At 72.6% G+C, this 54,694-nt stretch carries 53 protein-coding genes, 3 tRNA genes, 1 other RNA gene and 1 pseudogene (2 of these 58 only partly in view); 18 read left to right on the top strand and 40 right to left on the bottom strand.

All coding sequences use genetic code 11. The features are described 5' to 3' along the window. Positions 1-670, top strand: the 3' portion of a protein-coding gene (locus ACZ7LE_RS07240) for an alpha/beta fold hydrolase (protein WP_470402617.1). It extends 332 nt beyond the left edge of the window; 670 of the gene's 1,002 nt are visible here — the last part of the coding sequence; its start codon lies beyond the left edge, outside the window; it ends in the stop codon at positions 668-670. 121 nt (positions 671-791) lie between these two features. Here ACZ7LE_RS07240 and ACZ7LE_RS07235 read toward each other — a convergent pair whose 3' ends face one another. Then, complete coding sequence (locus ACZ7LE_RS07235) at positions 792-2,042, bottom strand: HupE/UreJ family protein (RefSeq protein WP_470402616.1); 1,251 nt, start codon at positions 2,040-2,042, stop codon at positions 792-794. Further along, positions 2,039-5,548, bottom strand: coding sequence for a metallophosphoesterase (locus ACZ7LE_RS07230; RefSeq protein ID WP_470402615.1), 3,510 nt, complete (start codon positions 5,546-5,548; stop codon positions 2,039-2,041). Before ACZ7LE_RS07230 ends, ACZ7LE_RS07235 begins: the two co-directional genes overlap by 4 nt. A 143-nt stretch (positions 5,549-5,691) precedes the next feature. Between ACZ7LE_RS07230 and ACZ7LE_RS07225 the strand changes: the two genes are divergently transcribed. Further along, positions 5,692-5,994 carry a hypothetical protein gene (locus ACZ7LE_RS07225; RefSeq protein WP_470402614.1) on the top strand — a complete coding sequence of 101 codons (303 nt, stop codon included), beginning with the start codon at positions 5,692-5,694 and terminating at the stop codon, positions 5,992-5,994. Between the two features lie 59 nt (positions 5,995-6,053). On the opposite strand, the gene ACZ7LE_RS07220 is transcribed toward ACZ7LE_RS07225, so the two are convergent. From ACZ7LE_RS07220 to ACZ7LE_RS07210, 3 genes are all read right to left on the bottom strand, one after another. After that, positions 6,054-6,126 (bottom strand) — tRNA-Lys (locus ACZ7LE_RS07220). A 117-nt stretch (positions 6,127-6,243) separates the two neighbouring features. Then, a tRNA-Lys gene (locus ACZ7LE_RS07215) sits at positions 6,244-6,319 on the bottom strand. A gap of 100 nt (positions 6,320-6,419) precedes the next feature. Further along, positions 6,420-6,716 (bottom strand): GroES family chaperonin, encoded by a 297-nt coding sequence (locus tag ACZ7LE_RS07210; RefSeq protein WP_020013266.1) that lies wholly within the window; start codon positions 6,714-6,716, stop codon positions 6,420-6,422. Positions 6,717-6,865: 149 nt separating this feature from the next. Here ACZ7LE_RS07210 and bcp point away from each other — a divergent pair, with 149 nt between their 5' ends. The 5 genes from bcp (at position 6,866) to ACZ7LE_RS07185 (ending at position 9,977) form a co-directional block, all read left to right on the top strand. Further along, positions 6,866-7,348, top strand: coding sequence for a thioredoxin-dependent thiol peroxidase (gene bcp / locus ACZ7LE_RS07205; protein ID WP_470402613.1), 483 nt, complete (start codon positions 6,866-6,868; stop codon positions 7,346-7,348). Next, positions 7,348-8,559: an acyl-CoA dehydrogenase family protein gene (locus ACZ7LE_RS07200; protein WP_470402612.1), complete on the top strand. Its 1,212-nt coding sequence runs from the start codon at positions 7,348-7,350 to the stop codon at positions 8,557-8,559. Before bcp ends, ACZ7LE_RS07200 begins: the two co-directional genes overlap by 1 nt. 35 nt (positions 8,560-8,594) lie before the next feature. Then, positions 8,595-8,676 (top strand) — tRNA-Leu (locus ACZ7LE_RS07195). A 54-nt stretch (positions 8,677-8,730) separates the two neighbouring features. Beyond that, on the top strand, positions 8,731-9,177 hold the full coding sequence (locus tag ACZ7LE_RS07190) for a hypothetical protein (RefSeq protein WP_470402611.1): 447 nt from the start codon (positions 8,731-8,733) through the stop codon (positions 9,175-9,177). Positions 9,178-9,350: 173 nt separating this feature from the next. Then, positions 9,351-9,977, top strand: a complete 627-nt coding sequence (locus ACZ7LE_RS07185; protein ID WP_470403288.1) for a DsbA family protein — start codon at positions 9,351-9,353, stop codon at positions 9,975-9,977. Between the two features lie 37 nt (positions 9,978-10,014). On the opposite strand, the gene trxA is transcribed toward ACZ7LE_RS07185, so the two are convergent. Then, positions 10,015-10,380, bottom strand: a complete 366-nt coding sequence (gene trxA / locus ACZ7LE_RS07180) for a thioredoxin (RefSeq protein WP_182614171.1) — start codon at positions 10,378-10,380, stop codon at positions 10,015-10,017. Positions 10,381-10,536: 156 nt separating this feature from the next. Between trxA and ACZ7LE_RS07175 the strand changes: the two genes are divergently transcribed. Beyond that, positions 10,537-11,106 carry an NUDIX hydrolase family protein gene (locus ACZ7LE_RS07175; protein WP_182614170.1) on the top strand — a complete coding sequence of 190 codons (570 nt, stop codon included), beginning with the start codon at positions 10,537-10,539 and terminating at the stop codon, positions 11,104-11,106. Positions 11,107-11,124: 18 nt separating this feature from the next. Here the strand turns inward: ACZ7LE_RS07175 and ACZ7LE_RS07170 are convergent, their stop codons facing one another. Then, complete coding sequence (locus ACZ7LE_RS07170; RefSeq protein ID WP_470402610.1) at positions 11,125-11,784, bottom strand: TetR/AcrR family transcriptional regulator; 660 nt, start codon at positions 11,782-11,784, stop codon at positions 11,125-11,127. Positions 11,785-11,889: 105 nt separating this feature from the next. On the opposite strand from ACZ7LE_RS07170, the gene ACZ7LE_RS07165 reads away from it, so the two are divergent. Further along, entirely contained in the window at positions 11,890-12,357 is a 468-nt protein-coding gene (locus ACZ7LE_RS07165; RefSeq protein ID WP_470402609.1) for a hypothetical protein, read from the top strand. Here ACZ7LE_RS07165 and ACZ7LE_RS07160 read toward each other — a convergent pair. After that, positions 12,354-13,985, bottom strand: coding sequence for an ATP-binding cassette domain-containing protein (locus ACZ7LE_RS07160; protein ID WP_470402608.1), 1,632 nt, complete (start codon positions 13,983-13,985; stop codon positions 12,354-12,356). The two genes, ACZ7LE_RS07165 and ACZ7LE_RS07160, sit on opposite strands and share 4 nt — an antisense overlap. Positions 13,986-14,106: 121 nt before the next feature. On the opposite strand from ACZ7LE_RS07160, the gene ACZ7LE_RS07155 reads away from it, so the two are divergent. Further along, positions 14,107-15,321 (top strand): sulfotransferase family protein, encoded by a 1,215-nt coding sequence (locus tag ACZ7LE_RS07155; protein ID WP_470402607.1) that lies wholly within the window; start codon positions 14,107-14,109, stop codon positions 15,319-15,321. A gap of 24 nt (positions 15,322-15,345) precedes the next feature. Beyond that, the gene (locus ACZ7LE_RS07150) at positions 15,346-15,729 is read left to right on the top strand and encodes a DUF3054 domain-containing protein (RefSeq protein WP_470402606.1); all 384 of its coding nucleotides are present in this window, start codon (positions 15,346-15,348) and stop codon (positions 15,727-15,729) included. On the opposite strand, the gene rdgB is transcribed toward ACZ7LE_RS07150, so the two are convergent. Together rdgB and rph are read right to left on the bottom strand one after the other, a co-directional pair. After that, positions 15,726-16,337: an RdgB/HAM1 family non-canonical purine NTP pyrophosphatase gene (gene rdgB / locus ACZ7LE_RS07145; protein WP_470402605.1), complete on the bottom strand. Its 612-nt coding sequence runs from the start codon at positions 16,335-16,337 to the stop codon at positions 15,726-15,728. The genes ACZ7LE_RS07150 and rdgB overlap by 4 nt on opposite strands. After that, positions 16,334-17,089: a ribonuclease PH gene (rph, locus tag ACZ7LE_RS07140; protein ID WP_470402604.1), complete on the bottom strand. Its 756-nt coding sequence runs from the start codon at positions 17,087-17,089 to the stop codon at positions 16,334-16,336. The genes rdgB and rph overlap by 4 nt, the downstream gene beginning before the upstream one ends. A 143-nt stretch (positions 17,090-17,232) precedes the next feature. Here rph and murI point away from each other — a divergent pair, with 143 nt between their 5' ends. Both murI and ACZ7LE_RS07130 read left to right on the top strand, forming a co-directional pair. Then, positions 17,233-18,036, top strand: coding sequence for a glutamate racemase (murI, locus tag ACZ7LE_RS07135; protein WP_285102916.1), 804 nt, complete (start codon positions 17,233-17,235; stop codon positions 18,034-18,036). Continuing rightward, positions 18,036-18,863: an MBL fold metallo-hydrolase gene (locus tag ACZ7LE_RS07130; protein WP_470402603.1), complete on the top strand. Its 828-nt coding sequence runs from the start codon at positions 18,036-18,038 to the stop codon at positions 18,861-18,863. Before murI ends, ACZ7LE_RS07130 begins: the two co-directional genes overlap by 1 nt. Before the next feature lie 56 nt (positions 18,864-18,919). Here the strand turns inward: ACZ7LE_RS07130 and ACZ7LE_RS07125 are convergent, their stop codons facing one another. The 5 genes from ACZ7LE_RS07125 to ACZ7LE_RS07105 all read right to left on the bottom strand — a co-directional run bounded on the left by ACZ7LE_RS07125 (position 18,920) and on the right by ACZ7LE_RS07105 (position 23,734). Further along, the gene (locus tag ACZ7LE_RS07125) at positions 18,920-19,669 is read right to left on the bottom strand and encodes a DUF2017 family protein (protein ID WP_470402602.1); all 750 of its coding nucleotides are present in this window, start codon (positions 19,667-19,669) and stop codon (positions 18,920-18,922) included. Further along, positions 19,666-19,974, bottom strand: coding sequence for an ATP-dependent Clp protease adapter ClpS (clpS, locus tag ACZ7LE_RS07120; protein ID WP_397393825.1), 309 nt, complete (start codon positions 19,972-19,974; stop codon positions 19,666-19,668). Before clpS ends, ACZ7LE_RS07125 begins: the two co-directional genes overlap by 4 nt. A 114-nt stretch (positions 19,975-20,088) precedes the next feature. Next, positions 20,089-21,537: a nicotinate phosphoribosyltransferase gene (locus ACZ7LE_RS07115; protein WP_470402601.1), complete on the bottom strand. Its 1,449-nt coding sequence runs from the start codon at positions 21,535-21,537 to the stop codon at positions 20,089-20,091. A 92-nt stretch (positions 21,538-21,629) separates the two neighbouring features. Further along, positions 21,630-23,435 carry a DEAD/DEAH box helicase gene (locus ACZ7LE_RS07110; RefSeq protein ID WP_470402600.1) on the bottom strand — a complete coding sequence of 602 codons (1,806 nt, stop codon included), beginning with the start codon at positions 23,433-23,435 and terminating at the stop codon, positions 21,630-21,632. Then, complete coding sequence (locus ACZ7LE_RS07105; RefSeq protein ID WP_470402599.1) at positions 23,432-23,734, bottom strand: DUF3039 domain-containing protein; 303 nt, start codon at positions 23,732-23,734, stop codon at positions 23,432-23,434. The genes ACZ7LE_RS07110 and ACZ7LE_RS07105 overlap by 4 nt, the downstream gene beginning before the upstream one ends. A 126-nt stretch (positions 23,735-23,860) precedes the next feature. On the opposite strand from ACZ7LE_RS07105, the gene ACZ7LE_RS07100 reads away from it, so the two are divergent. Further along, on the top strand, positions 23,861-25,234 hold the full coding sequence (locus ACZ7LE_RS07100; protein WP_470402598.1) for an AAA family ATPase: 1,374 nt from the start codon (positions 23,861-23,863) through the stop codon (positions 25,232-25,234). Between the two features lie 50 nt (positions 25,235-25,284). Here ACZ7LE_RS07100 and nagB read toward each other — a convergent pair whose 3' ends face one another. From nagB to ACZ7LE_RS07070, 6 genes are all read right to left on the bottom strand, one after another. Then, a complete protein-coding gene (gene nagB, locus ACZ7LE_RS07095; RefSeq protein WP_470402597.1) occupies positions 25,285-26,064 on the bottom strand; it encodes a glucosamine-6-phosphate deaminase in 780 nt (259 codons plus the stop codon). Then, entirely contained in the window at positions 26,064-27,065 is a 1,002-nt protein-coding gene (locus ACZ7LE_RS07090; RefSeq protein ID WP_470402596.1) for an ROK family protein, read from the bottom strand. The genes nagB and ACZ7LE_RS07090 overlap by 1 nt, the downstream gene beginning before the upstream one ends. A 65-nt stretch (positions 27,066-27,130) precedes the next feature. After that, a complete protein-coding gene (locus tag ACZ7LE_RS07085) occupies positions 27,131-27,982 on the bottom strand; it encodes a carbohydrate ABC transporter permease (protein WP_470402595.1) in 852 nt (283 codons plus the stop codon). Continuing rightward, positions 27,979-28,926: a carbohydrate ABC transporter permease gene (locus ACZ7LE_RS07080; protein WP_470402594.1), complete on the bottom strand. Its 948-nt coding sequence runs from the start codon at positions 28,924-28,926 to the stop codon at positions 27,979-27,981. The genes ACZ7LE_RS07085 and ACZ7LE_RS07080 overlap by 4 nt, the downstream gene beginning before the upstream one ends. A gap of 137 nt (positions 28,927-29,063) precedes the next feature. Next, positions 29,064-30,356 carry an extracellular solute-binding protein gene (locus ACZ7LE_RS07075; RefSeq protein ID WP_470402593.1) on the bottom strand — a complete coding sequence of 431 codons (1,293 nt, stop codon included), beginning with the start codon at positions 30,354-30,356 and terminating at the stop codon, positions 29,064-29,066. A 90-nt stretch (positions 30,357-30,446) separates the two neighbouring features. Then, positions 30,447-31,601 (bottom strand): ROK family transcriptional regulator, encoded by a 1,155-nt coding sequence (locus ACZ7LE_RS07070; protein ID WP_470402592.1) that lies wholly within the window; start codon positions 31,599-31,601, stop codon positions 30,447-30,449. Between the two features lie 374 nt (positions 31,602-31,975). Here ACZ7LE_RS07070 and ACZ7LE_RS07065 point away from each other — a divergent pair, with 374 nt between their 5' ends. Continuing rightward, complete coding sequence (locus ACZ7LE_RS07065; protein ID WP_470402591.1) at positions 31,976-32,884, top strand: DUF4349 domain-containing protein; 909 nt, start codon at positions 31,976-31,978, stop codon at positions 32,882-32,884. A gap of 6 nt (positions 32,885-32,890) precedes the next feature. On the opposite strand, the gene ACZ7LE_RS07060 is transcribed toward ACZ7LE_RS07065, so the two are convergent. The 5 genes from ACZ7LE_RS07060 to ACZ7LE_RS07040 all read right to left on the bottom strand — a co-directional run bounded on the left by ACZ7LE_RS07060 (position 32,891) and on the right by ACZ7LE_RS07040 (position 40,255). Continuing rightward, on the bottom strand, positions 32,891-33,295 hold the full coding sequence (locus ACZ7LE_RS07060) for a RidA family protein (RefSeq protein ID WP_470402590.1): 405 nt from the start codon (positions 33,293-33,295) through the stop codon (positions 32,891-32,893). Positions 33,296-33,324: 29 nt separating this feature from the next. Beyond that, complete coding sequence (locus ACZ7LE_RS07055) at positions 33,325-34,542, bottom strand: type III PLP-dependent enzyme domain-containing protein (RefSeq protein ID WP_470402589.1); 1,218 nt, start codon at positions 34,540-34,542, stop codon at positions 33,325-33,327. Positions 34,543-34,679: 137 nt separating this feature from the next. Continuing rightward, positions 34,680-36,302, bottom strand: a complete 1,623-nt coding sequence (locus tag ACZ7LE_RS07050; RefSeq protein WP_470402588.1) for an N-acyl-D-amino-acid deacylase family protein — start codon at positions 36,300-36,302, stop codon at positions 34,680-34,682. Further along, on the bottom strand, positions 36,299-38,254 hold the full coding sequence (locus tag ACZ7LE_RS07045; RefSeq protein WP_470402587.1) for a beta-N-acetylhexosaminidase: 1,956 nt from the start codon (positions 38,252-38,254) through the stop codon (positions 36,299-36,301). The genes ACZ7LE_RS07050 and ACZ7LE_RS07045 overlap by 4 nt, the downstream gene beginning before the upstream one ends. A gap of 120 nt (positions 38,255-38,374) precedes the next feature. Next, positions 38,375-40,255 (bottom strand): propionyl-CoA synthetase, encoded by a 1,881-nt coding sequence (locus tag ACZ7LE_RS07040; protein WP_470402586.1) that lies wholly within the window; start codon positions 40,253-40,255, stop codon positions 38,375-38,377. A gap of 142 nt (positions 40,256-40,397) precedes the next feature. On the opposite strand from ACZ7LE_RS07040, the gene ACZ7LE_RS07035 reads away from it, so the two are divergent. Further along, entirely contained in the window at positions 40,398-41,039 is a 642-nt protein-coding gene (locus ACZ7LE_RS07035) for a hypothetical protein (RefSeq protein WP_470402585.1), read from the top strand. Positions 41,040-41,153: 114 nt separating this feature from the next. On the opposite strand, the gene ssrA is transcribed toward ACZ7LE_RS07035, so the two are convergent. The 5 genes from ssrA to ftsE all read right to left on the bottom strand — a co-directional run bounded on the left by ssrA (position 41,154) and on the right by ftsE (position 45,321). Next, positions 41,154-41,522: a transfer-messenger RNA gene (gene ssrA / locus ACZ7LE_RS07030) on the bottom strand. A gap of 168 nt (positions 41,523-41,690) precedes the next feature. Further along, positions 41,691-42,173, bottom strand: a complete 483-nt coding sequence (gene smpB / locus ACZ7LE_RS07025; RefSeq protein ID WP_285102881.1) for an SsrA-binding protein SmpB — start codon at positions 42,171-42,173, stop codon at positions 41,691-41,693. 90 nt (positions 42,174-42,263) lie between these two features. Continuing rightward, complete coding sequence (locus ACZ7LE_RS07020) at positions 42,264-43,631, bottom strand: peptidoglycan DD-metalloendopeptidase family protein (RefSeq protein WP_470402584.1); 1,368 nt, start codon at positions 43,629-43,631, stop codon at positions 42,264-42,266. Continuing rightward, positions 43,631-44,542, bottom strand: coding sequence for a permease-like cell division protein FtsX (gene ftsX, locus ACZ7LE_RS07015; RefSeq protein WP_470402583.1), 912 nt, complete (start codon positions 44,540-44,542; stop codon positions 43,631-43,633). Before ftsX ends, ACZ7LE_RS07020 begins: the two co-directional genes overlap by 1 nt. A 2-nt stretch (positions 44,543-44,544) precedes the next feature. Next, the gene (ftsE, locus tag ACZ7LE_RS07010; RefSeq protein ID WP_470402582.1) at positions 44,545-45,321 is read right to left on the bottom strand and encodes a cell division ATP-binding protein FtsE; all 777 of its coding nucleotides are present in this window, start codon (positions 45,319-45,321) and stop codon (positions 44,545-44,547) included. 198 nt (positions 45,322-45,519) lie between these two features. On the opposite strand from ftsE, the pseudogene ACZ7LE_RS07005 reads away from it, so the two are divergent. Continuing rightward, a pseudogene (locus ACZ7LE_RS07005) lies at positions 45,520-46,562 on the top strand (NAD(P)-dependent alcohol dehydrogenase). A gap of 52 nt (positions 46,563-46,614) precedes the next feature. Here the strand turns inward: ACZ7LE_RS07005 and prfB are convergent. The 3 genes from prfB to ACZ7LE_RS06990 form a co-directional block, all read right to left on the bottom strand. After that, entirely contained in the window at positions 46,615-47,724 is a 1,110-nt protein-coding gene (gene prfB, locus ACZ7LE_RS07000; protein WP_470402581.1) for a peptide chain release factor 2, read from the bottom strand. 68 nt (positions 47,725-47,792) lie between these two features. Continuing rightward, positions 47,793-48,200: an ankyrin repeat domain-containing protein gene (locus ACZ7LE_RS06995; RefSeq protein WP_470402580.1), complete on the bottom strand. Its 408-nt coding sequence runs from the start codon at positions 48,198-48,200 to the stop codon at positions 47,793-47,795. A 45-nt stretch (positions 48,201-48,245) separates the two neighbouring features. Continuing rightward, positions 48,246-48,713 carry a hypothetical protein gene (locus tag ACZ7LE_RS06990; RefSeq protein ID WP_470402579.1) on the bottom strand — a complete coding sequence of 156 codons (468 nt, stop codon included), beginning with the start codon at positions 48,711-48,713 and terminating at the stop codon, positions 48,246-48,248. Positions 48,714-48,909: 196 nt separating this feature from the next. Between ACZ7LE_RS06990 and ACZ7LE_RS06985 the strand changes: the two genes are divergently transcribed. Next, positions 48,910-50,229, top strand: a complete 1,320-nt coding sequence (locus tag ACZ7LE_RS06985; protein WP_470402578.1) for a glycoside hydrolase family 10 protein — start codon at positions 48,910-48,912, stop codon at positions 50,227-50,229. 142 nt (positions 50,230-50,371) lie between these two features. On the opposite strand, the gene ACZ7LE_RS06980 is transcribed toward ACZ7LE_RS06985, so the two are convergent. The 6 genes from ACZ7LE_RS06980 to ACZ7LE_RS06955 all read right to left on the bottom strand — a co-directional run. Then, positions 50,372-50,779: a pilus assembly protein gene (locus ACZ7LE_RS06980; RefSeq protein ID WP_470402577.1), complete on the bottom strand. Its 408-nt coding sequence runs from the start codon at positions 50,777-50,779 to the stop codon at positions 50,372-50,374. Positions 50,780-50,958: 179 nt separating this feature from the next. Further along, on the bottom strand, positions 50,959-51,339 hold the full coding sequence (locus tag ACZ7LE_RS06975; protein WP_470402576.1) for a TadE/TadG family type IV pilus assembly protein: 381 nt from the start codon (positions 51,337-51,339) through the stop codon (positions 50,959-50,961). Further along, positions 51,336-51,539, bottom strand: coding sequence for a hypothetical protein (locus ACZ7LE_RS06970; protein ID WP_470403303.1), 204 nt, complete (start codon positions 51,537-51,539; stop codon positions 51,336-51,338). The genes ACZ7LE_RS06975 and ACZ7LE_RS06970 overlap by 4 nt, the downstream gene beginning before the upstream one ends. A 40-nt stretch (positions 51,540-51,579) precedes the next feature. Next, the gene (locus tag ACZ7LE_RS06965; RefSeq protein ID WP_470402575.1) at positions 51,580-52,497 is read right to left on the bottom strand and encodes a type II secretion system F family protein; all 918 of its coding nucleotides are present in this window, start codon (positions 52,495-52,497) and stop codon (positions 51,580-51,582) included. Beyond that, entirely contained in the window at positions 52,494-53,351 is an 858-nt protein-coding gene (locus tag ACZ7LE_RS06960) for a type II secretion system F family protein (RefSeq protein WP_470402574.1), read from the bottom strand. Before ACZ7LE_RS06960 ends, ACZ7LE_RS06965 begins: the two co-directional genes overlap by 4 nt. Then, a protein-coding gene (locus tag ACZ7LE_RS06955) for a CpaF family protein (protein WP_470402573.1) crosses the window boundary here: on the bottom strand, positions 53,351-54,694 show its 3' portion. The gene runs 36 nt beyond the window's last position; the window shows 1,344 of its 1,380 coding nt (coding positions 37-1,380); the start codon falls outside the window, past its right edge — the gene reads right to left on this strand; its stop codon occupies positions 53,351-53,353. The genes ACZ7LE_RS06960 and ACZ7LE_RS06955 overlap by 1 nt, the downstream gene beginning before the upstream one ends.

Below are 54,694 nucleotides of genomic sequence, written 5' to 3'. Positions count from 1 at the left end.
CCTGCCCGACCTCGTCGAGCACCGCACCGTCTACGCCTTCGACACGCTCGGCGACACGGGCCTGTCGGAGCAGACGGTCGCGATGCGCGACGTCGGCGACGCCGCGCGCTGGGTGGACGAGGCGCTGGCCGGTCTCGACCTCGACCGGGTTCACCTCGTGGGGCACTCCCAGGGCGGCGGGCTGGCGGCGGCCGTGGCGGTGCGGCACCCGGACCGCCTGGCGAGCCTCACCCTGCTGGAGCCCGTCATGACGCTCGGCATGATGCCGCTCTCGGTCATCCTCACGACCATCCCGGTCTCGCTGCCGTTCTTCCCGGACTCGTGGCGCGAGTCCGCGCTGAACCGGATCGGCGGCGTGTCCGACGACGAGGTGGATCCCGACGACCCGCTGGCCCGGATGATCGCCGTCGGCTCCGCGAGCTACAGCTCGTCAGGGCTGCCGAACCCCAGCGTGCTGAGCGACGCGGAGCTGGAGGCGCTGCCGATGCCGGTGTACGTGGCGATCGCGAGCGACTCGTCGCTGGCCGGGGGCGAGGCGGCGGCCGAGAAGGCGAAGCTGATCCCGGACGCACAGGTCAAGATCTGGCCGGACACCACGCACTCGCTGCCGATGCAGGTGGCCCCGGCGCTGGACGCGGAGCTGGAGACGTTCTGGTCCGCGCACGAGTAGCTGGACGTCGGCGCCGGATGACCGAACGTAGGTGTAGTCGCACTCTGAGCGCTCAGAGTGCGACTACACCTACGTTCAGTGCCCACGGCGTCAGTCGGCCAGCCAGGGGGTCGGAGCGGCGTCAGCCCGCCAGCCGCTCCACGACCCACCACAGGGCCACCGCCGCGATCGCCGCGCAGCCCGCCAGCAGCGCCCAGCGGGCCGTGCGCGGGGCGCGGACCCGCAGTAGCACCAGCAGCGGGAACACCACCGCGATGATGCCGAGCTGCACCGCCTCGATGCCCACGTTGAACGACAGCAGCGACCACAACAGCGTCCACGACCACGCGGCGTCGATGCCGAGCGCCCCGGCGAACCCGACGCCGTGCACCAGCCCGAAGACGAACACCACGGGGAGCCGCCAGCGGTCCCAGGTGCCGTGCTCGTCGCGGGTCCCGGCCGGGGCGCGCCAGCGCAGGGCGTCCCGCACCGTGCCCGGCGCGGGGGCACCGCCCCACGCCTCACCCCGCAGCGCCGCCCCGCCCCGCCAGATCAGCACCAGGTCCACCACCGCCACCACCGCGATCGACGCAGCGATCACCGGTTCCACCACGATCGCCGGCACGGACACCACGCCGAGGGCCGCGAGCAGGAACGTCACCGAGTGCGCCACGGTGAACGCCGTGGCCGTCAGGACGACGTCGCGCAAGCGGCGCGCCCCGATCAGCAGCGCCAGCAGGAACAGCACGTGGTCGACGCCGAACAGCAGGTGCTCGCCGCCCAGCACGAAGAACTCCCCGACCTGCCGGAGCAGGCGGTGCTCCCCCGTCGTCAGGGTGGGCGACGCCGCGGTGAGCACCGCCGAGCCGTCCTCCTCGTCGAGCGAGTACCGGATGATCGTCTCGGTCGAGTGCACGAACGACTCGGCGTCCGGGAACAGCGCGCTGGAGACCTCGTGCACGCCCTCGGGCTCGCCGTCGCACGCGAACGTGTAGGTCAGGGAGGCGTAGGGCCGCTCCCCCCGCTCGACGACGTCGGCAGCGGAGAGCGCCGACGCACACGGCTCGCCGTCGTACGTGACCGCGAAGCGGTCGGTGACGTACCCGTCCACCTCGGCCTCGTGCTCGTCGAGCTGGGCGAGCTGGTCGTCGCGGCCGGTCGCCTCGTACGCCTCGGCCCGCAGCCAGGCGGACTTCATCAGCAGGTCGTACTCCAGGTCGAGCACCGCCACGACGTCCTGCCCGTCGCCCTCCGGACCGGAGGACGACGGCGCCGTGGTCACCTCGGCGTAGACGTCGCTGGTCGCGTCGTGCGCCGAGGCGACCTGCCCCACGGCGGGGCTGCTCAGTACTGCGAGCAGCCCCGCCAGGGCCAGCGGGCGGCGCAGTCTCAACGCCGCGCCGTGGTGAAGTACGCCGGCGACGCCGTCGTCGTGCCGCCCCCGGAGGTGCGGGCCGTGACGAACCAGGCGTACGTGCGGTCGGGCTTGAGGCCCGACCAGCGGACCGAGGCGACCTCACCGGAGGCCACGGTGTCGCGGCCGATCTCGTCCACCGGGTCGTACAGCACCACCGAGTCGGTGCTGAACGATGTGGTGCGGGAGGTCAGGTCGACCGGCAGCACCATGTTGTCCTCGAGCCCGTTGTAGCGGTGCTCGGTGTCGTACTCCGTGGCGCCGAACTCGCCCAGGAGCGGCGAGTAGGTGTCGATGGAGACCTCACCGCGGTCGACGTCGAACTGCAGCATGCGGAAGAACGAGGCGCCGAACTGGAGCTGGTCGGCCGGGTCGTACCCGCCGATCTCGGTCAGCCCGAGCTGGCCGGCGGACACCGTGTAGAACTGGTAGTCCGCGAGCAGCTCGACCACGCCGCCGCCGATGTCCCCGACCACGGGCGGGCGCACGTTGGTGCCCACGCCGTGCCGGTGCCCGGCGAGCACCATGAACACGTTCGGGTTGTCCTTGACGAGCAGGTTGTACAGCAGCGGCCCGTCCGACCCGCCGAAGTTGGCGCCGCGCCCGTCGGGCGACGCGGACGGCTCCAGGTAGTCGTGCGTGAGCAGGATGCCGTTGCGGCCGGAGTACCGGTCGAAGACCGACGCCGCCCACTCGGCCTCGTCGCGCGTCACGCCGTAGGACAGGCCCACGACCACGAAGTCCAGGCCGCCGGCCGAGAACAGGTCGTAGTGGTTCTCGTTCGAGCCGGGCTCCATGACGCCGCCGTAGGACGCGTCGGTCCAGTCCTCGGACAGCGCCTCGTACCGGTCCGGCCCGAAGTACTGGTCGTACAGCGTCGGGTCGGTGCCGGACTGGTTGTCGTGGTTGCCGGCGACCACGCCGTTCGGGATGCCCGCGGCGTCGATCCGGGCCTGCGCCTGCGACGCGAACTCGAACTCGCCGATGACCTGGTCCTCCATCTCGGGCGGGAACGCCCGGATGTTGTTCTCGACGATGTCGCCGGTGTGCGCCACGTAGGCGATCTTGCGCTCGTCGGCGTTGTCGACGATCCAGTCCATGACGCCGTTGTAGCCCTGCGCCCAGACGGCCCGCTCCTCGGCCGTCTCCTGCTCCACGGCGCCCTCGGTCAGGTACTGGGTGTCCGTGTAGTGCACCATCGAGAAGTCGTAGGCGTCCGGGTCGTCGAAGCGGTCCTTGTCACCGGCGTCGATGTCGTCGGCGAAGGGGTCCTCGCCCGTGACCATGGCGTGCACCGTGCCACGGTCCACGTAGTCGCGGGACACAGTGCCCTCCAGCACGGTGCCGCCCTCGACCGCGCCGCGCGCGGAGGCGACGACGTCCCACGTGTCGGTGTCCGGGTTCCAGGCCCGCAGGCTGACCAGGCGCGCCGGGTCGGCGGTGCCCTCCCAGCGCAGCACCGGCGCCTCGACGCGGCCGCGGACCGGCACGTCGAACCGCTGGTAGGTGACGTCGCCCGACGCCGGGGACGTGACCGACTTCCCGTCGCCCGGCTCCAGCGTCTTGGTGCTCAGCTTCTTCTGGCCGCGCACGTCCAGCGTGGTCGGCACGGCGCCCGTGCTGCCCTGCCACGCCTTGTTCGGGGTGAGGATCTCCGCGGCGGAGAAGCGCGCGGTGACGTCGCCGCCGTCGGGCGCGGCCACGGTCGCCTTCAGCGTGGCGGTGCGACCCACGTCCTGGGTGCCCGACGCCGGAGCGACGTCCGCCGGTACGTCCGGGATCCCGGCGCTCACGAAGTCGATCTCGTGCGTGACCTCGTTGCCGAGGCCGTCCGTCGCGGACACCGCGAGCGTGTGCGCGCCGGCGGTCAGACCCGGGCCGACCGGGTCGCCCACGGCGATCTTGGCACCGTCGAGCGTGACGTCCGGGCCCTGCACCACACCGGAGGCGTCCTCGACGACGACCGCGAGCGGCACCGTGAAGGTGAGCCGGTCGCCGTCCGCGGGGGTCGCGGACACCAGCGCCGGACCGGAGTTGTCGGTGAAGAGCGCGCGCGTGGCGGTCTCCCCCGTGGTCGAGGTCGCCGCGAGCTCGTGCTCGCCGTCCGGCAGGGTCGCCGTGTCGACGTCGGCGCGCAGGCCGCGCGCGGGGGCGTCGACCGTGAAGGTCAGCGTGACCTCGCGGAGCGCGGTGCCGCTGGAGCCGCAGGTGCCGTCGCCCATCGCGTAGGAGGGCTTGAGCCCGACGCCGGCCGCGGTGCCCGCGGCAGGGGTCAGCGCCAGGTTCGAGATCGTGAAGTCGTCGCGGTTGCAGTCGCCCGCGAAGGTGCCGGTGACCACCTTGACCGTGTTGTCGCCGGGGCGCAGCCACTCGTTGGGGATCGCGATGCTGGCGCGCTGGCTCGCGTACGAGCCGCCCATCGGCGTCTCGATGCCGTTGACGACCAGCAGGTTGGCGGCTCCGCCGTCGACGGCGTTCGAGCCGACGTTGAACGAGAAGGCCGCGTCGCCCGCGCCGAGCGTCTCGGTGGCCTCCACCGCGTCGCCGTCGACCGTGAGCTCCGCGGTGGCGCCGTCGCCGTCCGCCGGGCGGGCGCCCGTGACGGTGACCGTGCCACGGCTCAGCGTGCCGTCGACCGGCGAGAGGCGGGGCGCGCCGGCGGGCGCGTTGTTCACGCGGACCTGGTGCTTCGTCGAGTCGCCCGAGGCGGTGCGGGCCTCGATCGTGTGCGCGCCGTTGGTCAGCGTCGTGGTGTCGAGGTCCGCGCTGAGGCCGGTGGTGCCCTGCGGGTCGCCCTGGACGAAGAACGACAGCTCGGCGCGCAGCAGCAGGCTCGTGTTGCTGCCGCAGCTGCCGTCGCCGAACGAGTAGGTGTACTCGTTCTCCTCGCCGTCGGCGAGCTCGCCGAGGGGCTCCAGCGTGAAGTCCGACAGCACGAAGTCGTCGTAGTTGATGCCGCAGTCGGAGCTGATCGTGCCCACGACCACCTCGACCGTGTTCTCGCCGGTCACGAGGTACTCGTTGGGGACCTCCAGCTCGACGCGCTCGCTCACGGCGTCGGGCAGGTGGATCGGCTCCGAGCCGTTGACCGACACGTAGTTCTTGTACCGCGCCTCGGTCGAGTTGGTGCCGACCGTGTAGCCGAGCACCGAGGTGCCGAGGGTCTCCGTGGCGCCCGGGACGTCCTTGCCGTCGACGGTCAGGTGCGCGACGTCGTCCCCGGGCGCGACCGGCTCGGCCGCCACGGGCACGGTGCCCTCGAGGAACTCGCCGTCGTCGGGAGTGAGGATCGGGGCGCCCGACGTCGGGGCCTCCGGCTGGTGCGGCGCCGACGCCGTCGTGCCGGTGTCGGGACGAGCGGTGTCCGCGGGGGCGGCGGACGACGACGTCGCCGCCCAGCCCGTCATGGCGAGCGTGGCCGCCGTGACCGCCGCGACGAGACCGACCTGCTGCCGGCCCCGCTGTTTCCTGGTGACTGGCCGCATGGCCGTCCTCCCTGTGGTCCGTGAGAGATGGACGGCTCCGAGCACGCCCGGAGGACAAACCTGGACGGGCCGGGTGAACGGAACAGGTGCAGCAGGCAACAAGCGGACAAATTATGGGAGCTGGCTGGATCTACGCTCGGACCATGACGAACCACGACGCGGAGATCAGGCTGTGCTGCCTGCTGTGGGCGCAGCCCGGCCAGGAGGCGGGCCTCACGGCCTACGAGGACAAGGTGCTGGCGCTGGTCCCGGAGCACGGCGGCGCGGTGCTGCAGCGCGCGGCGTCCGACGGCGCGGACGGCCGGCCGCACGAGGTCCAGCTCTACCGGTTCGCCGGGCAGCGGGAGCTCGACGGGTACCTCGCCGATCCCCGCCGCACGGCACTGACGGAGGAGCGGGACCGGGTCGTGGCGCGCACCGAGCTGTTCCCGGTCGACCTGCTCTGACGAACCCTCGTACCGGAACGCCGAAGGCCCCCACCGTGGTGGGGGCCTTCGACATGTTGTGCGCCATCTAGGACTTGAACCTAGAACCCGCTGATTAAGAGTCAGCTGCTCTGCCAATTGAGCTAATGGCGCCTGCGACGGGAAGATTACCAGGACCTGGGGCCCTCGGCGCACCGATTTCTGCGCCTCACGAACGGCCGTGGTTCACCCTCCGCCGGAGGGCGTGAGGAAGCATTGGGGCCGTCGTGCTGGTGCGCCATCAGGGACTCGAACCCCGAACCCGCTGATTAAGAGTCAGCTGCTCTGCCTATTGAGCTAATGGCGCGCAACGGAGAGAAACACTACCAGGACCAGGGGCGTCACCGGTAACCGAACGAGCGGGCCCGCCCTGTGAACTGCACGACAGCCGGGCACTGAGCACGGACCTACAGGTAGAGGCCCGTCGAGCCGTCCGCCTCGTCGCTCTCGGCCACGCCGTGCACGTCGCGCTCGCGCAGCAGCACGTAGTCCGTGCCGGCCAGGTCCACCTCGGCGCGGTCCTCCGGGTCGAAGAGCACGCGGTCGCCGACGTCGACCTGACGCACGTGCTCGCCCTTCGCCACGACCGTCGCCCAGGCGAGCCGCTTGGGGCCGACGGCGGTCGCCGGGATCACCAGGCCCGCCGTCGACTGCCGTTCCGCCGAGTCCGTCTCGGGCTCGACCAAGAGCCGGTCGTGCAGCATGCGGATCGGGAGGTTTCCGGGCTTCGTCACGGAGTCGGTCACGGCGGAGGTGCTCACAGGACAACGCTACGCGACCGCCGAACGGGGTTGTCCACAGGTCGGGGTTGCGCGGCGCACGAGGAGCGCGGAGGGCGACTACCGTTACGGGCATGACGACTCGCCTCGAGCCCGGGGACAAGGCTCCCGACTTCACCCTCCCGACCGCCGACGGCGCCTCCGTCCGCCTCGCCGACCTGGCGAAGAGCACCGACAAGGGCGTCATCGTGTACTTCTACCCGGCCGCCGCGACGCCGGGGTGCACCAAGGAGGCGTGCGACTTCCGCGACTCCGAGGCGTCCCTCCTGGGCGCGGGCTACGCCGTCGTCGGCATCTCCCCCGACAAGGTCGCCAAGCTGGCCAAGTTCGCGCAGGACGAGACGCTGACGTTCCCGCTCGCGTCCGACGAGGACCACGCGACGCTGGAGGCGTACGGCGCCTGGGGCGAGAAGCAGAACTACGGCAAGACGTACGTGGGGGTGATCCGCTCCACGGTCGTGGTGAACCCGGACCTGACGGTCGCCGAGTCGTTCTACAACGTCAAGGCGACGGGCCACGTGGCCCGGATCCGCAAGGTGCTGGGGCTCGACTCCTAGTGGGATCGCCGGCCGACCTGCTCGACGTCGACTCCGAGCTCAGCGAGGCGGAACTCGCGACGCGCGCACGCGTGCGGGAGTTCGTGGACCGCCGGGTGCGCCCGAACATCGCCGGGTGGTTCGCCGACGCCCACTTCCCGCGCGAGCTCGTCCCCGAGCTGGGTGAGCTCGGGGTGCTCGGCATGCACCTGGACGGTTACGGCTGCGCCGGGCGGTCCGCCGTCGAGTACGGCCTGGCGGCGCAGGAGCTCGAGGCCGGCGACTCCGGTATCCGCACGTTCGTCTCGGTGCAGGGCTCGCTGGCGATGTCCGCGATCCACAAGCACGGCTCCGAGGCCCAGAAGCAGCAGTGGCTGCCGCGCATGGCGACGGGCGAGGTCGTGGGCTGCTTCGGGCTGACCGAGCCGGAGGCCGGCTCCGACCCGGCGAGCATGACCACGCGCGCCCGCTTCGAGCCCGGCACGGAGGGCGGCGACACCGGCGGGGAGTGGGTCCTGGACGGCGCCAAGCGCTGGATCGGCATGGCCTCGTTCGCGGACGTCGCGATCATCTGGGCCAAGGTCCGCGGGCCGCAGGACGACGGGAGCGAGCGCGACCGGGTGCGGGGATTCGTCGTACCGACGTCGACCCCGGGGTTCACCGCCGTCCCCATCGAGCCGAAGCTGTCGATGCGGGCGTCCGTGCAGTGCGACATCACGTTGGAGGGTGTGCGTCTGCCCGTGGACGCCCTCCTGCCCGAGCACCCGGGCCTGGCCGGGCCGTTCGCGTGCCTCGACGAGGCCCGTTACGGGATCGTCTGGGGCGCGGTGGGCGCGGCGCGGGACGCGTTCGAGGCGGCGCTGGCCTACGCGCAGGGCCGGGAGCAGTTCGGCACGCCGATCGCGGGCTTCCAGCTCACGCAGGCCAAGCTCGTCGACATGGCACTGGAGATCACCAAGGCCCAGCTGATGGCCCTGCGCCTGGGCCGGCTCAAGGACTCGGGGCGGCTGGCGGGACACATGATCTCGGCGGGCAAGCTGAACAACGCCCGCATCGCCATCGAGGTCTGCCGGACCGCCCGCACGATCCTGGGCGGCAACGGTGTCACACTCGACCACTCCCCCATGCGCCACGCCAGCAACCTGGAGTCGGTGCGCACCTACGAGGGCACGGACGAGGTGCACACGCTCGTGCTGGGACGACACCTCACGGGGCTCGCTGCGTTCCGCTGACCTGCACGCTCACCTGGCCGTAGACTGAGCGCCGCGCGCGAGTGGCGTAATTGGCAGCCGCGCCAGGTTTAGGTCCTGGTGTCTCCGGACGTGCGGGTTCGAGTCCCGCCTCGCGCACCCTCGGCACTTCACACCCCAGCGCAGGGGCGGTTCGTCTACGATCGCCCCGACATGACCCTCTCGCCCCGGCCCCGACCGCGCGCGACCGCCCAGCGGTCCGCGCTCGTGGTGCTGCTCCTCGCACTGGCCGGGCTGCTGGGCGTGACCACGCCGGGCACGGCGAGTGCGGCCACGGCGCCGGCCGCCGCCGTGGTGCAGCACCACGTCGACGTCCCGGACCGCGACGCGACCGGCCCGGGCAAGGTCACGGCCCGCGACCGGGTCACCCCGGCCGCCGACGACTGCCCGGCCCACGGGTCGCGGCACGGCGCGGAGACGCTGGGGCTGCTGAGCCTGCGCGCACCGCTGGGCACCGGGACCGAGCCGGCCGTCTGCGCGCCGTCGTACCGGGTCGCGGCGCCGGCGCCGGCCACCGCGGGGAACCGCGCGCCGCGCGCCCACACGCTGGCGTACGCGCTCGGGCACGACCCCCTGCTCTGGGGCATCAGCCGCACGTAGGCAGGGCGTCCGGCGGACGCCGTCGTCCGCCCACCACCGGCCGCCGGGCCCGACCCGGCCGCCGGCACGCCCTGCTCCCCGTGCACGCCCCCGTGACCCGTGAAGGAAAACCTGTGACCACGAAGCGCCCCGCTACCAAGCGCCCCGCGACCCGTCGTCTGACGCCCCGACTCATGTTGCAGCTCGTCCTCCTGGCCGGGGTGCTCGGCCTGATCGCGCTGCTGGTCGGGTTCATCCTGAGCTCCCGCCCCGGCGCCCCGGCCGGGGACGCCCAGGTCGTGCGCGAGAACAGCCACGTCCTGAGCCAGGCCGACGACGAGCAGGCGGTGCTCGTCGAGTTCCTCGACTTCGAGTGCGAGACGTGCCGCGCCTACTACCCCACCGTCGAGCAGCTCAAGGAGAAGTACGGCGAGGAGCTGACCGTGGTGCTCCGGTACTTCCCGATCCCCGCGCACGCCAACTCGGTCAACGCCGCCGTCGCGGTCGAGGCCGCCGCGGCGCAGGGCGCGCTGGAGCCCATGTACCAGCGGATGTACGAGTCGCAGGCCGAGTGGGGCGAGGTCCAGCAGTCCCAGGCCGAGGTCTTCCGGGGCTTCGCCCGGGACCTCGGCCTCGACCTGGACCGGTACGACGCCGCCGTGGCCGACCCGGCGACGGCGGAGCGCGTGCAGTACGACTTCGACGAGGGCCGGGCGCTCGGTGTCAGCGGCACCCCGACGTTCTTCCTGGACGGCGAGAAGCTCGAGACGCAGAGCCCTGCCGACCTGGTCGGGGCCGTCGAGTCGGCGCTCGGCCGGTAGCCGCACCGCGGGCGGGCCGCCAGGCCCGCCCGCCGCGTCAGTTCTGCTGCTGCGCGGCGATGTCCTTGCGGACCACGTCCATGTCGAGCCCCCGCACGGCCTCGACGACCTCGGCGAGGCCCTTGGCCGGCAGCGCGCCCGCCTGGCGGAACACGAGCACACCGTCACGGAACGCCATGAGCGTGGGGATGGACGTCACTTGTGCCGCGGCCGAGATGCCCGGGTTGGCGTCGGTGTCGATCTTCGCGTGCACGATGTCGTCGTTCTTGTCCGAGGAGGCCTCGAAGACGGGTCCGAACATCTTGCACGGCGGGCACCACGTGGCCCAGAAGTCCACGAGGACGATTCCGTTGTCGCTGACGGTCTTCTCGAACGTGGCGTCGGTGATGTCGACAGTTGCCATGTCACGCTTCCTTTCGTTGGGCGTCTACCAGGTAGAGCACAGCCCCACCCTCTGCTATTCCAGGAGCGGCGGTTCGGCGACCCGTGTCACATCCGGGTGTCCACGGGGCGGCGCGGGGTCAGGCACCGCAACGCCCGACCTGGTAGAAACGGACCCGTGACGGACACTGCCGACTACCCAGCCGACGATTTCTACCGCGAGCCTGCCCCGGTGTCGGGCTGGATGACCGACGAGGACCTCGCCGTCGTACGCGCGCAGCTCCCCCTCGTGTACGTCGACGCCGTACCGGTCCGGGTCGACGACTCGGGAGACGTGGTCGCCGTCGGGCTGCTGCTCCGGGTGAACCCGCAGGGTGCGATGACGCGCGCCCTGGTCTCCGGGCGCGTCATGTACCACGAGCGCCTCCGGGACGCGCTGCTGCGGCACATCGAGAAGGACCTCGGCCCCGTCGCGCTGCCGCAGGTGCCGCCGTCGCCCCAGCCGTTCACCGTCGCCGAGTACTTCCCCACGCCGGGGATCACCGCGTTCCACGACCCGCGCCAGCACGCCGTCTCGCTCGCGTACGTGGTGCCCGTCACCGGCGACTGCCGGCCGCAGCAGAACGCCCTCGACCTCGCCTGGCTCACGCCGGAGGAGGCCTGCGCGGACGACGTCCAGGCCGAGATGATGAACGGCCAGGGCATGCTGATCAAGCAGGCGATGGCCCACGTGGGCCGGCTGCCCTAGCAGACCCTGGCTGCCGGGTCACGGCTCCCGGCGGACGGCGGCGAAGCCGTCGAGCAGGGCGCCGAGCGTGAACTCGAACCGGTCCCGGGGTCCGTGCGCCCCGTCACGTGCAGCCTCGACGAGCAGCGGGTAGTCCCCCTCGGGCAGACCGGCCAGCCGGTCGGTCTGCCCTTGTTCGTGGTGCACCCCCGGCGCGCCGCCGGCCCCGGCATCGAGCGCGGCGTGCGTGAGGACCAGCCCGTTGATCGCGTAGACGACGTCGAGCGCCGGGCGCGGCGGGAACCCGGCCGCGCCCAGCGACTCGAGGAACGTCTCCATCTGCCGCAGGTTCCCGGCCGTCGTCGCTGGGCGCGACAGGACCAGCGGAACCAGGTTCGGGTGGGCGGTCAGGGCCGCCAGGCGGGTCCGCGCGTAGGTGCGCAGCCCGTTTCGCCAGTCGGCGGCGTCGAACCGTGGGTCCGGCTCCGCCGTCGCGAGCGCCTCGACCACCCCGTCGAGCAGCGCGTCCTTGGCGGGGAAGTGATGGTAGAGCGCCATCGCCTCCACCCCCAGCTCGGCGCCGAGCCTCCGCATCGACAGCGCGGCGAGCCCGTCACGGTCCGCGACACGCACGGCGGCAGTCAGGATCGCCCGGGCGGTAAGGCCCGCGTGCTGGCCACGAGTCCGGCTGGCGGTCATCGGGACTCCCTCGGAAATCGATAGACGTGTTGTACGTCGTAAAGGTATCGTCGCCGCGTTAGTTATACGACGTAAAACAACGCTCCCTCCGGAGAGGAACCCACCATGACGACTCGATACGCACGCCCGGCGACGGCGGCGCTCTACGTCGGGCTGGCCCTGACGGTCGCCGCGACGCTCGTCCTGTACGTCGACCGCACCGGGACAAACGTGCTCGCTGCGCACATCCAGGCCGGCTACCCGGCGTACGACCACGCACAGATCGACGCGGCGGCCACGACGTACCTGGTCTACCTGTCCGTCGTCGGCGCGCTCGGCGCACTCGGCTGGCTGGCCAGCATCTGGGCCACCGGCACCGGACGGCGGTGGGCGCGCTGGCTGGCGGCAGGCCTGTTCGTCGTCGGAACCAGCGTCGCCCTGTTCAACCTGCTGGTCACCGACACCTCCGGCGACACCGGCCTGCCCCCGCTGCTGGGCTGGGTCGGTCTGCTCCCTTGCCTGGCGGGACTCGTGGCGGTCGTGGCGCTGTGGCGCGGGCCCGCACGGGACCTGGCCACGGCTCGACGCGCCTAGGACAGGTCCAGGACCGGCCAGTCCTCCAGGTCGGCCCGCATGCGCCGGTCGTGCGTGGCGACGACGACGGCGCAGGGCGTGACCTGGAGGGCCCGGGTCAGCTCGTCCACGAGGTCGATCGACAGGTGGTTCGTCGGCTCGTCGAGCAGCAGCAGGTGCGGGGCGTGCAGCAGCGCCCGCGCCAGCTCGAACCGGCGGCGCTGGCCCGCGGACAGCTCGGCCAGCGGCCGGTCCAGGTCCTCCTCGCTGAGCAGCCCGAGGCCCGCGACCGGCACCACGTGGTCGGGGTCCAGCTCGTTCGAGGCGAGCAGCCGCAGCGCCTCGTCGGCGTAGGTCTCGAACCCGGTCCGCAGCCGGGCCTTGCCGATGATGGGCTCGCTCTCCTGGCCGACGACGCCGATCCGCGCGCCCGGCGCGACGGTGCGGCTCCCCCGGTCCAGGTCCAGCGCGCCGGCGAGCACCGCGAGCAGCGTCGACTTGCCGGTCCCGTTGGGCCCGACCACGAGCAGGCGGCCCGACGGCGGGATCGCGACCCGCGTGCCGGGCAGGTCGAGCCGGGCGGCGGCGTCGTCCCCGACGCGCGGCGAGCGGACCTCCACGACCGGGTTGCTGGGGTCCCATCCCGGGGACATCGCGGGCAGGTCGGGGAACCCCAGCTCGACCGGCGGCCTGGGCACCTCGATCGCCTCGGCCTCCAGCTTCTGGACCAGCCGGTCGGCGGCCTTGACGTGGATGCGGGCGCGGGTGGCCCGGCGGTGCTTCTGGGAGCCCTTGCCGGGGCGCCACTCGTCGGAGAGGCCCTCGTAGGACTCGTCGAGCCGCTCGGCCAGGGTCGCCGCACGCTTGCGCTCCGCCCGGTAGCGCTGGCGCCACCGGTGCAGCGCCTGGTTCTTGGCGAACCGGTAGGCCAGGTAGCCGGGCTGCCCGTAGAGCACGGGCTTGCCGTCCCACGACGGGTCGAGGTCGAGGATGGCGGTGGCGACGTCGTCGAGCAGCTCGCGGTCGTGCGTCACGAGCACCACGCCGCCACGCCACGCGACGAGCTCGCCCGTGAGGAACTCGATCGCGGAGTCGTCGAGGTGGTTGGTGGGTTCGTCGAGCAGCAGCAGGTCGGCGCGCTCCGCGAGGCGGCAGGCCAGCCGGACCCGGAACCGCTCCCCCACGCTGAGCTGGTCGAGCCGGCGAGCATGGTCGCGCGGCGCGCCCAGGCGCGTGAGGGCCACCTCGACGCGGCGGTCGGCATCCCAGACGGCGAGGTGCTCGGCGAGCGAGAGCGTGCGTTCGAGCACCGCCAGGTCGCCGGAGCCGTGGTCGAACGCCGCGGCGGCGGCCTCCAGCTCGGCGGCGGCGTTCCGCAGCCCGTCGAGCGTCCCGGCGACCAGGTCGCCGATGGTCTGCCCCGGCGCCGGGTGCAGCTCCTGCTCCACCAGCGCGACGGTGCCCTGGCGACGTACCTCGCCCGACTTGGGCAGCAGGTCGCCGGCCAGCAGGTGCAGCAGGGTGGACTTGCCCGAGCCGTTCTCGCCGACGACGCCGAGCCGCGTACCCGGCGACACGGAGAAGGAGACCCCGTCCATGACGGGCCGCCCGGGGTAGGCGAAACCGAGGTCCTGGGCGACGAGGTGCATCCGCCCAGCCTACGGGGACGCCCGCCGGGGCCCGAAGTCGACGGCCCTTTCCTTTACCCGCACCGAGCGCCCGCGCGACGATGTGCGCGATCCCGGCCCGCACCGTGACCTCTGGAGTGACGTGTCCTCGACCTCGTCCGCCGTCAAGCCCGCCCTGCGCGTGACCAACCTGCTCCTGGCTCCCGGGACCCGCACCCGCAGGGATCCGGACGCCGTGTTCGACCGGATGCTGGCACGTGCCTCACGCGGCCGCGCGCCGCTCAGCACCGAGAACGCCGCCGACCTGGATCACCTCCGGCTGGCCCTGCGCGCGTTCGCGGACTTCCCCGGCCTCAGCCCGCTCGGCTGGACGGCCGGCCAGGAACTGGTGCGCCTCCGGGTCCGGACCCGCGTGGTCGTGGGCGACCTCCGCGCCCGCCACCCCGAGGTGGCCGAGCAGCCGGTACCGGCCCCGGTGTTCGTGGTCGGCATGCCGCGCACGGGCACCACCCTGACGTACAACGTGCTGTCCCGGTCGCCCGCCCACCGCGGCCCCAAGCTCTGGGAGATGACCTACCCCGGCCTCGCCGTCGACGCCGCCACCGAGGCCGCGCTGATCCGGCGCACCCGGCGCAAGTTCGCCATGACGTCCCGGCTGAGCGACACGTGGGACACGATCCACCCCATGCACGCGGCGTCCGAGGAGGAGGACACGTTCATCCGGGCGCACTCGGAGATGCACGCCGCCGCCGTGCCCATGCCGCACTACCTGGACCGGCTCGCGAGCTTCGACGCCCGGCCGGACTACCGTTTCCTGCGCGACACGCTCCAGCTCCTGTCGTACGGCCGCCCCGAGCGACGGTGGGTGCTCAAGCACCCGGCCAACCTGTTCCACCTGGCCGCGATCCGGGACGTGTTCCCGGACGCCCGGTTCGTGTGGACCCACCGTGCTCCCGAGACCGCGGTGGCCTCGCTGTGCTCGCTGGCCGAGTCCGCCCAGCGCATCCACCGGCGGCCGCCCGCCGTGGACCTGGCGCGGATCGGCCCGGAATGGCTGGCCATCATGTCCCAGGGCGTGTCCCGTGCCCTGGCCCAGCGCGCCGAGCTGGGACCGGACGTCGTGGTCGATCTGCCCTACGACCAGCTCACCGGCGACCCCGGCGCCGCGCTGCCCGAGCTGTTCGAGCGGCTCGGCGCCCCCTGGGGCCCAGCCGACGAGGCGAACCTCGCCGCGGCCCTGGACGCGCCCCGGCACCCGCACCGGTACACCCTGGAGCGGTTCGGGCTGAACCCCGACGAGGTGCGGGCCGCGCTCGACGACTACGTGGCGTTCCTGCGGACCCTGCCCGCCCGCTGACGGGTGGGCACCTAGGATGCGCTGGTGAGCACTCCTCGAACTCCGGTCTGGCCGGCCGCCGTGGCCGACGCCGTCGCCGTCCTCGTCTTCACGGTCGTCGGCATCGCGTCGCACGACGGCTCGCTGGTCGCCGCCCTGGGTCGCGTGGTGTGGCCCTTCGCCCTGGCCGCCGCGATCGGCTGGGCCGTGAGCCGCGCGTGGCGGGACCCGGCGCGCCTCTGGCCCACCGGCGTGATCGTCTGGGCCGTCACCGTGCTCGGCGGCCTCGCGCTGCGCGGCCTCTCGGGCGGCGGGCTGGCGTGGTCGTTCGCGCTGGTCACCGCGATCTTCCTGGCGATCACGATGCTCGGCTGGCGCGGCCTGGTCGCGGGCATCCGCCGCGGCCAGGCCCGCGCGGCGGCCAGCTAGGCGCCCAGCACCTCGACGACCACCGGCGCCAGCGCGCGGAACGCCTTGCCGCGGTGGGAGATCGCGTTCTTCTCGTCCGCGGACAGCTCCGCGGCGGTCCGGACGCCGTCCACGACCAGGATCGGGTCGTAGCCGAACCCGTTGGCGCCGCGCGGCGCCGTGGCCAGCACGCCCCGCATCTCGCCGAGCCGCACCTCCTCACGCCCGTCGGGCGTGACCAGCGCGGCGGCGCACACGAAGCCGGCCTGGCGGTGCTCGGCGCGCACGTCGCCGAGCTGGCCGAGCAGCAGCTCCAGGTTGGCGAGGTCGTCCCCGTGCTTGCCGGCCCAGCGGGCCGAGAAGATGCCGGGCGCACCGCCCAGCACGTCGACGGCGAGGCCCGAGTCGTCGGCGACGGCGGGCAGACCGGTCGCCGCGCAGACCGCGCGGGCCTTGATCAGGGCGTTCTCGGCGAACGTCACGCCGTCCTCCACGGGCTCCGGTGCGCCCACCTCGCCCGAGGTGACCAGCTCGCCGTCGGGCAGGTCCAGGCCCGCCTCGGTGAGGATCGCGCGGAGCTCGGGGACCTTCTTGGCGTTGTGCGTGGCAAGGACGATCCGCGCGCTCACGCGAGCTCCTGCGCGAGGGCGTCCTGCTGGATCTTGGCGAGCTCGGCCGTGCCGCCCACCGCGAGGTCGAGCAGGGCGTCGAGCTCGGCGCGGTCGAACGGCGCGTGCTCCGCGGTGCCCTGCACCTCGATGAACTTGCCGCCGCCCGTGACCACCACGTTCATGTCGGTCTCGGCGCGCACGTCCTCCACGTAGGGCAGGTCGAGCATCGGGGTGCCGTCGATGATGCCCACCGAGACGGCGGCGACCGAGTCGGCGAGGACCTGCTTGCCGCCCTTGATGTGCCCGTGGCGGCGGCCCCACGCGATCGCGTCGGCGAGGGCCACATAGGCGCCGGTGATCGCGGCCGTGCGGGTGCCGCCGTCGGCCTGGAGCACGTCACAGTCCAGCACGATCGAGTTCTCGCCCAGCGCGCTCATGTCGACGACGGCGCGCAGCGAGCGGCCGATCAGGCGCGAGATCTCGTGCGTGCGACCCCCGATCTTGCCCTTCACGGACTCCCGCTGGCTGCGCTCGTTGGTGGCGCGCGGCAGCATCGCGTACTCGGCGGTGACCCAGCCCTCGCCCGAGCCCTTGCGCCAGCGCGGCACGCCCTCGGTGAACGAGGCGACGCACAGCACGCGCGTACGCCCGAACTCCACGAGCACCGAACCCTCGGCCTCGTCGAGCCATCCCCGGGTGATCTTCACGGGGCGGAGCTGGTCGGTGGCGCGCCCGTCGGCGCGCACGATCTCGTCGGTGCTGGAGGTCATGCGCCCAGCCTAGGTGGTGCGGGGCGTGATGATTTCGCGCTCCGGAAAGCAAGTCGCTGACCTGCCAGAACGTGTCGCGCGTCACGCACAGGGCGTGGCGCCGGTAACGGTTCCGACACGATGTCGTCGCTAGGCTTCACCCCGTGAACGACGCGCCCATCGGGATCTTCGACTCCGGCCTCGGCGGCCTCACGGTCGCGCGCGCCATCCTCGACCAGCTACCCAACGAGCAGGTCCGCTATCTCGGCGACACCGCCAACAGCCCGTACGGCCCCAAGCCGATCGCGGCCGTGCGCGCCATGGCCCTGGACGCCATGGACCGGCTCGTGGCGGACGGCGTGAAGATGCTGGTCATCGCCTGCAACACGGCGTCGTCCGCCATGATGCGCGACGCGCGCGAGCGGTACGAGCAGCGCCACGGCATCCCCGTGGTCGAGGTCATCCTGCCCGCGGCCCGGGCCGCGGTGACCGCCACCCGGACGGGCCGGATCGGCGTCATCGGTACGCGCACCACGGTGCAGTCGCGCGCGTACGACGACGCCTTCCACGTGACCCCCGGGCTGACGATCACGAGCCAGGCCTGCCCCGAGTTCGTGCGCTTCGTCGAGGAGGGCCGCACGTCGGGCCCGGAGGTGCAGAAGTTCGCGCACGAGTACCTCGACCCGGTCAAGGCGGCCGGCGTCGACACGCTCGTGCTCGGCTGCACGCACTACCCGCTGCTCGCGGGCGCCATCTCCTACGTCATGGGCGAGGACGTCACGCTGGTCTCCAGCGCCGACGAGACCGCGAAGGACGTGTACCGCACCCTCGTGGCGCACGACCTGGAGCGTTCGCCCGACGCCGGCGCCCCGGTGCACCGGTTCCTGACCACGGGCGACCCGGCGCCGTTCGGGCAGCTCGCCAGCCGGTTCCTCGGCCCCGAGGTCTCCCTCGTGGAGGCCGTCTGATGCGCCTCATCCCCCTGGGGGTCTCCGGCTCGTTCCCCGGCCCCGCGACGCCCGCGTCGTCGTACCTGGTGCAGGTCAGCGCGGCGGAGTCGGCCGCGGCCGGCTACGAGGCACGCGACTGGAACGTCCTGCTCGACCTCGGCAACGGCGCGTTCGGCGCGCTGCAGCAGCACGTCGACCCCCACACGCTCGACGCGGTGTCGATCTCGCACCTGCACCCCGACCACTGCGCGGACCTCGCGGGCCTCTACGTCTACCTGCGCTACCACCCCGAGCACGGGTCGCTGCGGGCCGGACGCCGGGACAAGCCCCTGCCGATCTACGGGCCGTCGACCGCCGAACGGCACGTCGCCCTGTCCTACGGGCTGAGCGACGGCGAGTCCATGGAGAACGACTTCGACTTCCGCTCCTGGGCCGACCACAAGCAGATCGAGGTCGGTCCGCTGACCATCGAGCCGTACCGCGTCTACCACCCGGTCGAGACGTACGGCGTGCGCGTCACCGGGCCGTCGTCGTCCGGCGGCACGACCACGCTCGCCTACACGGGCGACACCGACGCCTGCACCTCCGTGGTCGAGCTCGCGCGCGGTGCCGACCTGCTGCTCAGCGAGGCGGCGTTCCTGGAGGGGCGCGACGACGTCGTGGAGCGCGGGATCCATCTCACCGGGCACCGCGCCGGACAGGTGGCAACCGAGGCCGGCGCCCGCCGGCTGCTGCTCACGCACCTGCCCGTGTGGAACGACCCGGAGGACTCCCTGGCCGAGGCGCGCGCGACCTATACGGGCCCGGTCGACGTAGCGGTCCCGGGCGAGGTCTACGAGCTCTGACGTGTCAGACGTACAGGTCACCCGGGTGACCTGTACGTCTGACACGTGGGCGTGCGCTACGCCAGGGGGCGCCTGCCCCGCAGCTCGGCGAGCATGACGTCCATGAGGGTCTCCTGGGCGTAGCCCGCCGCGACGAACACCCCGGACCAGAACCGGCGGGCGGCGCGCCCGTCGGTGGCCACCGGGATCTCGCGGCCGGCCTGCCGGTCCCACATGATCTCGTCGGTGAGCTGCATGACCTGGTCGTCGGTCTTCAGGCCGAGCCGCTCGGCGATCACCAGCCGCACGTCCGTGAGCGCACCGGCGAACTGCTCCGCGTCCTCGCGCGGCACCCGCACCGGCGGCGGCGCGCCGTGCCGGCCCAGCGGCTCGGGGGCGTCCTCGCCCGACGGCAGGTCGAGCAGCGCGGCGAACGCCTCCAGCCGGTCCACCTTGGCCTGGGCGACGTCGTTCTGCGTGAGCCGGCGGAACTCGTCGGCGATGTCCGCGTCGTCCTTGCTCGCGTCCGGCAGGAGCCGCTGCGCCGCGGGATCCGTCGGCACGCGCCCCACGCCGGTCACCCCCGTGAGCCGGGCCAGGTCGGCGTCGGTCAGCTCGTCCGGCGCGAGGAGGCCGTTGGCCCAGGCCTGCCCCTTGCCCGGCGCGGGGTGCGACGACGGCCCCGGGTCGTCGGCGGCGAACAGGTCCAGGCCCGCCTCCTCGCGCAGCATCGCCGAGACGTCGCGTGCCACCTTGGCGAGGACGACGCGCTCCACCGGTTCGAACCGAGCCTCGTAACCCCGCCGCATGGCGCGGAACGGTGTCATGCGGCTCCCCGCGCGCCCGACTCCTGCAGCGTCGCCCACAACCCGAACCCGTGCATCGCTTGCACATCCACCTCCATGCGCTCGCGCCCACCACTGGACACGACTGCGCGACCGTTCTTGTGCACCTGCGTCATGAGTCGTTCCGCCTTGGCGCGTGGGTACCCGAAGTAGCTCTCGAACACGTACGTCACGTAGGACATCAGGTTCACCGGGTCGTTCCACACGATCGTCACCCACGGGTCGGCGATCCCGGAGGCGAGCGCCTCCTCGGTGTCCTCCTCGACGGCCGTCCCGGCTGACCCCAGGGGCGTGAGCAGCGGCAGCGGGGAAGTTGTCACAGGTCTCACTCTAGGCTGTTTCGTCCCCCGACTGGACACCCCTGTCAGAGATTCCCACCAAGTTGTCGCCGGGCTGTGACCTCAGTCGCGCAGGTCGTCGAGCCGGAGGTCCACGGTCGGGATCGCCGGGTCGCCCTTGGACAGCCGGCGGGCGCCGCGCGGCAGCTCGGCGCGCACCATCCCGTGGTTGATCGCGGCGTTCGCGACGCCGTACGGACCCACCCAGCGCGAGTCGACGGCGCCGTCCACGACCAGCGGTGCGAGCAGCGGCCGGAGGTCGTCGCTCTGCGGCGTCCACTCCGCCACCGCGGTGTCCGGGCCGGTCACCATGATCTCCTCGACGGCGTACCCGTCGCGGCCGTAGCGCCGTGCGGCGGCCTTGCGGCCGCCCACCGACGCCTTGTTCGCCGACGCCTTGGCCACCGGCTGCAGCACGCCCGACGCGTCGGCGCGGGCCACCAGCTTGTACACCATGCCGCAGGTCGGCGCGCCCGACCCGGTCACGAGCGACGTGCCGACACCGTAGACGTCCACCGGCGCGGCAGCCAGCGAGGCGATCGCGTACTCGTCGAGGTCCGAGGTGACGACGATCTTCGTGTCCCGCGCGCCGAGCGAGTCGAGCTGACGGCGGACCTCCCCCGCCAGTCCCCCGAGGTCGCCCGAGTCGAGGCGCACCGCGCCCAGCCCGGTGCCTGCCACCTCGACGGCGGTCGCCACGCCCTGCTTCACGTCGTAGGTGTCGACCAGCAGCGTGGTACCCGGGCCCAGCGAGGCGACCTGCGACTCGAAGGCCTCCCGCTCGCTGTCGTGCAGCAGGGTGAAGGCGTGCGCGGCGGTGCCGATGGTGTCCAGCCCGTACCGCATGCCGGCCTCGAGGTTGGACGTTCCGGCGAAGCCGCCGATGACCGCGGCCCGCGCCGCCGCGACGGCGGCCTGCTCGCTCGCCCGGCGGGAGCCCATCTCCAGGACGGGCCGGTTCCCGGCCGCGCTCGTCATGCGGGAGGCCGCCGACGCCACCGCCGAGTCGTAGTTCAGGATCGACAGGATCAGGGTCTCCAGCAGCACGGCCTCGGCGAACGACCCCTCGACCTGCAGCACGGGCGAGCCGGGGAAGAACACCTCGCCCTCGACGTAGCCCTGGATGGTCCCGGTGAAGCGGTAGTTCGCGAGGTAGTCGAGCGTCCTGCGGTCCACCACGGCGTTGTCCTGGAGGTAGGCCAGCTCGGCGTCCTCGAAGACGAAGTGTGGCAGCGCTTCCAGGACACGACCGGTGCCCGCCAGGACGCCGTAGCGCCGGCCTGCGGGCAGGCGTCGAGTGAACACCTCGAACACACAGTGCCGGTGGGCGGTGCCGTCGGCCAGCGCCGCCTGGAGCATGGTGAGCTCGTAGCGGTCGGTCAGCAGGGCGACCGACGGGCGTACCGCCGGAAGGGGTGCTGCGGGGAGCGGCCGCGGTTCACCGACACCGTTGTCGAGCGCAGGCCACGAGTCTGTGAGCGGAGCGCCGATGCTCCGAAGCTCGTCGGTCATGCACTCACGGTAGGCCAGAGAACTGGCCGGGGCCGGGCGAATACGGCCAGGACGGCCTCTTGTCTCACCATGCGGATCTTCTCGCTCCCGTCCTACTTCTGACCGACGAACCAGCGCCGGACCTGGGCCACGCGCGCCTCCAGCTGGTCCGCGGTCGCCAGGGGCACCTCGGGCCCGCCGCACTTGCGGCGCAGCTCGGTGTGGATGACGCCGTGCGGCTGCCCGCTGCGCTTGGCCCACGCCGAGACGAGCTTCGACAGCTCCTTGCGCAGCTCGCCCGCGCGGCGGTGCTCCTGCTCGGACCGTTCGTTCTCCACCTCGCGCGCGGTGGGGGCACCGCCACGCGCCTTGAGGTGGTCGGCCTGACGCTGCCGCAGCAGCGTCGCCACCTGGTCGGGCTCCAGGAGCCCGGGCAGGCCGAGGAAGTCCTGCTCCTCCGCGGAACCGAGGTCCGCGCTGGTACCGAACTCGCCGCCGTCGAACAGGACGCGGTCGAACGAGGCCTGGGCCTCCAGCGCCTGGAACGAGCCCAGCAGCTCGCTCGACGCCTTCTCCTCCTTGTTGGCCTCCGCGATCAGCGCGGCCTCGGGGTCGTACTCGATGCCCTGCTCCTCGGCCGTGCGCGGCCGGTCGAGCGCGTGGTCGCGCTCCTGCTCCATCGAGTTCGCCAGGTTCAGCAGCGGCGCGACGCTCGGCAGGAAGATCGACGCCGTCTCGCCACGCTTGCGGGCACGCACGAACCGGCCGATCGCCTGGGCGAAGAACAGCGGGGTCGAGGCGCTGGTGGCGTACACGCCGACGGCGAGGCGCGGCACGTCCACGCCCTCCGACACCATGCGGACCGCCACCATCCAGCGGTCCTCACCCTGCGCGTACTCCTCGATGCGCCCGGAGGCCCCCTCGTCGTCGGACAGGACGACGACGGGCCGCTTGCCGGTGATCTCCTGCAGGTGCGTGGCGTAGGCGCGCGCGTTGTCCTGGTCGGTCGCGATGACCAGGCCGCCGGCGTCGGGCACCGTGCGGCGCACCTCGGTGAGGCGCTTGTCCGCGGCCGCGAGCACAGACGGGATCCACTGCCCCTCGGGGTCCAGCGCGGTGCGCCAGGCCTGCCCGGTCATGTCCTTGGTCATGGCCTCGCCGAGGCGGGCGCTGACCTCGTCGCCCATCTTGGTGCGCCAGCGCATGTCGCCGGCGTAGGACAGGAACAGCACGGGGCGCACGACGTGGTCACGCAGCGCCTCGCCGTAGCCGTAGGTGTAGTCCGCCTTGGAGCGGCGGATGCCCTCGCGGTCGGCCTCGTACTGGACGAACGGGATGGCGGACGTGTCGCTGCGGAACGGGGTGCCGGTGAGCGCCAGGCGGCGCTCGGCGCCCTCGAACGCCTCACGGACGGCGTCGCCCCAGCTCAGGGCGTCACCGCCGTGGTGCACCTCGTCGAGGATCACCAGGGTGCGCGCCGCCTCCGTCCGAGCCCGGTGCAGCGCGGGCTTGGCCGCCACCTGCGCGTAGGTGAGCGCGACGCCGTCGTAGTGCGAGCCGTGCCGGCCCTGCGAGTTCTTGAAGGCCGGGTCGATGCGGATGCCGACGCGCGCGGCGGCGTCGGCCCACTGGGTCTTCAGGTGCTCGGTGGGGGCGACGACGGTGACCCGCCGGACGATGCCCTGCTCGAGGAGCTCGGTGGCGATGCGGAGCGCGAACGTCGTCTTGCCCGCGCCCGGGGTGGCGACGGCCAGGAAGTCCCGCGGGTTCGTCACGCGGTACTGCTCCAGGGCCTCCGCCTGCCAGGCGCGCAGACTCGACGCCGTACCCCAGGGGGCACGACGTGGAAAGGCAGGGCTGAGCGACGAAGCGGCCGCAGACGACGGTGTGTGGGGCAGCTGCTGCGGCTGGCTCGTCACTTGGTGGAGTCGCCCTCGCCGCCGTCCTGCGGATCGCGGAGACCGTCGTAGATCTCCTTGCACCGGGGACACACCGGGAACTTGCCCGGGTCACGCCCCGGCACCCAGACCTTGCCACAGAGCGCGATCACGGGCTTGCCGCTCATGGCGGACTGCATGATCTTCTCCTTGCGCACGTAGTGCGCGAAACGCTCGTGATCTCCCGGTTCCGTCTCCTCCCGGGTCTCCTCGCGCTCGAGGACGCTCGTGGCGCCCTGCGTCGCGGGGTCGTCCTGCGGGTTGGAGAGAGGTTCGGTCATGCGGACAAGTCTACGCGGGACCACCGACACCGATGCCGTCGGCACGCCCCCGCGACCACCCGTCCGGGCAACTCGTCCGCGGAAATCCTTGCGGTCGTGTCGGTGACGACGGATATAACTGTCCGCATGTCACATCCCCGCCCTGAGAGGAGCCTCACCCTGCCCGACGACGGCGCCGCCTCCGCGACCGACCTGATCCCTCGCGGCGCGCCCGACCCTGTCTGGCCCGACTTCGGCGACCACGACGAGGCCGCACGGCGCGCCGTCGCCGCGGTCGCCGCGATGCTCGGCCGTCCCGTCCCGGACCGCCCCAAGGAGCCCCGCTCGTCGAGCGAGTGGCTGGCCCGCCGGTGGGACGTCGACGAGAGCACGCTCGTCAACGTCTCCCGCGACATGTCGCGCACCCTGCAGCGGCTGCACGCCTACGCGCTCCAGCGCTGGGTGGACCGGTACCCCGGCGAGGTCGCCGTGTTCGGCCCCGGCGGAGCGCCGCAGCGCGCGGCGCTCGACCTCGGCGACGGCACCTCGGTGAGCGTGCCCGCCGTCGCCACGGTGCTGTTCCCGGCCGGGTCCGCCTACGACACGGCCGTCGCCGTCGAGGTGGCCTACCGCTACGGGACGCCCACGATCACCACCTTCACCCCGCCGGGCGGCCTCGCGCTGGCCGAGCGGGTGCTCGCGGACCTGACCCGCACGCTGGAGGCGGACCACCCGTACCGCGGCGGGGTGCTGTCAGCCAGGTCCGGGAACGGCACCGTCGAGCTGACCCCGGTCCGGCACACCGTCCAGGTGCGCGGCGACGTGGTGCTGCCCGCCGAGCTGTGGCGCGAGGTGGACCTGTTCTGCTCCAGCGTGACCACGCGCCGCGAGGCGCTGCGGGCGCTGGGCCACACCACGTCGCGCGGCCTGCTGCTGGCCGGCCGGCCCGGCGTCGGCAAGACGAAGCTCACGCGGGTCATCGCCACGGAGCTCGCCGGGCCGCTCACGGTGGTCCTCGTCACGGCCGAGGTGCTGCGCACCTGGATGACCGAGCTGTACGAGGAGATCCGGGGCCTCGGGGCGTGTCTCGTGGTGCTGGAGGAGATCGACTCGGTCGCCTCCAAGGGCTCGCGCGGCGACACGTCGTTCGCCGAGTTCCTCGACGCCCTGGACGGCACCCGCAGCTCCGACGACGTGCTGACCCTCGCCACCACGAACGACCCCGACGCGCTGGACCCGGCCGTGAAGCGCCCCGGGCGTTTCGACACCATCATCGAGGTGCCGCCGCCGGACCAGGCGGGGCGCACGGAGATCCTGCGGCTCTTCCTGCCGCCGGACTCCCCCGTCGACGTGGACCTGGTCGCGTCCTACCTCGACGGGGCCACGGGCGCCGACCTGCGCGAGGTGGCCCGCCGCTCCATCCTGGAGCACGGCCCCGACGGCCTCACGACCGGCCGGGTCGCCGACGTGGCGACGTCCGGCCGGTGGAAGCCCGCGCCGGTCGCGGGCAACTACCTCTGACGTGTCGGGCGCTCAGGTCACCCCGGGTGACCCGAGCGCCTGACACGTGCCTACAGGCCCTGCCAGGCCGGCTTGTCGGCGTAGGTCTGCCGGTAGTAGTCACCGAGCTGCAGGCGGGAGGCCGCCGCGTCGTCGACCAGCACGGTCGCGTGCGGGTGCAGCTGCATGATCGTGGCGGGCCACATCGCCGAGACGGGGCCCTCCACGAGCTGGTGGACCGCCTCGGCCTTGGCCCGCCCGGTGGCCAGCAGCACCAGGTGCCGCGCCGACATGATCGTGGCCAGCCCCTGGGTCAGGCAGTGCCGCGGCACGTCCTCGACCGACCCGCCGAAGAACCGCGCGTTGTCCTCCCGGGTCTGCTTCGTCAGGGTCTTGATGCGCGTGCGGGAGGCGAGCGAGGAGCCCGGCTCGTTGAACGCGATGTGCCCGTCCGTGCCGATCCCCAGGATCTGCAGGTCCACTCCCCCGGCGTCCGAGATCGCCTGCTCGTAGGCGGCGCACGCCGCGGGCAGGTCGTCGGCCAGACCGTCGGGACCCTGCACCGCGCCGGGCGCGAGGTCGACGCGGGAGGCGAACTCCTTCTCGATCACGTTGCGGTACCGCTCGGGGTGGTCGGCGCTCAGGCCGACGTACTCGTCGAGCATGAACGCCCGGGCCCGCGCGAACGAGAGCCCCTCCTTGTGCCGGGTGGCCAGCTCGTCGTACACCGCCAGCGGCGACGACCCGGTGGCCAGCCCCAGCACCGCCTCCGGGTTGCCGCGCAGCAGATCCTCCACGGCGTCCGCCGCCAGTCTCGCCAGCTCTGCCGCCGGCGCGATCACGACCTCCATCAGCTCCTCCTCCCGAGCACCGCGGCGCCCACCGCCGCGACCGGAACGTGCGTCGGCGCCAGCCTGACCCGCTCCGCCAGCTTCAGCGACCCGAGGAACGACGACACCTTGGCCTGCTCGCGCAGCGCGTCCTGCACCGCGTCCAGCAGCTCGGTGCCGAGCAGCGCCACGCCGCCGCCGAGCACGACGTGCCGCACGTCGGTGGCGAGCACCAGCAGGCGCACGGCGGACGCCGTCGCGGAAGCGAACCGGTCCTTGACCGCGATCGCCTCCTCGTCGCCGGCCCGCGCCGCCTCGAACAGCTCCACCGGGGCGGGCTTGCCGTACCGCGACGGCCACGCCGCCTCCAGCGCCTTGCCCGACGCGAACCGCTCCAGGCAGCCGCGCTGGCCGCACGGGCACTCCGGCCCGAGCGGGTCCACCGGGATGTGCCCGATCTCGCCGGCCGCGCCGCTCGCGCCGCGGCGCAGCTCGCCGTCCAGCACCAGGCCGGACGCGAGGCCCGTACCCAGGGCGAGGAACGCGAGGTCCTCGTGCTCGGGCGCCCGGCCGTCCTGGCCCGCCGAGCGCTCCAGCACGTGCGCGGCGCCGACGGCGGCCACGTTCAGGTCGTTCTCGACCACCACCGGCACGCCGCCCAGGGCCAGGGAGAGCAGGTCGGCGAGCGGCAGCTCGTCGTCGTGCACCCCCAGGTTGACCGCGTGCTTCACGGTGCCGGACACGTGGTCGACGATGCCGGGGATGCCCAGCCCGACGCCGACCACCGACGCGAGCGCCACCCCGCCGGACTCCACGACGTCCCGCACCGCCTGCGCCGCGCCGGCGACCAGGCCCTCGGCGCCGTGCACCGTGGAGCGGCGCACCGTGGCGACCACCTCGCCCGCCGGGTCGAGGAGCGCACCGAGGATCTTGGTGCCGCCGATGTCGAGGCCGACCGTGTACTCGGGCGCGCGCCCGGTCACCGACCGGGCGCCACCCTCCCGCTTGCCGACCTTTCCCATCCTGACCTTTCGCTTGCTCGACTCACCCGTGGAACTGCCACTTCCAGACTTCCGCCTACCGCCCATCAGCCCTTCACCGCGCCGGAGACCAGACCGCCGGTCATCCTGCCCTGCACGATCAGGAAGAAGACCACCGCGGGGATGGCGATGAGCACCGAGGCCGCCATGACCGCTCCCCAGTTGGTGGCCTGCGTGGCCTGCACGAACGTGCGCAGCCAGAGCGGCAGGGTCATCGCCTCCGGCCGCTGCATGATCACGAGCGCCGTGACGAACTCGTTCCACGCCTGGATGAAGGCGAACACCCCGGTGGCCACCAGGCCCGGCGCGAGCAGCGGGAACGTGACCCGCCAGAAGGCGCCGGCCCGGGAACAGCCGTCGATCATCGCCGCCTCCTCCAGCTCCTTGGGTACACCGTTCACGAAGCCACGCAGTGTCCAGATCGTGAACGGCAGGACACCCGCCGTGTACACGAGCGTCAGACCGATGATCGTGTTCAGGAGCTGCCAGCCGTCGATGATCCGGAACATCGAGATGATCATCGCCTCTCCGGGGATCATCTGGACGACGAGGATCAGCACGATGAAGGTGCGACGGCCCTTGAACTGGAACCGGGTGAGGGCGAGCGAGGCCACGAAGCCGACGACCAGGACGATCACCAGGGTCAGGAACGTGGTCCCGATCGAGTTCAGCACGGCCGGCGCGAACGGTGCCCGCGGGCTGAAGATCGCCGCCCGGTAGTTGTCCAGGGTGAACACGTCCGGCGTCGGGAAGAACGCCAGGTTCTCGCCGCGGATCCGGTTGTTCGGCAGGAACGAGGTGTTGATCATCCAGTACACGGGGAAGGCCGAGAGCACGAAGACGAACACGGCGATCACGCCGAACCCGGTGTCGGCGAGTCGCTTGCGGATCTTGATCACAGCTCTTCCTCCCGCAGCGTGCGCCGCACATAGGGGTAGGCGATGGCCAGCATGACGATCACGAAGATGACGCCGATCGCGCTCGCCAGGCCGTAGTGCCCCTGGGCCATACCTGTCTGGTAGATGTAGACGCCGATCGTGCTGGTCAGCTCACGGTCACCGCCGATGTCCTGCAGCACGAAGACCTGCGTGAAGAGCTTCAGGTCCCAGATCATCGAGAGCACCACGAGCACCGTGACGATGGCGCGCACGTAGGGCAGCTGGATGAGCCGGAAGCGCTGGAACGCGCTCGCGCCGTCGAGCTGCGCGGCCTCGATGACCTCTTCCGGGATCTGCGTCAGGCCGGCGTAGAGCGTGAACGCGACGAACGGCACGGCACCCCACACGACGATGCACGTCACGATCACGAAGAAGGACAGCGGGTCGAGCAGCCAGGAGTAGCCGAACCACCGGTCCCCGGTGATCTTGGTGAGCAGGTTGTTGACCACGCCGTACTGCGTGTCGAAGAGCCAGCCCCAGACGGTGGTCGCGGCCAGCGACGGCATGGCCCAGGCCAGCAGCAGGCCGACCGAGACCAGGAGCCGCAGGCCCTTGCCGACCCGCATCATGAGCAGGGCCACGAGCATGCCGAGCGCGATCGTGACGACCACCAGGACGACCATGAGCACGAAGCTGCGGCCCAGCACGGTCCAGAAGCCGTCGACGTCGGTCAGGATCGTCGTGTAGTTGTCGAACCCGACCCACTCGGCGGGCAGGCCCATCAGCTGGGCCCGCTCGTACTCCTGGAACGACATCACGACCAGGCGGACGAGGGGGAAGCCGGTCAGCACGCCGAGGATGACCATCGCGGCCGACAGCAGGAGCCAGGGCAGGTACGGGGGCCGGCGCTTGCGCCGGATCTCTTGGCGCGGTGGCGCCGGGGCATCGAGAAGTGTGGAGCTCATGTCCTGTCTTCCTCTGAGGCGGCCGACTGCCGCTCCACTGGAAGAGCAGCCGCGGGCATCAGGCGGGCAGTGGTGTCCCGTCCCGCCCGGGCTCTGAGCGGCGCCGGGCGGGACGGGAAGTCGTGCTGACCGGGTGGTCAGCTGTTGAGGATCTCCTCGATGTCCGCGTCGAGCTTCTCGGCCACGGTCTTGACGTCGTCGCCGGCGGCGATCCGCGAGAACGCGGTCTGCAGCAGCGTCTTGGACTCGACGTCGGCCCACTTCGGGGAGGCCGGCGTGAGCTTCGCGTTGGCGGCGGCCTCGGCAGCGGCCTTGCCGATCGACGTCGACTGGTCGACCTGCTCGAAGAGCGAGGTCTTGGCCGGGAACAGGCCGATGCCGGCGAGGATGGACTGGTACTCGTCGCTGAGCAGGATCTCGTAGGCGCTCATCGCGAGGTCAGGACGCGCGGACTTCTGCGCGATGGCGATGTTCGAGCCGCCGGCGAACACCTGCGCGGCGCCGCCGTCCTTGCCCGGCAGGGCGATGCCCTGGAGGTCCGAGCCGTAGGTGGAGGCGCAGCCGGGCACACCGTCCGGGTCCTCCGGCTTCTCGGGCGCGTTGATGGACCACTGGATCCAGCTCGGCGCCGAGAGGAAGGCGACCTTGCCCTCGCAGAACGGCACCTGCAGGTCGGTCTCCTGGGCGTCGGACGGGGCGTTGTTGCCCTTGGTCATGATCGTCTGGATCTGCTCCAGGCCGGCAAGGCCACCCTCGGAGGAGAAGCCCGCGTCCCACGTGCCGTCCTCGGCCTGCTCGGCGATGTAGCCGCCGTTCTCCCAGATGAAGGGCAGGGCGTTGTACCAGTCCTGGCCGGGCCAGTAGACACCGGACAGGTCGTCGGTCTTCAGGTCGACGGCGGTCTCGACGTACTCGTCGAGCGTGGTCGGCACCGGGGTGTCGCCCAGGACCTGCTCGGAGTAGAAGACCACGCGCGAGCCCGAGTAGTACGGCAGGGCGTAGTGCTTGCCGTCCCAGTCGCCGGCCTCGACGAAGCCCGGGAGCAGGTCGGAGCCGCCCAGGTTCTCGAACTCGTCGGCGGTGATCTCCCGGAAGTAGCCGTTCGAGGTGAACGCCGCGGCCTGGGTGTTGCCGATCTCGACCACGTCGGGGGCGTCAGAGCCGGCCAGCGCCGTCGTGTACTTGTCGACGAGGCCGTCCCAGGCCTGCTCCTCGATCGTGAGGGTGCTGCCCGGGTTCTCCTCCTCGAAGGTCTTCTTCAGGTAGTCGCGCGCCTCGGGGGGCGTGTCGGTACCGACGAGCCAGACCCGGACCTCGCCGGGGCCGGTCTCCTCGGGGGCGGCGGCACCGCCGGCGTTACCGCAGGCGCTGAGCGCGAGCGTCAGGGTGATCGCCGACGCCGCAGCGCCGACGAGACGGTTCTTGTTCACGTGTGGGTTCCTCCCAGGATACGACCGTGTGTCGCGGAACAAAGGGAAAGCTCGATGGGATGCCCACCGCCCACGCGTGCGCACTGATGCTCACGAGACCCCCAGCTGGGCGGAAAGCACGAGGACGGCGGCACCCGCCAGCACCACGTCCTCGTCGAGTGCGGCCATCCGCAGCTGCAGGCCGGTGTTGATGGCCGGCATGGTCCGCTGTCGGATGGTGTCCAGCGCAGCCTCGCGCAGGGGGCCGTCGAGCAGGTCGCGCGGACCGCTCAGCAGCACCTCCGTGAGGTTGAGCGCGCTGACGACCGGGGCGAGGGTCACGCCCAGCACCCGGCCTGCCGACGCCAGGGCGGCGTCGGAATCTTCTGGGCTCTTGTCCGCGACCGCGCGCCGCAGCGCCGGCACGGACAGCACCGTCTCGAGACAGCCCACACGACCGCAGGCGCACGGCTCGCCGTCGTCGACCACGGTGACGTGGCCGATCTCGCCGGCGGCGTCACGCTGGCCGTGCACCCGCACGCCGTCGACCACCACGCCCGCGCCGACGCCCGCACCCAGGGTGACCACCAGCATGCTGCCGGTCGCCCCGCCGTACGTGAACTCGCCGAGCGCGGCGGTGTTGGCGTCGTTCGCGACGTGCACGGGCAGGCCCAGGCGCTCGCCCAGGATCTCCGCCAGGGGCACGTCGTACCAGCCGCGGTTCGGCGCCTCGACGACGCGCCCGTCCAGGTCGATGATGCCGGGCGAGCCGACGCCGACGCCGATGACGGGGTGGCCGGCCGCCGCGACGAGCCGCCGGACGAACCGGGTGAGCAGGTCGACCAGCTCGTCGCCCGTGCGGCCGTCGATGTCGAGCTGCCGGCGCACCATGATCTCGCCGGTGAGGCTGAGCACCGCACCGCGCATGTGGCCGTGCTCGGTGAGGTCGACCGCCACGATCTGGTAGGCGTCCGTGCGCAGGCCCACCAGGATCGCAGGCTTGCCCACGCGCTGGCCGGGCCGCGTGCCCAGCTCCTCGACCAGGCCCTCGGTGATGAGCACCGAGACCAGGTCGGAGATCGTGACGCGGGTGAGCGAGGTGGCTCGTGCGAGGTCGGCCCGGGAGGTGGGCCCCTCGTGGAAGAGGTGCTGCAGCACCAGGGACCGGTTGTGCGCCCTGGCGTGCTCGGGGAGCACCTTGGACGTCGCGCGCAGCCGTGCCCCGAGCCCTCGCCCGGTGCCGCTGCGTTCTGTCGCCGTCGCCATGTTTGTTAGTAGACCTCCTTAACAGAGTCCCTGTCCATTGCCCGGTATGACCCGTAACAAGACTGTTACTTGGGTCACGCTGTTCCTGACGTGGGACGCACCCTGTTCGACGTGGACGGATTACTTCACGTGCCTGACGAAAGCGAGCCTGCCGCACGCGGGCGAGCGGGGCACGGCGTGACCGGAACGTGATCAAGAACCGTGCAAAACCGATGAAAAATCGGGTCACCAGGGCCACAAGTTCACAAAGGGATCACAGTTCTCAGGTGAGGCGGGTTCCGACACCGTCGGCCTCCTACGCTCGTCCCATGATGCGCAACCGGTCTGCCCTGGGGGACGCGGGCCCACCCGCGCGCCGACTAGTCCACGCACTGTTGGCAACGATCGTCGGGGGCACGCTCGCCGTGTCCCTGGCAGCATGCTCGGGCGGCGGAGCAGGGGACTCCAGCGGCTCCGAGGCGGCGACCGGTGGTGACGCCGCACGCAGCGAGATGGCCGTGCCCGACGCCGCGACCGACGCGGCCGCCGGCGCCATCGGCGTCGCCGAGGCCCGCGAGGAGGCCGTCGACCGCGAGCTCATCACCACCGGCAACGCGACGCTCGTCGTGGACGACCCGTTCGGCGCGGCCGAGCAGATCGCCGACCTGGTCGAGGACGCGGGCGGCCGCGTCGAGGCCCGGGACGAGCGGGCCGAGACCGCCGACGAGCTGGGCAGCGCGTCGATGACGCTCCGCATCCCCGCCGACCGCGTCTCGGCCACCCTGGACGCGCTCGACGAGCTCGGCGACGTGCGCGACCGCCACGTCGAGACGGTGGACGTGACCGGCACCGCACAGGACCTCGACGCCCGCATCGAGGCGCTCCGCACCTCGACCGACCGGCTGCGCGAGCTCATGGCCGACGCCGACCGCACCGCCGACCTCATCGAGATCGAGGCCGAGCTGGCGACGCGTCAGGCCGAGCTCGACTCGCGGGTGTCGGAGCGGAACCGGCTCTCGGACGAGGTGGCGATGTCCACCCTGCACGTCGAGATCGTCGCGGAGGGCACGCCGGCGGCGCAGGCCCGGCCCGGCGGGTTCCTCGGCGGCCTGTCCGCGGGGTGGAGCGCCCTGGTGAGCACGTTCAACGTGGTGGTCCTCGTGCTCGGCGCGATCACGCCGTGGCTCCTGCTGGCCGGCCTGGTCCTGCTGGCGGTGGTCGGTGTGCGCCGGCAGCTGGCCAAGGGTCGCTCCGGCGGCTCGGGCTCCCCCACCGCGGAGCCCGAGCCCGCTCCCGCGGAGTAGCCGAGGTCAGTCGGTGACCGCGAGCGCGTCGATCTCCACGAGCATCTCCTCGTGCGGGAGCCCGGTGAACACCGTGGTGCGGCTCGGCAGCACGCCGCCGGGGCAGTGCTTCGTCACGAACTCGCCGTACGCCTCGTTCATCTTTCCGAAGTCCTCGCGCTTGGTGAGGTAGACCCGCAGCATCACGACGTCGTCGAACGTCGCGCCGGCGGCCTCGACGACCGCCCGGACGTTCTCGAGCGTGCGGGTGGTCTGCGCGGCGACGTCGCCCAGGTGCACGTACGTGTTCGTCGTCGGGTCCATGGGGCCCTGCCCCGAGACCTGCACGAACGGTCCCTTGCGCACGCCCTGGTGGAAGGTGTGCGCGGGCGCCGGGGCGTCCGGCGTGGAGAGGGCGGTCTTCGCGGTCATGTGGTTCTCCTTGCGGTTCGGTGTTTCGGTCAGAAGCTCAGCGTGACCTGCTCGGCGACCTCGTCGCCGCGGGTCACCAGGGCGGTGCGGTACTTGTCGAGCGTGGTGCACGGGTGCGAGATGCCGAACCCGACCACGTCGCCGGGCCGGAGCGCGCCGTCAGCCGCACCGTCCGCTGCGGGGTCGAGGGACAGGTAGGCGTGCTGGTCGTTGAGCGCGGTCACGGCCACGCCGGACAGCTCGCGGGCGTCGCCGAGCCGCCCGTCGGCGTCGGCCGGGCGCACGACGAGCGGTGTCGGCAGGTCGATGTCGAACGAGACGTCGCGGCGACCCATCCCGCAGATGACCAGTCCGGGCTCGGGTGCGGACAGCACCGAGGCCCAGACCGTGATCGCGGGGCGCAGCGGTGCGGCGCCCAGCCGGGTCCACGGGTCGGTGCGCAGGTAGTGGCCGTGGTCGTGGGTCACGTAGGCGCCGGACCGGAGCATGACCCGGGTGGGCACGGCCCCGCCGTCCGCGGCTGTGAGCGGCTCCCCGAGCCGCCGGGTCACGACGTCGGCGAACGCGCTGCCGCCCGCGCTCAGCACGACGGGCCCGTCGACGAGGTCCGCGACCTGCGCCCCGGCGTCCCGCAGCCCGTCGCACCAGCGGCCGACCGCGGCCAGCTCGTCGGCGCTGGTGCCGCCCGCGACGGGTCCCTCGTAGCCGGCGACGCCGACCAGGCGCAGCCCGGCGTCGTGCACGCGGCGCGCGAGCGCCACGGCGTTCGCAACGGTGCGGACGCCGGTGCGGCCGCCCGGGACGCCGAGCTCGACGAGCACGCCGAGCCGCGCGGCGATCTCGGGGGCGGCGCCCGCGAACCCGGCGGCGAGCAGGTCGACACCGCGGTCGGAGTCGGCGTAGACCCAGACCTCGTCGGCGGTGCCGTCGCCCAGGGCGGTGCGCAGCCACGCGATCTCGCGGGGGTCGACGAGCTCGTTCGCGAGGAAGGCGCGCCGTCCGGCGCCGGGGAGGCCCCAGCCGAGCGCCGTGCGGAGCTGGGCGGGCGTGGCGACGGTGGCGCCCCACGCACCGGCGGCGACCTGCCGCTCCCAGATCTGGCGGGACATGTGGGTCTTGACGTGCGGGGCGTGCTCCACGCCCGCGGCGGCGAAGGCGCCCGCGACGGTGGCGATGTTGTGGTCGAGCGCCGGCTCGTCGAGGGTCAGCAGGGGCCAGGAGAACGAGGGGTCGTCGATGCGCAGCACGCCCCCATCTTGCCGTGCGCGCCGAGGTGCCGACGACCGGTCCGGCCGCTGAGCTGGTCGCCGATCCCCTTCGAGGCCCGACTTTCTCCGCTCTCAGGATCCCGAAAGCGGAGAAAGTCGGGCCTCGAGAGGGATCGTCACTCCCACGCGGCGGGCCGCAGGCCGGTCCCCGGCGTCGCGCCCGTGAGCGATCCGCCGGCGAGCACCGGCACTCCGGCCACCAGCACGTCCTCGATGCCGGTGGCGGGGGTGCGCGGCACCTCGTACGTCGCCTCGTCCTGGACCCGGCCGGGATCCACGAGCGCGAGGTCGGCCACGGCCCCGGGCACGAGCCGGCCGCGGCCGGCGAGGCCGAACCGCCGCGCCGCCCGGGCCGACAGGTGCTCGGCCGCGTCCCACCAGCTCCACGAGCCGCGGCGCACGTGCTCGTCGAGGAACCGCGCGAAGGCACCCCAGCCGCGGGGGTGCGGCCGGCCGCCCCGGTAGATCGCGTCGGATCCGGCGAGGTGCCCCTCGTCCCCGGCGAGCGTGCGGACCGACTCGGGCGAGTTGGTGGGCGGCTGCGCGAACACGCAGCTCGCGCGCAGCGCGGTGGTCGTGAGGATCTCGACCACGGTGTCGGGGGCCGAGCGCCCGAGCCGGGCGGCGACGTCGGGCAGGGTCAGACCCTCGGCCCACTCCATGCCGGGCACGGACGCGAAGGTGATGCGCGGCCAGAGGTCCGTGAGCCCGGCGAAGTGGTCGCCCAGGCGCCCGGCGAGGGCGGGGTCGCGCAGGGCGGCGACGGTCGCGGCGGCGTCGGCCACGGGGAGCCAGGTGGGCAGCGAGACCATCGACAGGATGGAGCAGCCGCGCAGGTAGGGGTAGGAGTCATAGGTCAGGTCGTGGCCCGCGGCGCGCGCCGCCCCGATGTGGTCCAGCAGCTCCCGCGCGGGGCCGTGCAGGTGCGACACGTGGGTGGCGACGCCGGACGCGCGGGCGATCCGCAGCAGCTCGTCCAGCCCGGCGACGCCCTTGTCCTCGTAGCCGCGCATGTGGCTGACGTGCGGCAGCCCGCGCGCGGCGACCACCTGGGCGAGCGCGATCAGCTCCCGCTCGTCGGCGTACGCGGCGGGAACGTACTCGAGGCCCGTCGACAGGCCGCAGGCGCCGTCGTCCAGGGCCTGCTCCAGCAGGCGCACCATCGCCGCGATCTCGTCGTCCGACGCCGGCCGCTGCGCCGCCCCCAGGACCCGGTGGCGGAGGGTGCCGTGCGGCGCGAGGTAGGCGACGTTCACGGGGACCGTGCGGTGGTAGGTCGTCAGGAGGTCGCCCACGGACCCGCCCGCGAACCCGGGGTGGTCGCCGTCGATCGCGGCGAAGTACGTGCTCGCCCACGCGTAGGTCGCGGGGTCGGACGGCGCGAAGGACACGCCGTCCTGGCCGGTCACGACCGTGGTGATGCCCTGGCGGAGCATCGCGAGCTGCACGTCCGGCTCGAAGACGGCGGCCTCGGCGTGGGTGTGCGCGTCGACGAAGCCGGGCAGGGCGACGCGGCCGTGTGCGTCGAGGGTCCGGGTGTCGGGCTCGGCGGCGTCGGGGGCGGCGGCGTCCTGGACAGCGGCGTCCGGGGCGGCGGCGTCCCGGACGGCGTCGTGCCGCGCGCCCACGCGGGTGATCGCCGCGATCCGGCCCCGCACGACGTGCAGGTCCAGGGGTTCGGACAGGGTCCCGTCGGGTTGCGGCAGACGGGCGCCGCGGACGTGCACGATGCCGGTCACGTGTCGCCCTCCGGGCTCCGCTCGTCGGCCCGGGCTTGCTCGTCCAACACGGTCTGCGCGTCCGACACGGTCTGCGCGTCCGACGCCGTCCGCTCGTCCGACGCGGCCTGCTCCGGAAGGTTCTCGACGCCGCCGTCCTCCCGCCAGCCGCCGAGCCCGGCCCAGCCCCCGACGGCGGTCTCGGCCGCGAGGTCCCGCGGGTAGCCCTGCACGCCGGGCCGGGTCTGCCAGGGGTGCGGACCCGCGAGCGGCCGGTACTCGACGCCGTACGCGTCGAGCCGCCGCAGGTGGTGCCGCTCCAGCCGGTCCAGGAACTCCTTCGACGCCGCCGAGCCCGGCTCGCGGTCGCCGCGCGGCGACCAGACGACCTCGGCGAACGCGGCCAGCCGCGGGTAGGTGGCGTAGTCGACGCGCCTCGCGCTGTCGAGATGCTCGGTCCACACCTGGGCCTGCGCCCCAAGCAGCCGCCCCTCTTCTCGTTGAGTGCTGGGTATCTGTGGGGTCGAGGCCTCCTGGGCCAGCACATACCCCGCACTCAGCGCGGGCGGGAGGGGGTCGAAGGAGTAGACGTCCTCGATCGTGCGCAGGAAGCCGACCGGGATGGGCTCGGCCGGGTGGTCGCCGGCGCGGTGGTCGAGGTAGACGGCCTGCTCGGGCGCCATCACGACGTCGTGCCCCGCCGCGAGCGCCGCGGCGCCCTGGGCGTAACCGCGCCAGGAGGTGACGATCACGTCGCGCGGCAGCAGGGGCGAGACGGCCTCGTCCCAGACGACGGCGCGGCGGCCGGCGGCGGACACGTGCTCCGCGAGGCGTGCGACGAACCAGCCGTGCAGCAGGCCGACGTCCACGGCGCCGCGCTGCCCTGAGCCTGTCGAAGGGTCGGGGGCGAACAGGCCCAGCGCCCGGGCCCGCTCGACGATCGCCGGCGACTCCCGCCAGAGCGTCGGCGGCACCTCGTCACCGCCGAGGCCGATCCAGGGCGCGTCGAAGACCTCCAGCACCTCGTCCAGCACGTGCCGGAAGAACGCGAGCGAACCCTCGGACGGGTCGAGCACGTCCTGGCTGATGCCCCAGGTGGTGCGCACGCCGCTGCGGTCCTTGCGCGTGCCGAGCTCGGGGTAGGCGGCGACCGCGGCCTCGACGTGGCCGGGCACGTCGATCTCGGGCACCACGGTGATGCCCCGGTCGCGGGCGTAGGCCACGATCTCGCGCAGGTCGTCCTGCGTGTAGAAGCCACCGTGCGGACGACCGTCGCGGGAGCCGGTGCGCCAGGTGCCGACGGTGGACTCGCGGCGCCACGCCCCGGTACGCGTCAGCTCGGGGTACCGGTCGATCTGCACGCGCCAGCCCTGGTCGTCCGTGAGGTGGAGCTGCAGCACGTTGAGCCGGTGGGCGGCCGCGAGGTCGACGAACCGCAGCACGTCGTGCTTGGGCAGGAAGTGGCGGGCGACGTCGAGCAGCACGCCACGCCACTCGAACCGGGGATGGTCCTCGATGCGCACGAGCGGGAGCACCGGTACTGGCGACGCTCCCCGGTAGTCCGCGGGCGCCCGGCGGAAGGCCGCCGGACCGGCGAGCTGGCGCAGGGTCTGCGTGGCGGCGTGGGCGCCGGCGAGGTCGGCGGCCTCGACGCGCACGGTCCCGGGCGCTGCGCCCGGCTCGCCGCGCTCGGACGACGCGGCGGTGCCCGACGGCGCCTCGCTCACCTCGATCCGGTAGCCCCCGGCGGGCAGGTCGGACGCGAGGGCGAGGACGACGTCGGCGGGCCTCCCGGACACCGGCACGAGGTCGATCCCGAAGGCCTCCTCGGTGACCCGGCGCCACCAGCGTGCGGCGGGGCGCAGGACGGGGTCGGCCGCGACGCGCGCGCCGTCGGTGAGCAGCACCGAACCGCCCGGTACCTGCGTCGACGCAGGAAGGGGAACAAGGCCAGGATCTCCGGGCTGGTGCACGCCGGACACCCTAGCGCGGCAGCCCCGAGAGAACGCGGCACCTGGCGTCGAACGTAGGGTTGGTCGCCGCACAGGCGTTCAGACGCCGACGGACCCTACGTTCGACGGCCGGGCCGCACGCTAGTCGCGGCGGAGGATCGGGGTCAGCGCCGTCAGCACCGACGGGTCCTCGATCGTCGACGGGACCGCGGGGTGCTCGCCGTCGGCCAGCTGGCGCATGGTGCGCCGCAGGATCTTGCCCGAGCGGGTCTTGGGCAGCCCGGCGACGATCTCGACGTCCTTGACCGCGGCGACCGGGCCGATCTGGTCGCGCACCGCGGCGACGAGCTCGGCCGCGACGCCCTCGGGATCGACCCCCGCCTTGAGCACCACGAGCCCGCGCGGCACCTGCCCCTTGAGCGCGTCGGCGACGCCGATCACGGCGCACTCGGCCACGGCGGGATGGCTTGCCAGCACCCCCTCGATCGCCCCGGTCGACAGGCGGTGACCCGCGACGTTGATGACGTCGTCGGTGCGGCCCATCACGTAGACGTAACCGTCGTCGTCCACGTAGCCGCCGTCGCCGGACAGGTAGTAGCCGTCGAAGGCGGCGAGGTAGGACGACACGTAGCGCTCGTCGTCGCGCCACAGCGTGGGCAGGGTCCCGGGCGGCAGGGGCAGCCGGAGCGCGAGGCTCCCCTCCTGGTGAGGTCCCGCGACCGAGCCGTCCGGCAGCAGCACCTGCACGTCGAAGCCCGGCACGGGCACCGACGGCGAGCCGGGCCGGGTGGGCATCGGCTCGAGCCCGCGCAAGTTGGCGACGACGGCCCACCCGGTCTCGGTCTGCCACCAGTGGTCGACGACGGGAACGCCGAGGATCCGGCCCGCCCACTCGTAGGTGCCGGGGTCGAGCCGCTCCCCCGCCAGGAACAGGTGCCGCAGCGAGGTCGTGTCGTGGGCGGCCACGAGGATCCCCTCCGGATCCTCCTTCTTGATGGCGCGGATCGCGGTCGGGGCGGTGAACAGCGCCTCGACGCCGTACTCGGCGACCACGCGCCAGAACGCGCCGGCGTCCGGCGTGCCGACCGGTTTGCCCTCGTAGAGCACGGTGGTCGCGCCCACGATCAGGGGCCCGTAGACGATGTAGGAATGGCCGACCACCCAGCCGACGTCGGACGCCGTCCACCAGACCTGGCCGGCCTCGATGTCGTAGATGTTGCGCATCGACCAGGCCAGCGCGACGGCGTGCCCGCCGTTGTCGCGCACGATGCCCTTGGGCCGGCCCGTGGTGCCCGACGTGTACAGGATGTAGAGCGGGTCCGTCGCCGCGACCTCCGCGCAGGGCGCGGGATTGGTGCGCCCGGCATGCATCGCGGTGGCCCAGTCCAGGTCCCGACCCTCGACGAGGGTCGCGACGGCCTGCGACCGCTGCAGCACCACGCACGACGCCGGCTCGTGGTCGGCCAGCTCCAGCGCCCGGTCCAGCAGCGGCTTGTACTCCACGACCCGGCTCGGCTCGATACCGCAGGACGCCGACACCACGACCTTGGGCTGCGCGTCGTCGATCCGCACGGCCAGCTCGTTCGCTGCGAACCCGCCGAACACCACCGAGTGCACCGCGCCCAGGCGGGCACAGGCGAGCATCGCGACGACCGCCTCGGGCACCATGGGCATGTAGATCACCACGCGGTCGCCCTGTTCGACGCCGAGGTCGCGGAGGGCGCCGGCGAACGCCGCGACGTCCTGCAGCAGGGTGGCGTAGCTGATCGTGTCCGAGTCGCCGGTGACCGGGCTGTCGTAGATCAGGGCGGTCTGGTCGCCACGGCCCGCGATCACGTGCCGGTCGAGCGCGTTGTAGCAGGTGTTGAGCCGCCCGTCGGGGAACCAGCGGTAGAAGGGCGCGTTGTCGCCGTCGAGCACCCGGCTGGGTCGGTGGAACCACGAGACGAGGGCCGCCTGCTCGCCCCAGAAACCCTCGGGGTCGGTGAGGCTGCGCCGGTAGACGTCCGCGTAGTCGGCCATGGGTCCTCCAGCTCTCCGCCGCGAACCCCGGTGTCCGCGCCGCTGCCAGTGTGCCCCGGAGGTGCGGGCACGTCGAGTGGGCGGGGCGGACGGGGTCGCCCGGTCAGCGCAAGCGCCGTCGTCCTCGCCACACATGCCGGGTATGAGCCCGCTACGAGCACCACTCCGTGTCCTCGGTACCGGCCTGGCCGGGGTCCTGCTCCTCGGCGCGTGCGCCGGCCCGGCAGGTACCGCAACCGATGGTGACCAGCCCCGCGACACGGCGACGGCCGCGCCGCCCACGCCCGCGGCCCTCGGGGCCGTGACCACCGTCGCGACCGTGCTCCAGGAGGGCGACACCCCGCCCGAGCTCTGCCTGGGCGGGGTGGCCGAGTCGTACCCGCCCCAGTGCGGCGGACCTGAGATCACCGGATGGGACTGGGACGCCGTCGACGCGAAGGAGTCCGCGCAGGACACCACCTGGGGCATGTACACGGTCGAGGGCACCTGGGACGGCGAGACCTTCGGCCTCACCTCGGCCGGCGCCGCCCCGGCCGAGCCGCCCTCGACGCCCGACGACCCGCGGCTCGCGCCGGACAACGCCGGGGCGGCCGGAGCGGGATCCGACGCCGACGAGCTGCAGAGCGACGTGTTCGACGACCTCGGCGGCCTCAGCGGCTGGGTCGAGAACGGCTACGTCTGGGTGACGGTCGTCTACGACGACGGCAGCATCCAGCGCTGGGCCGACGACACGTACGGCACCGACACGGTCGCCGTGCTGTCGGCGCTGCACGACGTCGGGTAGGCGGGCCGGCCACGACGTCGGCAGGCGGACCGACGTCGGGCGGGCGGACACGAGACCCCGGACACGACGAAGGCCTCGCCGGAAACCGGCGAGGCCTTCTGCCACAGGGGTATCGAGTGGAGCTGCCGGGAATCGAACCCGGGTCCGGTATCGGTTAACGAGGACTTCTCCGGGCGCAGTCTGCTATGGATTTTCTCGGCCCCCGCGCTCGCGCAGACACGTTCGCGGACAGGCCCAGTCACCTAAGTGTTCCCGTGGCCCCGATGACGAGAGCTACGAGCAGTGGCTTTCTAGATGACGCAGGCTACCGGAGCGAAAGCAGACTCCGGGCCCACGGACTTCGGGCTCGCTCAGGCGGCGAGGGCGAAGTCGTTGCGCGAGTTATCGGCAACTATTGGTTTACAGGCATCGTTTACGAGATAAGCCTGCATCCTCGGCCCGCTTCTCCTCGAAGCACGACCACCGTCGAAACCGATCAGCCCCTATGGATTTTTCAACCAGCTCCCCGAGCTCTCGCCCGTGAAGTGTTCCCAGTCTAGGTGATCAACGCCCTGGCAGGGAACGTTATTTCCGCGACAGCCGCTCAGGCTCCGCTCGTTGTCGGCTGCACCACCGGCTCAGGCTCTACTTGTCGTCGGCTGAGCCTGCGGCTCAGCCGAGCATCTCCTTGTGCCGGATCGCCCGCTGGGCCTCCCGCATGTCCTGCTGCTCGCGCAGGGTCTGGCGCTTGTCGTACTCCTTCTTGCCTCGGGCGAGCGCGATCTCGACCTTGGCGCGGCCGTCCAGGAAGTACAGCGACAGCGGGATGAGGGTGTGCCCCTTCTCCCGGGACTTCGACTCCAGGCGCGCGATCTCCTCGCGGTGCAGCAGCAGCTTGCGCCGGCGCCGCGGCGCGTGGTTGTTCCACGTGCCCTGGAAGTAGGCGGGGATGTGCACGTTCTCGAGCCACGCCTCGCCGCGGTCGATGGCGGCGTAGCCGTCCGTCAGGGACGCGCGACCCATCCGCAGCGCCTTGACCTCGGTGCCCGAGAGCACCAGTCCGGCCTCGAAGACGTCCTCGATCACGTAGTCATGACGGGCCTTCTTGTTGTTCGCCACGATCTTGCGCGGATCATCGACGTTCTTCTTGGCCATGGTCTCCCTCCGGGGTCTGCGGGCGCGCGGTACCCGCTGCGGGCCGCGCGACGTCCCAGTTTACGCGCCCCGACCGCGGGGACCAGGCTTTTAGAGCCAGGTCATCGGGTCCACGGTGGAACCGTTGATGTACAGCTCGAAGTGCAGGTGGCAGGCCGTGGACGTTCCCGTGGTGCCCGAGTACCCGATGAGCTGCCCGCGCGAGACGCGCTGCCCCGGCGAGACGGCGAACGACGTGAGGTGGTTCGAGCTCGACATCACGCTGGTGCCGCTCGCCGTGTAGCCGTGGTCGATCAGCACCTGGTTGCCCAGGCCCGCCAGGGTGCGCGCATACAGCACGGTGCCGTCCGCCGCGGCCAGGATCGGCGTGCCGCAGTAGGCCCGGAAGTCGGTGCCGGCGTGCAGGCGGGAGTAGTTCAGCACCGGGTGGAACCGCATGCCGTACGACGAGGTGACGAACGGGTTCGCCGTCGGATAGCTGAGGAACGACAGGGTCCCACCGCCACCTCCACCGCCGGACGAGGAGCCGCCACCGCCGGAGGACCCGCCCGAGGAGCCCTGCTCCTCCTGGCGCTGCTGCGCCAGCCGCTCGTCCCGCGCCTGCTGCTTGGCGATGATCGACTTCAGGTCGGACTCGATGGAGCTCAGTTCCTGCTCGTTCGCCTGCATGCTCGCCAGCGCCGCGTCCTTGCGGTGCTCGATGCGGTTCTTGAGCCGCTGCTGCTGGTCGATGAGGCGCTCGATCTCCGCCTTGCGCTGCACGGCGGCCTGCTTGGCCGCCTCCTTGGACTCCACGTTCTCGTCCGCGAGACGCTTGAGCTCGGTGACGACCTCCCGGATGGCCGCCAGCCGCGCCTGCAGGTTGCGGGCGGTCGCCTCGGCGTCCTGCAGCTCGGCGAGCGTGCGCGCCCGGATCCGGGCCGCGGACGACGACACCGAGTACCCGTCGATGAACTCCTCGGTGCTCTGGGCACCGGTGACCAGCCCGAGCGTCGAGGCGCTGCCGGAACCCCGGAACTCCTCGCGGGCCATCTGCGCGATGTCGTCGCGGGCGTCGTCGACCTTGCCGGAGCCGTCCTGGAGCAGCTGGGTGACCTGCGCCTCCTCGAGCTGGGCGTCGGCGAGCCGCTGGGCGAGGATCGCGGCCTCCCGCTCGGCGCGCTGCAGCTCGGCCTCGGCCACGGCGAGCTCCGCCTCCGCCACCGGCAGCCGGCCCTCGACCTGGTCCAGCTCGAGCACGGCGTCGGCGAGCTGCGAGTCCGTGTGCTCCAGCTCGGCCTCCAGGCTCTCGCGCTCCTTCTCCTTGGCCGCCTGCTGGCGCTCCGCGGCGGCGCGCCGGTCGTCGAGGTCGTCGGCCTGGACGGCGGTCGAGCCGCCCAGCAGGAGCAGGACGGCGAGTGCCGCGGCGACGGTGCTGCGGCCGGGGATCCTGGAGCGGGGATTTCGGGGAGTGGACATCAGATCCTCGTGTACCGGTTCAGGGTGAAGAAGGACGAGAGAGCGGCCAGCGCGACCGCCATGACCACGAGCAGCGGCGCGACGCGGAACACGTCGACCTCCGACACGTAGGCGACCCAGTCGACCGACCGTTCGAGCCAGTCGCTGACCATGAACCGCACGGCGAGCCAGAGCCCGCCGCCGGCGAGCAGGGAGCCGAGCACGGCCGCCAGCGCCCCCTCCAGGAGGAAGGGCAGCTGGATGAACAGGTTGGACGCGCCCACCAGGCGCATGATCTCCGTCTCCTTGCGCCGGGAGACGGCGCTGAGCCGGATGGTGGTGGTGATCAGCAGGACCGCAGCGAGGAGCATGACGCCGGCCAGGCCTGCCGCGAGCAGGGTCGCGACGTTGAGCGTGCGGAACAGCGGCTCGAAGACGGCGCGCTGGTCCTCGACGATCTCGACGCCGTCCCGCCCGGACAGGACGTCGCTCACCACGGCGAACTGCTCGGCGTCGGTCAGCTTGAGGCGCAGGGACGCCTGCATGTCGTCGGCGGTGAGCTGCGTGCCCTGGTAGCCGTCGGGGTAGCGCTCGCTGAAGGCCTCGAACGCCTGCTGCTTCGACTCGAAGTAGACCTTGCTGACCTGCGAGGACAGCTCGGTGTCGATGACCTGGCGCACGGCGTCGATCTGGTCCTCGGTGGCCTCGCCGGTGGCGCACGTGGGCGACACGGAGCCCTCCGGGCAGAGGAAGACGGAGACCTCGACGAGGTCGTACCAGTCGTCCTTGAGCTTGCCGATCTGGGCCTGCAGCAGGGCGGCTGCGCCGACGAACGTCAGCGACACGAACGTCACGAGCACCACGGCCACGACCATGGTGGTGTTCCGGCGCAGGCCGCTGAAGACCTCGCCGAGCACGAACTGGAAGCGCACGCTCAGGACCCCCGCACCGTCTGGACCGGCGCACGCGTCCCGCTGCCGGGAGCGTCGAGCACGGGTGAGGCGCCGACGTCGGGCAGGATCGCCTCGCGCTCGCCGTAGCCGCCGCGGGCCTCGTCGCGGACGACGACGCCGTCCGACAGCTCGACGACGCGGCGGCGCATCTCGTTGACGATCTCGTCGTCGTGCGTGGCCATGACGACCGTGGTCCCGGTGCGGTTGATGCGGTCCAGCAGGCGCATGATGCCCAGCGAGGTGGTGGGGTCGAGGTTGCCCGTGGGCTCGTCGGCCAGCAGGATCTGCGGCCGGTTGACGATGGCGCGCGCGATCGCGGCGCGCTGCTGCTCCCCGCCGGAGAGCTCGGTGGGCATCCGCTTGCCCTTGCCCGACAGGCCGACCATGTCCAGCACCTCGGGCACGGTGTCGCGGATGACGTGCCGCGGCTTGCCGATCACCTGCAGGGCGAACGCCACGTTCTCGTGGACGGTCTTGTTCTGCAGCAGCCGGAAGTCCTGGAACACCACGCCGAGCTGGCGGCGCAGCGTGGGCACGCGCCAGCCGGAGAGGTTCGCGACGTCCCGCCCCGCGACGTAGACGCGGCCGCGCGTGGGCCGCTGCTCACGCAGCACCAGCGACAGGAAGGTCGACTTGCCCGACCCGGAGGCCCCCACGAGGAAGACGAACTCACCACGCTCGACGTCCACGGAGACCTGGTCGAGGGCAGGCCGTGCGCCGCGCGCATAGACCTTCGACACGTTCTCGAACCTGATCACGAGCCCGACCCTAGGTGGGAGATCGGGTGGCGTGTCGGGCAGACACGCCGACGACGCGTACCCCGTTGCCCGGCCGCGTCCGCCATATCTGGCCAAAACGCGCGCAACCGGCATTTTGCCTCGGCGTTACCCCGCGCCGGACCGCGCCGGATGAGTTCTCATGGAGAAACCGGCCCCCGGCAACAGGAGCGTGAGCTGATGCGTGCTGTCGTGTTCGAGAAGTTCCAGACCTTCCCCAGCCTCAGGGAGGTGGAGCGGCCCAGTCCGGGACCGGGCGAGGTGCTCCTGAGGATCGCCGGCTCCGGGGCCTGCCACTCCGACGTGGCGCTCTACAAGGAGTTCGCGGAGGGGCAGCCCGGGGCGTTGGCGCCGCCGTTCGTGCTGGGGCACGAGGCGTCCGGCTGGATCGAGGAGCTGGGGCCGGGGGTCACCGGGTTCACGAGGGGCGACGCCTTCCTCGTGTACGGGCCCAACGGCTGCGGGCACTGCAAGGCCTGCTCACGCGGGCAGGACACGTACTGTGAGAACGCCGCGTCCATGCCGTGGGCGGCGACGGGGATCGGCCGCGACGGCGGGATGGCGGAGTACATGGTGGCCCCCGCGCGCAACCTGGTGCCGTTGGGCGACGCTGACCCGGTGGCGGCCGCTCCCCTGGCCGACGCCGGCCTCACCCCCTACCACGCGATCAAGCTCTCGCTGCCGAAGCTGGCGGGCGGCGGAAAGTTCGCGCTGGTCGTGGGCCTGGGCGGGCTCGGTCAGGTGGCCGTGCAGATCCTCAAAGCCCTCACCGGCGCCACCGTGATCGCCACCGACATGAAGCAGGACGCCATGGACCGCGCGGCCGCCAACGGCGCCGTCACCGTGCCCGGCGGGCCCGACCAGGTCGCGGCGATCCGCGAGCTCACGGGCGGACGTGGCGTCGACGCCGCCTTCGACCTGGTGGGCGCCGCGCCCACGATCAGGACGGCGCAGGCGTGCCTGGCTCAGCGTGGGCGGCTCACTGTGGTCGGCATCGCCGGCGGGGTGACCGAGTGGAGCTTCTTCACCAACCCGTACGAGGCCGAGATCACCAACACCTACTGGGGCACCGTCGAGGAGCTCTACGAGGTGGTCGCGATGTACCGGGCGGGGCAGATCGTGCCCGACATCGAGCGATACACCCTCGACCAGTACGACGAGCGTACCGCAAGCTCGAGTCCGGGCAGCTCTCCGGCCGCGCCGTCATCGTGCCGCACGCGTGACGCTCGCCGGGCGCGGGCGGCCCGGTCGCCGCCCCGCGTCCGGGCGCGCGGATCAGTTCCCGGAGCCGCCGCGGCGCCAGCGGATGCCGGCCTCGATGAAGTCGTCGATGGCGCCGTCGAACACGGCCTGCGGGTTGCCGGACTCGTGCTCGGTGCGCAGGTCCTTGACCATCTGGTACGGCTGCAGCACGTAGGACCGCATCTGGTCGCCCCAGCTGGCCTTGATGTCGCCGGCCATCTCCTTCTTCTTCGCGGCCTCCTCCGCCTTGCGGAGCAGCAGCAGGCGCGACTGGAGCACGCGGTACGCCGCCGCGCGGTTCTGGATCTGCGACTTCTCGTTCTGCATCGCGACGACGACGCCCGTGGGGATGTGCGTCATGCGGACGGCGGAGTCCGTCGTGTTCACCGACTGACCACCCGGGCCCGAGGAGCGGTACACGTCGATCTTGAGCTCGGAGTCCGGGATGTCGATGTGGTCCGTCTGCTCGATGAGCGGGATCACCTCGACGGCGGCGAACGACGTCTGCCGGCGGCCCTGGTTGTCGAACGGCGAGATGCGGACCAGGCGGTGCGTGCCGGCCTCGACGGACAGGTTGCCGAAGGCGTAGGGCACGTTGACCTCGAAGGTCGCGGACTTGAGGCCCGCTTCCTCGGCGTAGGACGTGTCGCCCACCTTGGTGGGATAGCCGTGCCGCTCGGCCCAGCGCAGGTACATGCGCATCAGCATCTCGGCGAAGTCGGCGGCGTCCACGCCGCCGGCGCCGGCGCGGATCGTCACGACCGCCTCGCGCGAGTCGTACTCGCCGTTGAGCAGCGTGCGGACCTCGAGGGCGGCGAGGTCCTTGCGGATCTTCTCGACCTCCTCCTCGGCCTCGGTCAGCGAGTCGGCGTCGTCCATCTCCTGGCCGAGCTCCACGAGGGTCTCGACGTCGTCGATGCGGGCCGCGAGCTTCTCCACGCGGCTCAGCTCGGCCTGCGCCGCCGAGAGCGCGGAGGTGACCTTCTGGCCCTCCTCCGGGTCGTCCCACAGGTTGGGCGCCGACGCCTGCTCCGACAGCTCGGCGATCTTCGCCTCGAGCGCGGTGGGGTCGCTCACGGCCTCGATGGACTCGAGGGTCGTGCGGAGCGCCTTGATCTCAGCGGGAAAGTCGTTGGTGGCCACGATGTTCAAGGTTACCCGCGCATCCCGGTGCCCGACGCCGGAAGATCTCGCGCCGGCTCCCGTCCGGGTCAGCGAGCTCCCGGTTCGGGCAGCTCCCGGCCGAACATCTGCGCGGTCGCGCGGGCGCTGGGCGTGCCCGCGTCGGGGTCCGCACCGTGCTCGACCAGCACACGGATCACGTCGGCCTCGTTCTTGAAGACGGCGCCGGCGAGCGGGGCCTGGTGATTGCCGTTCAGCCGGTTCACGTCCGCGCCACGCTCGGCGAGGCCCGCCGTGAGGTCTGCGTGCCCGTGGTAGGCGGCGAGCATCAACAGGGTGTTGCCGGCGCCGTCGGCCAGCTCGACCGGCAGGCCGGCGTCGACCAGGTCGAGCAGCACGTCCGCGCCCTGGCGGGCCAGGTCGAAGACCTGCTCCGGCTCGAGGCGGGTACCGCCCTGGTCGTCGCCGTGCTGGTCGCTCGTGCCGTGCTCGCTCATGGCCACAACCTAACCCGGCTCACCGACACGGTCCGCCGGGGCGGCTCACCAGGCCCGGGCCGTCGACGACGCCGACAGGCCGATCCCGCCGCCGAACGCGCCGGTGAACCAGCGCAGCAGCGGCGGGCGGGACACGGCCGCGAGCGTCACCCGCGCGGACCGCCCGTCCGGCGACGACGCTCCCGTCACCGCCACGGGCAGGCCGGGCGGGTGCGCGGCGAGGTAGCGCTCAACGGCGGCGCGCACGTCGGCGTCGGACAGGGTGAGCGGGGCGCCGTCGGCAGGCGCACCCGCGCCCGCGTAGAAGGCGTCCGGGGACATCGCGTCCGCCGCGTCTGCTGCGGCGAGGTCCGCGACGTCATAGAGAGCCTTGCGGTCCAGGTGCACCGCGCTCGCGGAGGCGACCACCGCGACCAGCATGAGCGCGAACGCGACGAAGGCCGAGGTGAGCAGCATGATGCGGCCGCTCTCGGGGTCGCGCCGGCAGGCGTCGAGGTGGTCGGCGGAAATCATCCGCTCATTGTGTCGTCGGGCACGGGGCACGGCTCGGGGAGGCTGTGGACAACGTCGGCGGCGACCTAAACGTTTAGATTCGTCCGATCTTCGAAAACGTTTAGCGAAACCCTTGACACCTGGTGGGAGGCATAGAAATCCTTTTCCACGTCCCGACGGGCCAATGACGGCACGTCCTGAACGAAGGGGATCGACGATGATGACCCGAACGCTCACCCCATCGCGCCACCGGCGCAGGCTGCGGGCGGTCTCGCTCGCCACGCTGGCCGCGGTGGTGCTCAGCACCGGCGTGGCCGTCACCTCGGCCCAGGCCGCCGGCAGCACCCTGCAGGCCGCCGCCGCGGAGTCCGGCCGGTACTTCGGCACGGCGATCGCCGCGAACAAGCTCTCCGAGACGGCGTACACCACGATCGCGAACCGCGAGTTCAACATGGTCACCGCCGAGAACGAGATGAAGATCGACGCGACCGAGCCGAACCAGAACCAGTTCAACTACACCAACGGCGACCGCGTCGTGAGCTGGGCGCGGAGCAACGGCAAGCAGGTCCGGGGGCACACTCTGGCCTGGCACTCGCAGCAGCCGGGCTGGATGCAGAACATGAGCGGCTCCGCGCTGCGGTCCGCGATGCTCAACCACGTGACCCAGGTGGCCACCCACTACCGCGGCCAGATCCACTCCTGGGACGTGGTGAACGAGGCCTTCCAGGACGGCTCGTCCGGCGCCCGCCGCGACTCGAACCTGCAGCGCACCGGCAACGACTGGATCGAGGCGGCGTTCCGCGCCGCCCGGGCGGCCGACCCGAACGCCAAGCTCTGCTACAACGACTACAACACCGACGACTGGTCGCACGCGAAGACGCAGGCCGTCTACAACCTGGTGCGCGACTTCAAGTCCCGCGGGGTGCCCATCGACTGCGTGGGCTTGCAGTCGCACTTCAACGCGCAGAGCCCCGTCCCGAGCAACTACCAGACCACGCTGTCGAGCTTCGCGGCGCTGGGCGTCGACGTGCAGATCACCGAGCTCGACATCGAGGGCTCCGGCTCGGCGCAGGCGGACAACTACCGGCGGGTCGTCCAGGCATGCCTCGCGGTGTCGCGCTGCACCGGCATCAGCGTCTGGGGCGTGCGGGACACGGACTCGTGGCGCTCCGGCGGCACCCCGCTCCTGTTCGACGGCAACGGCAACAAGAAGGCCGCTTACACCGCGACGCTCGACGCCCTGAACGGCGGCACCACGACCCCGCCGCCCACCGGCGGCTGCACGGTGTCGGTCACCCGAGGGCAGGAGTGGTCCGACCGGTTCAACGTGTCGCTCGCGGTCTCGGGCAGCTCAACCTGGCGAGTCTCCATCGGGCTCCAGGGCAGCCAGAGCCTGCAGAACTCGTGGAACGCCACCGTCTCCGGAAGCTCCGGCACGCTGACGGCCACACCGAACGGGAACGGGAACTCGTTCGGGATCACGCTCTACAAGAACGGGAACACGAACCTGCCCACCGCGACCTGCTCGACCACCTGACGGGCTGACCCGGCCCGGCCGCGGGGCCGCGAGCCCGTTCGGCCGGCCGTGCCGGACGACGGCGGTCCGCACCCCACAGGGGGTGCGGACCGTGGTCGTCGCCGGTCCGGAGCACAGCCCGCGCTTCCCCTGTCCGCACTCCTCAAGGCCGCACGGCCACGTACTCGTCGACCGTGCCCGTGCGCGCCGCCTCCACGGGGACCGACAGCGGCACCCAGCCCCGCACGGCATCGGGCAGCAGAGGCAGGGGCACCTCGACCCGGACGACGGCGGCCACGGCACCTCCCGGCGTCAGGCACGGGGACTGCGAACACTCCAGGGTGAGCGCACCCTCGTCGCCCGCGAAGCCTTGGTCCGTCAGGGCGAGCCGCACGGCGGCGTCCGCCTGGACGGTCCCGACCGCGGCCGACTCCGCCGTGACCAGCGCGCGGACCGCACCCGTGGCAGCACCCTCGGCGGCGAACGCGCCGGCCTGCACCCGTCCGAGCGTCACCACGAGATAGACCAGCGGGATCAGCAGGATCAGCGCTACGCCCAGGAACTCGACCATGGCGGAGCCTTCTTCGCTCCTGGGACCCACACGGCTGCGACCCGCACGGCCGCGGCCCCGCTGTGAGCCCCGGGGTACAACCACCGCAGCGGGAGGGGTAACGGAGACGTAGCACTGTGCGCTCAGCGTTACCTCCGTGGCTGCGTGCACGTCGCCCCGCGCCCTTCGGCGCAGCCCGCTCACTCCTCCTCCAGCGCGTGACCGCGCACCGTGAGCGTGCCGCCCGGCCCCAGCAGGCCGACCACGGGCAGCGGCGTGCGGACCGTCACCTCCGTCACCGCCAAGCCGTCGCGCGTCGTGCTGCCGGCGGTGACGTCGCGGGCGTAGTCGCCGGTCAGGGCTCCCGCCAGGAGTGCGCGCGTGCGGGCGACGCCGTCGGCCGCGGTCCGGTCCGCGCGGGCCGCCACGCGGGCGCCCTCGGCGGCCGCGTCGATCGCGAGCGACCGCACGTGGACCGCGAGCGCCACCTGGACCACCCCGAGCAGGAGCGCCAGGACCAGCACCGACACCAGCAGGAACTCGACCGCCGCGGAGCCGTGCTCGCGCCGGCCGGTGCTCACCCCTGGCCCGTGACGCTGCTGATCGCCTGGCGGAACGCGTTCTCGAGCAGCGGGCCAGCCACGGCCCAGAGCGCCACCACGAGTCCGGCGGTCATCAGCGTGACGAGCACCCAGCCCGGCACGTCGCCCCGTTCGGCCTCGGTGGTCTCGGTTGCCGCCGGAGTCCCGGTCATGTTCGTGGTCCCTCGGTCGTCGCGCACAGCGTTTCCTTTCGTCGGCAGACCCCGTGGCGAGGTCATGTCAGAGCCCGATCCGGAGGGTGGCCAGGCTGGGAAAAACAGCGAAGACGACGGTGACCGGCAGCACGAGGAACACGACCGGGACCATCATCAGGATCTCCTTGCGGCCGCCCGCCTCCAGGAGGGAGCGGCGGCCGGCCTCGCGGACGTCGCGGGCCTGGGCGCGCAGCACGTCCGCCAGCGGGGTGCCGCGCTCCAGCGCGACCACCACGCCCTCGGCGAACCGGGACAGGGGTGGCAGCCCCGACCGGTCGGCGAGCGCGGTGAGCGCGGCCGTCACGGGTGCGCCCGCGCGCACCTCGGCGACCATGCGCCGGATCTCGCCCGCCAGCTCGCCGCGGGCCGTGGACGCCACTCGTTCGAGGGCGGCGGGCGGGCTCTCCCCCGCCGCGACGGCGAGGGCGAGCAGCTCCGCGATGGTCGGCAGCTCGGCGAGCAACCGTTCCTCGCGTCGTCGCACCCGCAGCGTGAGCGCCTGGTCGCACGCCACGTAGCCACATCCGCCGGCGACCACCACGAGCGCCACCAGCGGGACGACCCCCGCGCCGCGGGTGGCCGCGAGCAGCAGCGCGAGGCCGAGGCCCACCGCGAGGCCCGCGACCGTCCAGACGACCTGGCGGGCCCGGAAGTGGTCGACGGTCTCCGCAGATCCGGCCCGGTCGAGCCGGCGACGGATCTCCTCCCGGGGTGCGCCGAACCGTTCGAGGCGCGCGCCGACGTCGTGCAGACCGAGGAGCCGGACCACCGCCGAGGTGCGGCTGGCCTCGCGCAGGAGCGTCGAGGTCGCGTCGCGCGGGCGCAGGTAGGGAGCGAGCCGCTCGTCGAGGCTGACGGCCCGGGACCACAGGCGCGACAGCACGATCAGCACCCCCAGCGCGACGCCGAGCCCCACGAGTGCGCCCGCCGCCCAGCCCGTCACCGCAGCACCCGGCGCTCGGCGGGCAGGCGACCGATCCGGAGCATCAGCCGGTAGGCGACGAGGGCGCAGAGACCGCCGGTGACGAGCACCGTGACGCCTGCCGGCGAGTCGTAGGCGCGCGCCGTCTCCGGCCGGGTCGACAGCAGGGCGAGGACGACCCACGGCCCGGCGACCGCCACGCGCGCGCCGTTGACGGTCCAGCTCTGCCGCGCTTCGAGCTCGCCCCGGGTGGCGGCGTCCTCGCGGAGAAAGCCGCTCAGGGTCCGCAGCAGCCGGCCCAGGTCCTGGCCGCCGACCTCCCGGGTGAGGCGCAGGGCCTCCACGATGCGGTCCGCCACCGGGTCGGCGAGGCGCTCCTTGAGCGCGTCCAGGGCGTCGCCGAACCGGCCGCCCGCACGGTAGTCCTGGGCGAAGCGGCCGAAGGGTTCGCGGAGCTCGACCGGACCACGGTGCGCGAGCTGGGCCACCGCCTCGGGCAACGACAGCCCGGCGCGCACGCCGGAGGCGAGGTGGTCCACGACCTCGGGCCACACCTCCCGCAGTGCCCGACGGCGGTGGCGCGCCCGGGCACGGACCAGCATCACGGGGCCGGGCGCGGCGAGCAGCGCGAAGCAGGCCGCGATGGCCGGCGAGCGGGTCAGGGCGAGCGCCACGAGCAGGGTCACGACGCCGAGCGCCACGCACGAGCCGACGAGCATCGCGGGCGTCACGGAGGGCGCCCCGGCCTGGGTCAGGAGGTCCCGCGTGCGCATCTGCCAGGTCACGCGGCCCGCAGGGCGCGGCGTAGGGGCCCAGAACGACCACCACACGCAGAACAGTCCGGCGCCCAGGAGCAGACCCACGACCACGCCCATCAGCGGGTCGCCCAGGGGCTCGCGCCCGCACGACCGCCCACGGCGGCACGACCGCCCACCCCGGCCCACGGACCGGTGGCGGCCGCACCGCGTGCGGAGCGTGTCCCCGGCGGGGGCACCTCCGGCGACAGGGCCCGCGGGTCGGCGAGCAGGGCCCGGACGTCGAACCCGGCGCGCTCGAACCGGTCCTCACCGGGCGGCATGCCGTCGCCGCGGCGCAGTTCGCCGTCGGCGTCCCGGTCGAAGATCCCGGCGGTCTCGATGCGCCCCTCCTCGACCCGTCCGGTCACCGCGACGATCTCGCGGACCTGACGCCGAGCCACGCCGTCCGCCGCGCGGGTCAGGCCGAGGTGCACCACGAGGTCCACCGCGGAGGCGACGGTGGGCACCACGAACCGGTCGGACACGTTCTCGCCCGCGAGCAGCGGGAGCGTGGTCATCTTCGCGACGGCCTCCCGCGCCGTGTTGGCGTGCAGCGTGCACATGCCGGGCACGCCGCTGTTCAGGGCGATGAGCAGGTCGAACGCCTCGGCCTCCCGGACCTCGCCGATCACCAGCCGGTCGGGGCGCATCCGCAGGGCCTCCTTGACCAGGCGCCGCAGGGGCACCTCGCCGGTGCCCTCGAGATTGGCGGGGCGGGTCTGCAGCGCCACGTGGTCGCGGACCGGGAGCCGCAGCTCCCAGACCTCCTCGGCGGAGATGACCCGCTCGGACCCCGGGATCGAACCTGCCAGCGCGTTGAGCATCGTGGTCTTGCCCGCCTGGGTCTGCCCCGACACGAGCACGTTCAGCCCGGCCCGCACGGCGGCGTCGAGGAACGTCGCGGCCTGGGCCGTGAGCGAGCCGAGCCGCACCATGTCCGTCAGCGAGCGCGCCCGCACCACGTGCTTGCGGATGTTCACGGCCCAGGCGGCGCGCGTGATGTCGGGGATCACGACATGGAGGCGCTCCCCGCCCGGCAGCCGGGCGTCCACGAACGGGCTGGACAGGTCGAGCCGGCGCCCGGACGTCTTGAGCATCCGCTCCACGAGGTCGCGGACCTGCTCGTCGGTCAGGACCGTGCTGGTCAGCTCGGACACCCCGCGCCGCGCCACGTAGACGTGGGTCGGGGCGTTGAGCCAGACCTCCTCGATCTCGGGGTCGTCGAGGTAGGGCTGTAGCGGCCCGAACCCGCCCACGGCGTCCGTCACCGTGCGGGCCGCGGCATCGGGATCGTCGAGCGGCGGCACCACGCCGACGCTCGCCCGCGTCGCGTAGTCGCCCACCGCGTCCGTGACGAGGCTCGACAGCCCCTCCCGATCACCGATCGGGTCCAGCCCCCTGCGCCGCACCAGCTCGCGGAC

The organism is Promicromonospora sp. NPDC110617, from assembly GCF_055598465.1.
Note: the sequence above shows the minus strand (reverse complement) of the source record. Positions and strands in the feature narration are given on the sequence as shown.

Bases quoted from the DNA above. Each gene is read 5' to 3' on its own strand.
- ACZ7LE_RS07115 (WP_470402601.1), bottom strand. From the start codon at position 21,537: ATGACCGACGAGCTTCGGAGCATCGGCGCTCCGCTCACAGACTCGTGG.
- ACZ7LE_RS07190 (WP_470402611.1), top strand. From the start codon at position 8,731: ATGACCCTCTCGCCCCGGCCCCGACCGCGCGCGACCGCCCAGCGGTCC.
- ACZ7LE_RS06960 (WP_470402574.1), bottom strand. From the start codon at position 53,351: ATGGGCGTGGTCGTGGGTCTGCTCCTGGGCGCCGGACTGTTCTGCGTG.
- ACZ7LE_RS07225 (WP_470402614.1), top strand. From the start codon at position 5,692: ATGACGAACCACGACGCGGAGATCAGGCTGTGCTGCCTGCTGTGGGCG.
- ACZ7LE_RS07035 (WP_470402585.1), top strand. From the start codon at position 40,398: ATGAGCCCGCTACGAGCACCACTCCGTGTCCTCGGTACCGGCCTGGCC.
- ACZ7LE_RS07040 (WP_470402586.1), bottom strand. From the start codon at position 40,255: ATGGCCGACTACGCGGACGTCTACCGGCGCAGCCTCACCGACCCCGAG.
- ACZ7LE_RS07020 (WP_470402584.1), bottom strand. From the start codon at position 43,631: ATGTCCACTCCCCGAAATCCCCGCTCCAGGATCCCCGGCCGCAGCACC.
- ACZ7LE_RS07210 (WP_020013266.1), bottom strand. From the start codon at position 6,716: ATGCTGCACGACCGGCTCTTGGTCGAGCCCGAGACGGACTCGGCGGAA.
- ACZ7LE_RS07130 (WP_470402603.1), top strand. From the start codon at position 18,036: ATGCGCCTCATCCCCCTGGGGGTCTCCGGCTCGTTCCCCGGCCCCGCG.
- ACZ7LE_RS06980 (WP_470402577.1), bottom strand. From the start codon at position 50,779: ATGGTCGAGTTCCTGGGCGTAGCGCTGATCCTGCTGATCCCGCTGGTC.
- ACZ7LE_RS07060 (WP_470402590.1), bottom strand. From the start codon at position 33,295: ATGACCGCGAAGACCGCCCTCTCCACGCCGGACGCCCCGGCGCCCGCG.
- ACZ7LE_RS06985 (WP_470402578.1), top strand. From the start codon at position 48,910: ATGATGACCCGAACGCTCACCCCATCGCGCCACCGGCGCAGGCTGCGG.
- ACZ7LE_RS07165 (WP_470402609.1), top strand. From the start codon at position 11,890: ATGACGACTCGATACGCACGCCCGGCGACGGCGGCGCTCTACGTCGGG.
- ACZ7LE_RS07090 (WP_470402596.1), bottom strand. From the start codon at position 27,065: ATGGGAAAGGTCGGCAAGCGGGAGGGTGGCGCCCGGTCGGTGACCGGG.
- ACZ7LE_RS07080 (WP_470402594.1), bottom strand. From the start codon at position 28,926: ATGAGCTCCACACTTCTCGATGCCCCGGCGCCACCGCGCCAAGAGATC.
- ACZ7LE_RS07230 (WP_470402615.1), bottom strand. From the start codon at position 5,548: ATGCGGCCAGTCACCAGGAAACAGCGGGGCCGGCAGCAGGTCGGTCTC.
- trxA (WP_182614171.1), bottom strand. From the start codon at position 10,380: ATGGCAACTGTCGACATCACCGACGCCACGTTCGAGAAGACCGTCAGC.
- bcp (WP_470402613.1), top strand. From the start codon at position 6,866: ATGACGACTCGCCTCGAGCCCGGGGACAAGGCTCCCGACTTCACCCTC.
- ACZ7LE_RS06995 (WP_470402580.1), bottom strand. From the start codon at position 48,200: ATGAGCGAGCACGGCACGAGCGACCAGCACGGCGACGACCAGGGCGGT.
- smpB (WP_285102881.1), bottom strand. From the start codon at position 42,173: ATGGCCAAGAAGAACGTCGATGATCCGCGCAAGATCGTGGCGAACAAC.
- ACZ7LE_RS07070 (WP_470402592.1), bottom strand. From the start codon at position 31,601: ATGGCGACGGCGACAGAACGCAGCGGCACCGGGCGAGGGCTCGGGGCA.
- ACZ7LE_RS07100 (WP_470402598.1), top strand. From the start codon at position 23,861: ATGTCACATCCCCGCCCTGAGAGGAGCCTCACCCTGCCCGACGACGGC.
- nagB (WP_470402597.1), bottom strand. From the start codon at position 26,064: ATGGAGGTCGTGATCGCGCCGGCGGCAGAGCTGGCGAGACTGGCGGCG.
- ACZ7LE_RS07170 (WP_470402610.1), bottom strand. From the start codon at position 11,784: ATGACCGCCAGCCGGACTCGTGGCCAGCACGCGGGCCTTACCGCCCGG.
- ACZ7LE_RS07185 (WP_470403288.1), top strand. From the start codon at position 9,351: ATGTTGCAGCTCGTCCTCCTGGCCGGGGTGCTCGGCCTGATCGCGCTG.
- ACZ7LE_RS06990 (WP_470402579.1), bottom strand. From the start codon at position 48,713: ATGATTTCCGCCGACCACCTCGACGCCTGCCGGCGCGACCCCGAGAGC.
- ACZ7LE_RS07160 (WP_470402608.1), bottom strand. From the start codon at position 13,985: ATGCACCTCGTCGCCCAGGACCTCGGTTTCGCCTACCCCGGGCGGCCC.
- rph (WP_470402604.1), bottom strand. From the start codon at position 17,089: ATGACCTCCAGCACCGACGAGATCGTGCGCGCCGACGGGCGCGCCACC.
- ACZ7LE_RS07105 (WP_470402599.1), bottom strand. From the start codon at position 23,734: ATGACCGAACCTCTCTCCAACCCGCAGGACGACCCCGCGACGCAGGGC.
- ACZ7LE_RS07125 (WP_470402602.1), bottom strand. From the start codon at position 19,669: ATGACACCGTTCCGCGCCATGCGGCGGGGTTACGAGGCTCGGTTCGAA.